Source organism: Pseudomonas sp. PvP089, assembly GCF_017875165.1.
GTDB lineage: Bacteria > Pseudomonadota > Gammaproteobacteria > Pseudomonadales > Pseudomonadaceae > Aquipseudomonas > Aquipseudomonas fortuita.
Window position 1 is genome coordinate 1,420,077 of record NZ_JAGGME010000001.1, and the last position, 56,140, is coordinate 1,476,216.

Sequence of the window (56,140 nt, forward strand, 5' to 3'; positions counted from 1 at the left end):
GCGGTAGCTGGCGGCCTTGCCGATGTGCACGTCTGCTACCAGCAGAGCGCGGCGGGCAGGCCAGTAGATGGCTTTGTCGGGGAGCAGCCAGAGCGTTTGGCCACAGTGGGTGATGGGCTGATGATTCATGGTTCAGTCGGGCCCATTGACGCAGCGCTTTCCAGCTCAGCCACCATTCGCGCAATCCGGTCCGCCAGTTTTTCGGTGCTCAGCGTCTCGCGCATGCCTTCCACGAGCAACGCAAATGCCAACGGTCCCGGCCGCTTCAACATACGCAGGTCCAAGCGCAGGCTGCCCATTTTCAGCAATTGCTGATGCAGCCGGTCAATTTCCAGCTCCTCTCTCAGCACCTCGTCCCGCGCCTGGCCCAGTAGCAGGTTGTCAGCGTCATGCTTGCGGAAAACCTCGTAGAACAGCCCACTGGATGCCTGGATCTGCCGGGTACTTTTCTGTGCTGCCGGGTACCCGCCAAAAACCAGCCCGGCGATCTGGGCGATCTCACGAAAACGCCGCAACGCCATTTCTCCCGCATTCAGGCTAGCCAATACATCCTCCAGCAGGTGTTCGGTAGCAAGCGCCTGCGGCAAGTACGCTGCCCAGTCCACGGTGCCAGGGCTGAGCAGCTCGAACCCATAATCGTTGACGGCAATCGATACCGACAGCGGCTGCACGCGGCTGACCCGCCACGCAATCAGGTTGGCCAGGCCCAGATTGGCCATGCGCCCGGCAAACGGGTAAAGGAACAGGTGCCAACCCTGGCGGGATTTGAACGTCTCGGCCAGCAGCGTGCCTGTCGTGGGCAACGCCGACCATTGAGCCTGTAGCGCCAGCAGCGGGCGCACCGCGCGCATCTCCGGGCCCTCGAAGCGCTCATGGGCTGCGGCATCGAGTTGTTCAACCAGCGCGTCGGCCAGTTCGCTGGAGAGCGGCATGCGCCCGCCATTCCAGCGCGCCACCGCAGCCTTGCGCGCAGTACTGCGACGCACATAGGCCGTCATGTTTTCCACCCGTACCAGTTCCAGCACTCGCCCGCCAAATACCAGCGTATCGCCCGGGCGCAGGCGGGCGATGAACGCTTCTTCGACACTGCCCAGCGTTTTGCCCCCGCCGCCCTTGCTCCAGTATTTCAACTGCAGGTGGGCATCACTGACAATGGTGCCGATGCCCATGCGGTGACGGCGCGCCAGGCGTTCACTGGCCACGCGATAGGTGCCGTCCTCTTGGCGTTCAACACGCTGGTAATCAGGGTAGGCGCTGAGTGAGCCTCCGCCGTGGCAGACGAAGTCCAATGCCCATTGCCACTGGTTGTCGCGCAACTCGGCGAACGCCCAGGTGCTGCGCACTTCGGACAGCAATTGTTCTGCGCGAAAACCACTGCCCAAGGCCATGCTGACCAGGTGCTGCACCAGGACGTCCATGCACAGGCGTGGCGAGAAGCGCGCTTCAATGTGCCCGGCTGCCAGTGCCTGGCGGGCTGCTGCTGCTTCCACCAGTTCCAGGCTGTGAGTAGGCACCAGGGTTATTCGCGAGCGACGCCCCGGTGCATGACCGGAGCGACCGGCCCGCTGCATCAGGCGGGCAATACCCTTGGCCGAGCCGATCTGCAGCACCCGCTCCACCGGTAAAAAGTCCACGCCAAGGTCCAGGCTGGACGTACAGACCACTGCCTTCAGGCTGCCCTGCTTGAGGCTGCGCTCGACCCAGTCACGGGTGTCCCGGGCGAGCGAGGCATGGTGCAGGGCAATCAGCCCGGCCCAATCGGGGCGGGCGTCAAGCAGGGCCTGGTACCATAGTTCGGCCTGGGCACGGGTGTTGGTAAATACCAGACAACTGGCACTGGCGTCGATCTCATGGCTGACCTGCTCGAGCATCTTGAGGCCCATGTGCCCGGCCCAGGGGAAGCGGTCAATCGCCGCCGGCAGCAGGGTATCAACCTGCAGCGCCTTGTCCTGGCGGCCCTGCACCAGCAGGCCACCTTGTGGCAGGAGTACCTCCAACGCGTGTTGCAGGTTGCCCAGCGTGGCAGAGAGACCCCAGGTGGGCAGCCCGGGGTGCCACCGGCGCAGGCGGGCGAGGGCCAGTTGCAGTTGTACCCCGCGTTTGTTGCCCAGCAGTTCGTGCCATTCATCCACCACCACCAAGCGCAGCGTGGCGAAGTCTTCGCGGGCCTGTGCCCGGGTCAATAGCAAGGTGAGGCTTTCGGGGGTGGTGACCAGTACACTGGGCAGGCGCCGTGCTTGCCGGGCGCGTTCGGCGCTGCCAGTGTCGCCGCTGCGCACCCCTATGCTCCAGGGCAGCTCGAGCTCATCAACGGGCGCTTGCAAGGCACGGGCAGTGTCGGCGGCCAGGGCTCGCATGGGTGTCACCCATACCACCTGCAGAGGTACAGATTGGCGGCCCTGTGGCAGGGCCTTGAACGCACGTAGCGCGGCGAGCCATACCGCGTAGGTCTTGCCTGCGCCGGTACTGGCATGTAACAGGCCAGACTCGCCACGTTCCACTGCTGCCCAGACACGTCGCTGGAAAGCGAACGGCTTCCAGCCGCGTTTGGCGAACCAGGCATTGGCAAGGTCAGTGGCGGTGGGCATGAGGCAGTGGTCCGTCCAAGGTTGTGCTTCTACAGACCAGCCGCCAGTGGCAATGGTTTTACCGAATCAGTTGCCCAGCAGATAGCCGCTGCGGCATACCTGCTCGCCGGCCACATGGGCGATGACCATGCCCGCGGTTGCCATGCGCCGCACGCTGCGGGCGTACAACAGGCCTGGCTGGCTGTTGCGTACGGCGGTCACCCGGTCGCTGAGCGGGTCGATGATTTCTGCGATCAACTGACCGGCTTCCAGGTGCTGCCCTGGTTTGGCGTGATACACCAGCAAACCGCCCAGTGGCGTCGACACCGGCTCGACAGCAGCCAGCGCAGTGGCGGGGTTGAGCAAGGCCGGCAAGGCGGGGCTGGTGCCCTCGATAACACCCGCGTGGGTCAGGAAGTCGATTATCGCCTGGCAATCCTGGCTGGCCAGGTCATGGCTGACATCGGCCTGACCACGCAGTTCGACAGTCACCGAGCAGCAGCCCAGCGGGATAGGGAAGCGCTTGCCGAAGCGTTGCTGCAACTGCCACCAGACCAGGCTGAAGCATTCGTCGAACGACTGCCCGCCCGAGTCGGTGGCCAGCAGGCTGGCCTGGGCGCCCAGGTAGCGGGCCAGCGGCTCGATCTGCTGCCAGGCGTCGGGCGTGGTGTACAGGTGCTCGACCGCCTCGAAATCGCAATGCAGGTCCAGCACCATGTCGGCGTCGCAGGCCAGGCGCTGCAGGATCAGGCGCTGCGCCTGCAGGGGCGTGCGGGCCGGATGTGCCTCCAGCCCTCGGCGCAGGTATTCGCGAATCAGCGCAACGTTATGCACCGGGTCCTGAGTCAGGTGTGTTTCGATCTGGTCGCCAATGGTGTCCGACAGGTCGACGAAGTTGCGGTTGAAGTTTTCGCCGCTTTGCAGTTCGAAGCGCCCCAGTGGCGCATCCAGCAGCACTTGTTCCAGGCCGACCGGGTTGGCCACCGGTACCAGGACGATTTCACGCTGCAGGCGGCCCTGTTGTTCAAGTGCCATCAAGCGGTGTTTGAGGTGCCAGGCCACCAGCATGCCTGGCAGCTCGTCGGCGTGCAGCGAGGCCTGGATATAGACCTTGCCGCCACCACGGGGGCCGAAGTGAAAGCTGTGCAGTTGGCGGGTGATGCCCGGAACGGGTGAGAGCAGGTCGTGGGTTGAATGGTGCATGGCGGTCCTGGATGCGTGGCGAATACGGTCTGCGACACGGGTCGGCTCAAAGATAGAAGCATAATTTTTGGCCTTGCGCCTGCATCGCTTTCGCTCCGTTGATCGCGCTGGCTTCTTCGCGGGCCAGAATTGCCTCAGGCCAGCAATGCCTGCAAGGTTGCCAGGTCATCCGCCTCTTCCACCGGCTTGTCCAGCCGCCAACGCAGCATGCGTGGAAAGCGCACGGCGATGCCGCTTTTGTGACGCTTCGATAAAGCGATGCCTTCAAAGCCCAGTTCGAACACCAGCGTCGGCGTCACGCTGCGCACCGGGCCGAAGGTTTCCACCGTGGTCTTGCGAATAATGGCGTCGACCTTGCGCATTTCTTCGTCACTGAGGCCGGAGTAGGCCTTGGCAAAGGGCACCAGTGCGCGGCCCGATGTGCCGGCCGGTGCATCCCACACGGCAAAGGTATAGTCGCTGTACAGGCTGGCCCGCCGGCCGTGGCCGCGCTGGGCGTAGATCAGCACGGCATCGACGCTGAACGGGTCGATCTTCCACTTCCACCAGGTGCCCATGTCCTTGGTGCGCCCCACGCCGTACAGGGCTTCACGCTGCTTGAGCATCAGGCCCTCGACACCCAGGCTGCGTGATTGCTCGCGCTGGCGGGCGAGGTCAGCCCAGTCGGGGCCTTCGAGCAGGGGCGAAAGCAGCACCGGGGCCAGTGGGTGGTCTTGTACCAACTGTTCCAGCTGCCGGCGGCGTTCGTGCTGCGGCCGGTTGCGCCAGTCCTCGCCTTGCCACTCCAGCAGGTCGTAGGCTTGCAGTACCACCGGTGCATCGCTCAGCAATTTCTTGCCCAGCGTCTTGCGGCCGATGCGCTGCTGTAGCAAAGCAAAGGGCTGTACCGCCAGTTCAGCGGGGGTATCGCCTGGCTTCCATACCAGGATTTCACCATCCAGCACGACGCCGTCGGGTAACGTCTGCGCCAGGCTGTGCAGCTCGGGGAAGCGATCGGTGACCAGCTCCTCACCACGCGACCAGACCCACAGCTGGCCTTCTCGTTTGACCACTTGGGCGCGGATACCGTCCCATTTCCACTCGATTTGCCAGGCGCTAGGTGGCCCGAGCAGTACGTCGAACTGTTCGGTTGGCGCTTGCAGCGGGTGCGCCAGGAAGAACGGGTAGGGCAGGCCGCCGCGCTGGCTGTGTTCATCGGCCGACTCGGCGGCAATCAGCTTTTCATAGCTGGCGGGCGTGGGGCGGTGGCTGATATCGGTGTAGCCGACCATCCGCTGGGCGACGCGTTTGGCGTCCAGCCCGGCCAGTTGCGCCAGGGCACGGGTGACCAGCAGCTTGGACACGCCTACGCGAAAACTGCCAGTGATCAGTTTCAGGCACAGCATCAGGCTGGGGCGGTCCAGCTGCGCCCACAGCGGCTGCAGGCGCCGTTGAGCCTGCTCTGGTGGTAGCCCGCGCAGGGGCAGCAAGTACTGCTCCACCCAGGTGGCAAGGCCTTCATCGCTGCCCTCGGCGTGGATGGGCAACAACAGCGAAATGGTTTCGGCCAGGTCACCCACTGCCTGATAACTTTCTTCGAAGAGCCAGTCCGGTAACCCGGCCCTGGCCATTGCCTGTTCGCGCAACAGGCGAGTGGGCACCAGCTGGCGTGGGCGTCCGCCGGCCAGAAAGTACACGGCCCAGGCCGCATCTGCGGCGGGAGCACTGGCGAAATACTCGCGCAGCGCCTCTAGCTTGGCGTTGCTGGAAGTGGTCGCATCCAGGCGCAGGTACAACGTGGCGAAGGCTTTCATAGTGTGGGTTCGGTAGTGATAACGTCGTCCTCGTCGCCGTATTCGGTGGCGAAGGCGCGGGCATCAAGGCCTTGCTCGTTGAGGTAGCGCACCAGCACGTTGACCGAGCCGTGGGTGACCATCACCCGTTCGGCGCCCGTCTGGCCGATGGCCCACAGCAGGCCGGGCCAGTCGGCATGGTCCGAGAGCACGAAGCCCCGGTCTACGCCGCGGCGCCGGCGGGTGCCGCGCAGCAGCATCCAGCCACTGGCGAACGCATCGCTGTAGTCGCCGAAGCGGCGCATCCAGCTGCTGCCGCTGGCCGAGGGGGGCGCCAGGACCAGCGCCTGGCGCAGCAAAGGGTCGTTGCGCGGTATATCGCCGGCATAGCGCGTTTCTGGCAGGTGTACGCCGGCGTCCCGGTATACCCGGTTGAGGGGTTCGACGGCGCCATGAACGAGGATCGGGCCGAGGCTGGGGTCCAGCCCATGCAGAATTCGCTGGGCCTTGCCGAAGGCATAGCAAAACAGCACGCTGGCCTTGCCCTGTTCGCTGTTGGCCCGCCACCAGGCATTGATGCCGGCGAAGATGTCGGCCTGGCTGGGCCAGCGGTAGATTGGCAGGCCAAAAGTGGATTCGGTGATGAAGGTGTGGCACGGCACCGGTTCGAAGGGTGTACAGGTGGCATCGGGCTCAACCTTATAGTCACCTGAGGCGACCCAGACTTGGCCCTGATGCTCCAGGCGCACCTGCGCCGAGCCCAGCACATGGCCGGCCGGGTGCAGGCTCAGGGTCACGCCATGGTGTACCAGGCGCTCGCCGTAAGGCAGGGTCTGCAAGTTGATGTCTTGGCCCAGGCGGCTACGCAGGATGCCGGCGCCGGGGCTGGCGGTCAGATAATGGCCATTGCCGGTGCGTGCATGGTCACCGTGGCCATGGGTGATCACGGCGCGGTCCACGGGCCGCCAAGGGTCTATGTAGAAATCACCGGGCGGGCAGTAGAGGCCTTCGGGGCGGGCGATGACGAGGTCCATGGCATGGGCGCCGGTTTGGAGTTACCAGTTAGGAGCCATGCTGGAGAGAGGAAGTTCGACCGAGAATGGTTGGGGCTGCCAAGCAGCCCCGAAAAAGGCGATGGCGTTTATTTGCCGGGCACCAACGTGAGCCGCGGGTTGCCATATGCCCTGCCAAAATTCTGCGGCTGTAGCGGCAGGTTCATGAAGCGCCCTTTGAACCACGCATCCAGCCCGTCACTGTAATGTGCGCTGGCCGGGTTGCCCGACTGCCCGCTGCTGGTCAGCACCTGCAAAGGTTCGGCCTGGCCGAAGTCGACGATCATCCGCGCCGAGGCCGGCAGGCGGGTGTCGAAGTCGCTGCCCCAGGCGTACGGCGTGAGGGCCAGGGTAGTGAGGTCGCCGCCTGCCGCCAGCGGCGAACGGCTGGTGGCATCGCCCAAACCATGATAGGCCGGTGCCGGCCAGCGGTATTGGTGCAGCTTGCCCCACTGCCAGGCGCGGCGGTCTGCGCCCAGTTGTGCGGTGCCGGCATCCACCGCGCCAGCCAGGCTGCGGGCGAGGATGGTGGGCTTGTCTTCTTTCTGCGGGGTGCTGCGGTCATCCCAGAACGGGCTGTCATCGCGACCGAGCAAGTGATCGGCCTGCGCCGAGAAGGACAACCGTGCATTGTTGACGAAGGCCTGCCAGGCCGGGCCGGACTCCGGGCCAAGGTCGTCGAGGAACGTCTGTCGTGCCACTTCCTGAAGGAACAGCTCATACAGCGCTGCATCAGCCGACACCGTGCTCAGACGGCCGTCGAACGCCTTGAGCCGGGCCAGCGCACCTTTGGCCTTGTCGCGCTGGGCGGCGGGCAGCGCATCGATCGCCTGCTTCAGTGGCTGGGCCATGCCGGGGGCATCGAACATCTGCTTGAGCTTGCCGGCCAGCAGGGTCACCTGGTCGTTCTGCATTGCCATCAGGCTGCGGCTGTCGTGGCGGCCATTGCCGGCCAGCTGGGCCAGGCGCTCAGCGCGTTCCGGGTAATACCAGGTGCTGGACAGCTGCATGCCATAGCCTCGCGGCAGGCTGCGCTGGTTGGCGTGGCCGATCCAGCCGGCAGGTGGGTCCTGGTCGTAGGGGTGCAGCATCGGGTCGGCATAGCCGTCCCAGTCATAGCGCCCGTCCCAGCCGGGCGAGGGCAGCAGGCCCTGGCCTTCACGGCGATTGGGGTAGCGGCCGCTGACCTGCCAGCCGATGTGTTCAGGTTCGGCGAAGACGAAATTGAGGGCAGCAGCAGTCACTTCACGGGTACTGTCGAAGGCGCGCTCCACGTTCTTGGCCCGGGTCAGGTCAAACAGCGCATCCAGGCTGCGGTCGCCCTTGAACTGCGGCAGGTTCAGCGCCAGGCCCAGGCCGGCGTTGTCGGGTTGGGCCAGCAGGGTGCCGTGGCGGGTGTCGTACATCACCTCGCGCAGCGGGCGCTGGCCACGGACAAAGAAGGTTTCGCTACGGGCGCGGGCCGGCAGCCATTTGCCATCGGCCAGGTAACTCAGCTGGTTGCCCTGACGTCGCAGTTGCTCCAGGTACAAGTCCTGGTTGTCGGCCATCACGGCGCTGCTGCTCCAGGCCAGCTTGCCGTTGTAGCCGGCCAGCACGATTGGCAGGCCGGGTAACGACAGGCCGGCGACCTGGTACTTGCCAGTGTGGATTTGCACCGGGCTCAGGGCCCAGGCGGCACGGCTGTCGCTGGCCAGCAGGCTCTTGCCACTGCGGCTGCGCTGCGGCCCCAGCGCCAGGTTGGCCGAGCCCGGGCTGCCGAGCAGGCCAAGGTCGGCCAGTTTCTGGCTGGCGGCCGCCAGTGCGTGAAGGCCCGGCAGCTGGCTGGCCAGGTTCAGGCCCTTGAGCTTGTCCACTTCGCCTTGAGCCAGTGGCTCATCCGGGGCGCCGGGCAGCAGCCAGGCCAGTTTGTCACTGCCGGCCTTCTCTGCCAGGGTCAGGGCGCTCAGTTCTTCCTGCAGGTTCACCGACTGGCTGAACGCGTACAGGCAGAAGATCAGCGCCGAGTCCTCAGGCTTCCAGTATTCGGGGCGATAGCCACTGTTGGCCAGACCGGCCGGCAACTTGTCGCGGTAGCGGAACAGGTAGGCGTTGACCCCGCGTGCATAAACTTCGAAGAAGCGCTTGAACCGTGGCGATGCGTCGGCGTATTGCTGGGCGGCGCTCTGCTTGAGGTTGGCAGCGCGCATCAGGCGGTCGATGTCCAGCGCGTCGCTGCCGGCCAGTTCGGCCAGGCGACCCTGGGCGAGCAGGCGCATGGCAACCATCTGTTCGATGCGGTCGCCGGCGTGCACATAGCCCAGACTGAACAGCGCATCATGGAAGCTGCTGCTTTCGATCAGCGGCGCGCCCATGGCGTTGCGGCGCACCGAGACGTTTTGCGCCAGGCCCTTGAGTGGCTGCACGCCGCTGGTCGGTGGCACGCTGTCCTGGTGGCCGCCCGTCTGGCAGCCGGCCAGCCCGAGCATACCGAGCAGCGTTGCGGCGGTTGCAAACCGCAGGCGTAAGGGAGGAAAGGCGGGGGCGGCCATGACAAGGGCTCCTGCAAGGCGAGGCGGGTTTCGAAAGGCGCTAAGGTAGTAAGCGCGCAGGCGCCATGCAAGGTCCTATGTCGGTTTATTTACCTGCGCAGGCTCAAACGTTGAAGTGGTCTGCCAGCGTGTCGGAAAAATGCGTGCAGTTGATGCGCGCATAGCGCCGGTAGTCACGGGTGACCGCGAACGCAGAGCCGGGCATCAGCAGGATCTTGTTCTGCTCCAGTTTGCGTACCAGAGGTTGCAGGTCTGGCAGGTCCGGGTGATAGACCCAGAGGAACATGCCCCCTTGCGGCGCGATCTCGAACTGCCAACCGCGCTCAAGCAACAAGCGTTGGGTCTGAACTTGTTGCCGTATCAGGCGCTGCTGCACATCCTTCATATGCCGGGCATAGGTGCCATCCGACAATATGGTGTTGACGAATCGCTCGCAAAACGCAGGCACGGCTACGCAGGTCAGCAGTTTCAGGCGGGTGAGGGGTTCTATCAGGTCTTGCGAGCAGGCGATGAAGCCCACGCGTAACGAGGCGGACAGGCATTTGGAAAAACTGCCGATGTAGATGACCCGGTCAAGGTTGTCCAGTTCGGCGAATGTCTGGCGCACGGCAGGGCTGAAGTCGCCATATACATCATCCTCGACCACGTAGAACTCGTGCTCCACTGCCAGGCGCAGCACGCTGAAGGCGTTGTGCGGGCTGATGTTGCTGCCGGTGGGGTTGTGGAAGGTGCTGTTGCAGAAAAACGCCTTGACCTTGTGCCTGGCCAGGTGGCTTCTCATTTCCTCCACGTCCGGCCCGTCCTGGGTCCGCCGAATGCCGACAACGTGCCCGCCCGCCAGCTGGATCAGCTTGATCAGGTTGCCGTTGCCCGGCTCATCGACGAAAACGTGGTCGCCTGGCTTGATCAGCAAGCGGGCGACCAGGTCCAGGCCTTGGGTAGCGCCTAGCGTCGTCAGCAACTGGTTGGGGCGGGCTTCGACACGGGTCAGCCGTTTCATGTGCACACACAGCTGTTTGCGCATGGGCAGGTAACCCTGGATATCGCCATATTCTGCCAGCGAACTTTGCTCCAGCCGCGCCGTGCGCCGAATCGCCTTGGCCAGCAGTTCGGTGTCCCGCCATGCGGGGGGCAACCAACCGCTGCCCAGTTTGGTGTAGTGCTGGCCGCCTTGCAGCAGACGGAACAGCGGGTCTCCGGCCATGCACTCGGGCTCGTGGATCACGCTGGTTTGCCGGGTGCGGTTTGCGACGAAGTAACCGCGGCCGGGCGAGGCCGTCAATACACCTTCGCTGACCAGCTGGGCATAGGCCGATACCACGTCGTGGTAACTGAAGTCGACCGCTGCTGTCAGCTTGCGAATGGAGGGCATGCGTTGCCCGGGCAACCATTCGCCTGCATCCAGGCGTTGTTTTAACAGGTGATGAAGGCTGCAGGGGTTCATGGCAGGTCCGAAGCCGTTAGAAAAAAAAGCCTAACAGTTAACGGAAATGCTTGTCGACTGTTCGTTTGCTAATGGCCAGTACATGCCACTATCCCCTTGTCGGAACTTTCGGCTGCCAGCAACGGCGGCACTTTTAACGTCTGTGCAGACCAGATAACTGGATATCAAGCCCATGCAGATTATGGACATGCAATCAGCCGTCATTGCCAGGCTTCCTGTGCCTGACGAACTGGCCTCATTCAAAGTTGTGAAAAACCTTGTGACCTCGGCGTTATTGGAGTGCTGCTCAATCGATGAGTTCGAGGCACTTGTTCAAACATCAGTGATTGAAAGTGTTTCAGAACAGGCGCATGCCGATTTACAGGCCTTTGCCCAGAAAGACCCGGCTGCTGGCCGTGACCTGGTGTTCATTGCAAGGACCTATACCTCTTATTCTGCAGTTCTGCATTATCGGCTTGCCCATTGGATATATAACAATACTGCTTCTACCTACGGCGCTGGTGGCCAATGCCTGGCCGCGATGATCTCCAGGCGCGGGAAAATGCTCTCGGGTGCGGAAATCCATTTCCGCAGCCGTATCGGTGCGCGTTTCATCATCGATCACGGCATGGGCACCGTCATTGGTGAAACCTCGACCATTGGTGACGATTGCTACGTGCTGGGCGGCGTCACGCTGGGCGCTCGCGGCATCAGCGACAACCCTTCGAGCCCTCGCCATCCAACCCTCGGCAACCGGGTCCAGATCGGCGCTTTCGCCAGTGTACTCGGCGCTATCCATGTGGGTGACGGCGCCTTTATAGGGCCTGGCTGCATTGTTACAAAAGACGTACCTGCGGCTGCCCGGGTGCAGGTTAAAACATCATTGCAGGTGGTACTGGAATCATGAACGCTCTGAACTATGAAGTGTTACGCAATACTGAGAAGCTGTATTACAAAGACCAGTATCTGGCGGGCGCAAGTACGCAAGTAACGCGGGTGCACAGTGACGGTATCGAGTTGCAAAGTACCGTGGCCTATCCAGAAGGTGGTGGCCAGGAGGCAGACGTCGGCACCATTGAACTACCGATCGGTACCGTGCGCTTTGTCTGGGTAAAAAAACTCTATGGCAGCCCTATTCGCCTGGAAGGTTTCAAGGGCGGAAAACTGGGCGGCATCATTATTCACAGCCTGCACCCTGATGACTTGCATCTGCTGGACGAAGTCACCGTTGGCATGCCGGCCCGCGTCACTATCGATACTGAACGGCGCGAACGGTTGACGCTGTCTCACAGTGCCAGTCACTTCCTGTATGCCGCGGCGATCAGCCTGCGAGAAGAATTGAAACAGTGGACCATCGGCTGCCACATCAAGGAAGACTCTGCGCGGTTCGATTTTCTGGTTGAGGACGCTTTCACTGCCGAAGACGTGGTTGAGATAGAGCGGCGTGCAAATGAGCTGATCGCCTGCAATGCGCCCATCGAGCACTACGCGGTGCAGGGCCTGGAAGACGCGCGGTTGTGGACCTACAACGGCATCGAAATCCCGTGTGGCGGCACACACCTTGAGTCGCCTGGTCGCATCGGGCGCCTATCCGTGCGGCGCAAACGCCTGGGCAAGGGCAAAGAGCGGCTGATCTGTGTGTTCCCGGATGCCGAAATCGATCTGTCCACCTATCACGAGCCTGCACTATGAACAGCACACTCCCGCGGCGGACCTACCTGTACTTCAGCGCACAGTCGATCAACCTGACGACCGCCGTCATGTCCGTGACCATGGCCGCCATTGTCGGTGCGGCCTTGGCACCCGCTGCTGCGTGGTCCACCGTGCCCTACGGGTTCCAGTTCCTGTGCCTGATGCTGGCGACCTACCCCGTCTCCAGGTTGATGAGCCGTATCGGTCGCAAGAAGGCCTTCATGCTGGGGGCGATCCCTTTGGCGGCTTCTGGTATCAGCGGTTATCTGGCTGTGGAGTACCAGCAGTTCCAGCTGCTGGTGTTGAGCCATTCGGCGTTGGGCGTGTATATCGCCTTTGCCAACTTCAACCGCTTCGCGGCCACTGACAATCTGGCCCAGAGCCTCAAGCCCAAAGCCCTTTCACTGGTTGTGGCGGGGGGCGTGATTGCCGCAGTGGTGGGGCCGACACTGACCGAATGGCTCAGGGACGTTGGCGGGTACCCGCTGTTTTCGCTGTGTTATGCCTCGTTTGTTGGCCTGGCGGTGATTTCGCTGATGATTGCCGTTTGCCTGCCCAACGATGCCGGCACCGCCAAGGCTCGTCAGCACGCGGAAAAATCGGCCACTCCCCGCGCCGAACCGTTCAGCCCGGCCGTGAAAGTTGCCATGGCGGTGGCGGCACTGAGCTACGGGATCATGAACCTGCTCATGATTCAGGCATCGATGCACATGAAACACATGCATGAGGACTTCTCTGACGTGCGCCTGGCAATCCAGTGGCATGTGGTAGCCATGTTTGCACCGTCGTTTTTCACCGGCGCAATCATCCAGAAGCTGGGCATCAAGACCACCATCTGTGCCGGTTTGGCCCTGTTGATCGGATGCTCGGCGCTGAATATCTGGTCCCACAGCTACGCCATGATGACCCTGGCGCTGATTGCCCTCGGGCTGGGCTGGAACCTGACCTATGTGGGCGGCGGTGCATTGCTGGCCCAGGCGCTGCAGAACAGCCCGGCAGCGATGCAGATGCAGGGCAAGAACGACTTGGCCATTGCCATATTGGCAACCGTCGGTGCCTTCAGCCCTTCACTGTTGCTGAGCACGGTTGGCTGGGATGGCACCAACGCCATCTGCATGGCCCTTTGCATCGGTTTGCTTTTCGCCACTGCTGGCCTGCTGCAGAACAAGGCCTGCCTGCACACTTCCATGGAAGGTAGCCGCAAATGAGCGAACTCATCAGCGTCAGCGAACGCATCTACACCAAACTGGAAATGAACAACCCAGGCGGTAGCCACAAGTACCGGGCAGCCCGGCTCATCGTGGAACATGCCTTGCGCAATGGCGACATCATCCCAGGTGTGACGACAGTCATCGAAAAAACCGGTGGCAGTTTCGGTTTCGGCTTGCTGGCGGCCTGCCACAAATACCAGGTTGCCGTGGAGCTGGCGGTAGGGCTTGGCTTCAGCCAGACCAAACGGGACTTGCTGGAGTGTTTTGGTGCCAGGCTGATCGGCAAGGAAATGCTGGTGGCCGGTGCCACGCCCAAGGATGTCGTGATGCATCACCTGGATAACCAGGTCGCGCTGGGCAAGTCCTATTTCTATACCGATCAATTCAACAACCCGGTGGGCATTGAAGCCCATCGTTACCAGACGGCCAGCGAACTGGCCGTGCAATTGACCAACGTCGGGGCTGGGCGGGAAATCCTGTTTGTCGGCTGCGCCGGCACTGGTGCAAGTTTTACAGGTATTACCCTGGGGCTGAAGGACCACGGTTTTGACGTTTCGACGGTGTTGGTCGACCCCAGCGGTTGTGATTCAAGGGCGGGCGTGTTCACCGACCATCGCTTTGAAGGCATGGCGGTGGGTGTTTGCCCACCCTTCATGGACTGGTCGCTGGTGGACGAACGGGCTCAGGTGCAGCACGCCGAAATGCTGGCCGCACAGCGCTGGTTCTACATGCAAAGTGGCATTTTCGTGGGGAATACCGCCGCAGCCTGCCTCGCTGTTGCCCAGCGCATGGCACAGCACCCGCGGTATGCCGCGACCACCCTGGTCACCATCGCCTATGACGCGGGGCTCTGGTACCAGGACTTGCTGGGGGCGACCCGGCGAAAGGCCGCGTAGCAGGTTTTTAATCGAGCCAGTCGATCAGGCGCCGTGGCACTTCTTGAACTTTTTCTCGCTACCGCAAGGGCAAGGGTCGTTACGGCCAACGTCCTTCAGGGCGTTGCGTACCGGCTCCTGGTGGCCGTGGTTGCAGTGCGGGCCGTGTACATGGCCATGATCGTGGTGGTGGTCATGATCATGGTCGTGGTTGCAGTCAGGGCCATGAACGTGAGGTTGTTGGGACATTGCAGGGTTACTCCGGGATGTGATCGCCGGGGATTATCTCACCACTGCGCGATAAGTGCAGGTCCCGATGGATGAGCAGCCCGGTCGCCAGCTCGCCCTGCAGGGTGTAATGCAGCGGCTGCTTGCTTCTGAGCAGCTTGGCCAGTGGCTTGAGGTGCTGCCACAGGTTGGTTCGCGCGGTAATCTTGAAGGTGCGTCGGGCGTGCCCGCCCACGCTGCGCCATACGCTGGCTTCATCCTGTACCAGCAGCAGGTCGTTGAGGCGTATTGCATACGACAGGTTGCGGATGAACAGGCGGCTGTCATTGGGGTTGTCGACCCGCACGTGCAGCACGAACTCTTGCTCCAGCAACCTGGCCTTGACCGTTTCGACCTCGATCAGGTGCACTTCGGGTTCGCGCCAGTCGTCACCCCCCCAACTGGCGCAGCCCGCCAGCAACGCCAGGCATGCCATCAGGGTGCAGGGCATTAGCAGACGGGCGCGGGTCATCATGGTCAGCTCCCCACGTAACTGGCGCAGCATTTCTTGAACTTCTGCCCGCTGGCGCAAGGGCAAGGGTCGTTACGCCCGGCCTTCAGCCCGACCGTAGGGTCGATGAAGTACCAGCGCCCGGCATGCTGTACGAACGCCGAACGTTCACGGTGCTGGTGATCGCCATCCTGGTCGTGCCAGCGTGCGGTGAAGGTGACAAACCCGTGCTCCGGCTGGCCGCCCAGCACTTCGGCGCCTTCCACCTCCAGCCCCAGCCAGGTGCTCTGGGCGCTCCAGGCAGCCATGGCGGCTTTGTCCAGGTCGGCTTGCTGGGCCGGCAGGGTGGTGGCGACCAGGTAGTCGACCAGGCCCAGCACGTAGGCACTGTAGCGTGAGCGCATCAGCGCCTGGGCATCGGGTGCCGGGGTGCCGGCATGGTAATGCCCGCAACAGGCGTCGAGCAGGTTGCCACTGCCGCAAGGGCAGACCGAGACACTCATCATCACCACCAGTACTTGCCGAAGTTTTCAGGATTGGCCCAGAACCGGGCGTTGAGCCAGTCCGGGACCTGCTTGTAGTCATGTAGATCATAGGTGAACAGGCTCAATACCTGCTGGTCACGGCGGAATTTCTCGCTGGCCGACAGGGCCAGGGCAAAGAAGTCAGTATCTTGCCAGCCGCAGGCGGTCAGGTCGGTCAGCACCGCGACCCGGCTGGCATTGAGGTTGCGAATGCCGCCGAGGAGTTCCAGGCCGGTGCGCTTGGGGAGGTGTTCCAGGCAGTCCACCAGCACCGCCAGGTCAAAGCGTTGTGCCGCCAGTTCGGCCGGCAGCGGGCCCGGGGCTGCAGTGGCAATAGTCACCTGGGGGTGCGCCTGGGCGAAGGCATCCAGCGCCGGAAAGCGCGTGCCGACCAGCAGCAGGCGTTGTGGGGTGAAGCGTTCGAGCAGGGCCGCGAGGGCCTGCTGCGGGGTGCGTTGGGAAAAACCGTCGGTCATTGCCAATCCTCGTTCAAGTCGTCCAAGACTAGCGGGCTGCGGCGTGCGGGCAAAGAGGCTTGTGACCATGTCGTGGCTTATTGCTGGCAGGGTTCGAATGCCCGGTCTTTACTCCCAGAGATCGGCCTTATGCCGATTCCCCCTAGGAGAAGCAATGAAATGAGCATAGTACGCACAGCGTTACCCCTGGTACTGCTCACCAGTGTGTTGACTGGTTGTGCAGGTTTGCAGAAAACCGACTGGCCGAAATGTGCCGCCGTCGGGGGTGTAGGTGGCGCCGCATTGGGCGCTATTGAAAGTTCCAGCTGGGCTGGCTGGGGTGCGTTGTTGGGCGGTGGCCTGGCGGCGGGCTATTGCTGGGCCCATGGCGATGGTGACGAGGATGGCGACGGCGTGCCGGACAGCCGTGACAAGTGCCCGGGCACACCCCGTGGTGTGCAGGTCGATGCCAACGGCTGCCCGCCTGAGCCGGTAGCAGTGGTGGAGGAAGTGGTGGTGCAGAAGGAAGAGGTCATCGTCATCCGCGATGTGCACTTCGAGTTCGATTCTGCACGCCTGACCGCCCGTGACAAAGAGCGCCTCAACACCATTGCCACGCGCCTGAAGCAGGAAGCGCCCTCCGCCCGCCTGAGCGTCAGCGGCCATACCGACAGCGTTGGCTCCGATAGCTACAACCAGAAACTGTCCGAGCGTCGGGCCCACTCGGTGACCGATTACCTGGTCGAGAGCGGTGTACCGCGCAGCAGCTTCGTTTCGGTGGTCGGCGCTGGTGAAACCCAGCCGGTGGCGGACAATGCCACGGCCGAGGGGCGTGCCATGAACCGCCGTACCGAAATCAAGATCCAGCGGTAGACGGTGTGCGCCCGTGCCTTGAGCAGTGGCACGGGCGCGTCTTCATGCCGGTCAGCCGTTCGTGGCCAATGACACAGGAGCATTCAGCATGAGTGTGACGTCGAAGGCGGCGCTGCCGCTGTTGGTGGCTGCCAGCCTGCTCGCGGGCTGTGCAACCCACAGCGATGGTGGCGCGCCGCTCAACCAAAGGACCTGGCCCATCTGCAGCCTGCTGGGAGGCCTGGTCGGGGGCGGCCTGGGCGCTATTGAAAGCTCCACTTGGGCCGCAGGTGGCGGCGCTCTGGGCGCCATTGCCGGGGGGTTGATCTGTTACGCCCAGGACGGTGACGAAGATGGCGACGGCATTTTCGACCGCCGCGATCATTGCCCCGATACTCCCGCCAACACTGCAGTCGACCATATGGGTTGCCCGCTGAAGGAGTACCCCGCAGCGCCGCCTGCCACTGTACCTGAGCCCTCGCCGGAGGTGATCATCCTCGATGACAACGGCGCGGTGATGTTTGCCTTCGATTCCGCCGACCTGACCTCGGCGGCGCAGCAACGGCTGCAAGGCCTGGTGGCGAAACTCGACTCACCGACCATCGCCAAGGTGAGCGTGATCGGACACACCGACAACGTGGGTTCCGACAGCTACAACCAGGCGCTTTCCGAGCGCCGTGCCAGCAGCGTTGCCGAGTACCTTATCAGCCAGGGCCTGGAACCGGGCAAGGTCACCAGCCAGGGCCGTGGAGAAAGCGAGCCTGTCACTGATAACGAAAGCGAGGAGGGCCGCGCGCGCAACCGACGAGTGGAGCTGCACCTCAACTGAGCGGTGCTGGCGCCTGCCTTGGCATTGCAGTTAATGTTGGTCGCATGGCCCGCTCGAACGGGCTGTCTCGACAAAACAACAATTTATAGGGGCGGGGTATGAAGTTCATCCTGGGCCTGGGCAAGGTCCTGACGGTCGCTTTCTGGGGTGTGGTGTTGTTCAATCAATTGATGCCACAACCTTTGCCCTTCAATCTGTTGATCAATGCCGCCGGCATCGTCCTGTTCAGCTTGCACCTCCTCGAAGTGCTGTTCTTCAATGGCAGCTTGCGTGGGCGCAGCCACCGCTGGTTCGACCGTTTGCAGATCCTCTTGACGGGTATCTTCCATGTCATGTCCATTCCCCGTGCGCAGGAGGCGCCCCGAAATGCGTAATTTGATGTTGCTGGCCATGTTGGCCGCTCCCTTGGCCCAGGCTGAAAGCCTGGAGGTCGCCGCCAATTCCATGCTGCGCCTGCCCGACAAGTCGGCCAGCGTGCATTTCACGCACCTGCGTGTCGCCGATGCGGCAACCCTGCTGCTGCCAGCCTCGCTTGCGCAATTGACGGTCGATCACCTGGAACTGGGCCGTGATGCGCGTATCGCCATTGCACCCTCCGACAGCCCCCTGGTCATCGAGGCGCGTAGTGCGAGGTTGGGTGAAGGCAGTGAATTCAGTGCCCCCGGAGCGGCGGGTAGTTATCAGCGGGCAGCTCGGCCAGGCCGCAGCCTGGACCTGAAACTGGCTGAAGTGGATGCCGAGCGGGTGGCGATCGATGCCCGTGGTGGCGCGGGGGCGCCGGGTTATATGGGCCTTGATGGTGGCAACGGGCAGGCGGGTGGTTGCACCTGGGGCCAGGCCAGCCGTGGTGCCAATGGCGATGACGGCGGCAACGGGCACGATGGTGCGCCGGGCGGGCGCATCCGCCTCAGCGTGCCGCAGGGGTTCGCGCAAGAGCGCGTTGTCGTGCGCCTGGAGGGTGGCGCCCCAGGCAAGCCCGGGGCGGCGGGCAAGGCGGGTAAAGGTGGGGCTAGCAAGGGTTGCCTGGTGTACAGCACCGATGCTGGCGCCAATGGCCGGCCAGGGCAGCCTGGGCAGCCCGGCCTGGCAGGCGCCGCAGGTGAGCTGATTCTGCAACACCTGTAAACCTTTTTGGCTGCGAAGTTCTCGCCAGGGAAATTGCAGCGCCTATGCGATCGAGCGCCGCCCGCGCGGCGCTCGATCTATCTCCAACGCATAACTCAGCTGTCAGATCATCAGGCGCGAGCTGGCCACAGCAACCACGGCCAGGCCCAGCAGCAGGTTGACCCCCACCATCCGCCGAATGCGCCCGAGCACCGCCGCCCCCGTCGGCCAGTCCTCGGCTTGGACCGCCGTCTTCAACTCCGGCAGCAGCAACGCCTGAATGCGCATGAACAAGGCAAACATGACGATGCCCCCACCGATCATCACCTGTACGTACTTCGGTGCAGTCTCGAAACCGCTGAAACGCAAGTGCAACATGCCGATACCACTTATCGCCAAGATCGCCACCGCCAACCAGACCCAGCCAAAGAAGCGTCGGAAAACTTCCACCCACAGCCGCAGCCGCGCAGGCCCTTCAAGGGCCGCAACCGTTGCCGGGCGCAGCACCAGCCAGGCGAAGAACATGCCGCCGACCCATACCAGGGCAGCCAGAACATGCAGTGTGTAGGGCAGGGCAAAGGCGAGCATCCGGATCTCCATGCGGCATAAAGGGCAATAGCGGGGTATGATAGCCGCCCATGCGAAACACTGAAAATATATCCAGCCCTACGGGCGCCTGCAGACCATGATCAGCAACGAACTCAAAGCCACCATCCAGGGCGCCTACTCGCGTTTTCTCGAAGCCAAGAGCCTCAAGCCCCGCTATGGCCAGCGCCTGATGATCGCCGAAGTGGCCAAGGTACTGGGCGACATTGCCTGCGACGATGAAGGCCGCCGCGCCGGCGAGCCTGCCGTGGTTGCCGTCGAGGCGGGCACCGGTACCGGCAAGACGGTGGCCTATAGCCTCGCCGCCATCCCGGCCGCCAAGGCAGCCGGCAAGCGCCTGGTGATTGCCACCGCTACCGTGGCCCTTCAGGAGCAGATCGTCTTCAAGGACCTGCCCGACCTGATGCGCAACAGCGGGCTCAATTTCAGCTTCGCCCTGGCCAAAGGCCGTGGCCGCTATCTGTGCCTGTCCAAGCTCGACATCCTCCTGCAGGAGGGCCACGCCCAGTCGGCTACCGCTCAGCTGTTCGAGGAAGAAGGCTTCCGCATCGAAGTCGACGAGCGCAGCCAGAAGTTGTTCAACAGCATGATCGAGAAGCTTGCCGGCAACCGCTGGGACGGCGACCGTGACAGCTGGTCAGAAGCCCTGGAAGACCAGGACTGGGCCCGGCTGACCACCGACCATAGCCAGTGCACCGGCCGACACTGCCCGAATTTCCAGCAGTGCGTGTTCTACAAGGCCCGTGAAGGCATGGGCAAGGTCGACGTGATCGTTACCAACCATGACATGGTGCTGGCCGACCTGGCCCTGGGCGGCGGTGCGGTGCTGCCTGACCCGCGCGACACCGTGTATGTGTTCGACGAAGGCCATCACCTGCCAGACAAGGCCATCGGCCACTTCGCCCATTATTCCCGCCTGCGCTCCACCGCAGACTGGCTGGAGCAGACCGCCAAGAACCTGACCAAGCTGCTGGCCCAGCACCCGCTGCCCGGCGATCTGGGCAAGTACATCGAGCAGGTCCCAGAGCTGGCGCGGGAAGTGCGCACCCAGCAGCAGTTCATGTTCACCCTCTGCGAGCAGGTGGCCGACTTCCGTCCCAGTGAAGACACCGAGGGCCGTGAGCGCCCCCGCTATCGCTTCGAAGGCGGCGTCGTGCCGGAGCAGCTGCGCGAAGTGGGTATCGAGCTGAAGAAGGGTTTTGCCCGCCTCAACGATCTGTTCACCCGTCTGGCCGACCTGCTCAAGGAAGGCATGGACGGCGAGGTCAACATTGGCATCGCCAGCCACCAGGCCGAGGAGTGGTACCCGTTGTTCGGCAGCCTGGTCACCCGTGCCCAGGGGAACTGGGAACTGTGGACAGCCTTTACCGCCGAAGACCCGCAAGACAGCCCGCCCATGGCTCGCTGGCTGACGTTGGCCGAAAGCGGGGCGATGTTCGACATCGAAGTCAACGCCAGCCCCATCCTCGCTGCCGAAATGCTTCGCCGCAGCCTGTGGAGCGTTGCCCACGGCGCGTTGGTGACCTCGGCGACGTTGACCGCGCTGGGTAAATTCGACCGCTTCCGCATGCGCTCGGGTTTGCCGCGTGACGCGGTCACCTGTGTGGTGCCCAGCCCGTTCGTGCACGGCGACGCCGGTCTGTTGCGGGTGCCCGACCTCAAGGCCGACCCACGCGACGCAGCGGCGCACACCGCCGCCATCATCCGCGAGCTGCCGAACATCGTCGAAGATGCCCGCGGCGCACTGGTGCTGTTCTCCTCGCGCAAGCAGATGCAGGACGTGTTCGATGGCCTGGACCGTGACTGGCGCAAGCTGGTACTTATCCAGGGCAACCTGTCCAAGCAGGAAACCCTGAACAAGCACAAGGCGCGGGTCGACGATGGCCAGCACAGCGTGCTGTTCGGCCTGGCAAGCTTTGCCGAGGGTGTCGACCTGCCTGGCGCCTATTGCGAGCATGTGGTGATTGCCAAAATTCCGTTTGCCGTGCCCGATGACCCGGTCGAAGCCGCGCTGGCGGAGTGGATCGAGGCCCGTGGCGGCAACCCGTTCATGGAAATTGCCGTACCCGACGCCTCGCTGAAGCTGATCCAGGCCTGCGGTCGCCTGCTGCGTACCGAGCAGGATCGCGGTGTCATTACCTTGCTTGACCGGCGCCTGGTCACCCAGCGCTATGGCAAGGCTATTCTCAATGCGCTGCCGCCGTTCCGGCGGGAGATTTGCTGACCGCCGGGGCACTTGCTTCGGCACGTCGTACATTACTCAGTCCAGGGCCCGTGAGTGGCCTGAAGAAGAGCCCCAGCCTTATGGTCCGCCTCACCCTGCCCGCCGTTTTCGCCCTGCTGTTCAGCTCGCCCTTGCTGGCTGGGCAGCAGACGCTGTTCAGCTTCGTGCGCCCGGCCTCGGTGGTCAATGTGGCAACCGAGGATGCCGGCATGCCCCAGTACAACGCCGAGCAGACGGCCGAAGGCGAGGTGTTGCGGCGTGTGGTGTTCAACCCGGCCGAGCGGCCGACCCTGCGGCTGAGCCCGCAAGGTGGGGCGTGGGACTGGTCCGCCGGGCAGTTCCTCACCTTGCGCCTGCAGAGTGGTATGGACTGGGCGCTGACAGTGGATGTCACGGTGCAAGGCAGCGATGGCGGCACATTGACCAGCCGGATTGACCTGCCGGCCGGTCCCGCGCAAACCGTGATGGTGCCGCTGACGGCCACCTCGCCGCTGAGCCAGGGCATGCGCGCCGGCCCGCCCATGCCGTGGAGCCATGGCGGCCAGCGCTTGCTGCTGACCAGCAGCGCTGGCGCGGTGGACCTCAAACAGGTGGCCTCGGTCAGCCTGAGCATCCCCAACCCCAAGGTGGCGCAGAGCCTGCTGATCGAGCGGGTGGGGATCCAGGATGACGACCTGGCCTACAAGGCGGCGTACCAGGATCTGATCGATGCCTACGGCCAGTCCACTCGCGGCAATTGGCCCGAGAAGGTTGCCAATGACGAGCAGCTCAAGGCGGCCGATACGCGTGAACAGCAGCAGCTCAAGGGCTGGCTGGCTGAGCGGGGCAGGCAGCAACTGGACGGCTACGGCGGGCTGCTGGCCGGGCCGGCGTTCGAGGCCAAAGGTTTTTTTCGCACCGAAAAGCGTGATGGGCGCTGGTACCTGGTAACGCCGGAGGGCCACCCGTTCTATTCCCTGGGGGTGAATGCCGTCGCCGCAGACGGCGGGCGTACCTACGTCGCCGGCCGTGAAGGCATGTTCAAGGCGTTGCCGGGCGAGGGCGATGCGCTGGCCGCATTCTACGGCGAAGGCAACAACGACGATGGCAATGCCTCGTCTCAAGGGCGCAACTTCAAGCAAGGGCGTTGGTTCGATTTCTATGCCGCCAACCTGCAACGTACCTACGGCAAACCCTGCCCGCCGGCCGCTGAAGGGCAGCCCGTTAATTGCCCGCCACAGGTACTGGACGCTGCCCGCTGGCAAACGCATGCGCTCGACCGTTTGCAGGCCTGGGGTTTCAACACGGTCGGCAACTGGAGCGAGCCCGCCCTGGGCCAGGCCAAACGTATGCCCTACACCTTGCCGCTGTCGATCGTGGGTGATTACGCCAGCATCAGCACTGGCATGGATTGGTGGGGCAGCATGCCCGACCCGTTCGACCCGCGTTTTGCCATGGCCACCGAGCGCGCAGTGGCCATTGCTGCCCGAGATCACCGTGACGACCCTTGGCTGATCGGCTACTTCGCCGACAACGAACTGGCCTGGGCTGCCCCCGGCAGCGACCCTAAAGCGCGGTATGGCCTGGCCTACGGCACTTTGCGCCTGACCACCGATGTACCGGCCAAGCGCGCCTTCCTCAAGCAGCTGCGCGACAAGTACCGTAACCAGCAAGGGCTGTCCAAGGCCTGGGGCATCGAACTGGCCGCCTGGGAACTCATGGAAGACCCGGGCTTCGAAGCACCGCTGCCCGACCCGGAACATCCGGAAATCGAGCGCGACTACCAGCACTTCCAGCAAGTGTTCGCCGAGACCTACTTCAAGACCATTGCCGACTCACTGAAGTGGCACGCCCCCAATCACCTGCTGCTCGGTGGTCGCTATGCGGTCAGCACGCCGGAGGCGGTCAAGGCCTGTGCCGAGTTCTGCGATGTACTCAGCTTCAACTTCTATACCCTCAAGCCACAGGACGGCTACGATTTCGCCCGCCTGGCCGAACTGGACAAGCCGGTGCTGGTGTCCGAGTTCCAGTTCGGCTCGCGTGATCGCGGGCCATTCTGGCCGGGGCCGCTGGAGCTGGCGCGGGAAGAAGACCGCGGTCCGGCCTATGGCAACTTCCTCAAGGCGGCCCTGGCGCAGCCGATGATCGTTGGCGCGCACTGGTTCCAGTACCTCGACCAGCCAGCCAGTGGTCGGCTACTTGACGGCGAGAACGGCCACCTTGGGCTGGTGGCGATCACCGATGTGCCGTACCCGGGTTTTGTCGACGCCGTACGCAAGGGCAACCTGCAGGCGATGGGCCAATTGCGCACCCAGCTGGAAAAACAGGCGCACTGAGCACAAGCTACCGTTCGTCGCGACCATTTGGCCCAAGCCAGTTTGCAAAACACCTAACTACTGAAACAATGCACACCTTTTTTGGACATGGTCGTACGGAGTACAGCGGGTGCAGATCCAGGGTCACTATGAGCTGAAGTTCGAAGCCGTGCGCGAAGCCTTTGCCGCGCTGTTCGAAGATCCCCAGGAGCGTGGCGCTGCGCTGTGCATCCAGGTCGGTGGCGAAACCGTCGTCGACCTGTGGGCCGGCAGTGCCGACAAGGATGGCCAGCAGGCCTGGCACAGCGACACCATCGCCAACCTGTTCTCCTGTACCAAAACGTTCACCGCCGTCACCGCCCTGCAACTGGTGGGCGAGGGCAAGTTGGCCCTCGATGCCCCTGTGGCCAACTACTGGCCCGAGTTCGCCCAGGCTGGTAAACAGTCGATCACCTTGCGCCAGCTGCTCAGCCACCGCGCCGGGTTGCCGGCCATCCGTGAGTTGTTGCCGGCCGAAGCCCTGTATGACTGGGGGACCATGGTCAATGCCCTGGCGGCTGAAACGCCATGGTGGACGCCGGGTCGCGAGCACGGTTATGCCGCCATCACCTACGGCTGGCTGATCGGCGAGCTGATTCGCCGCGCCGATGGCCGGGGCCCTGGCGACTCGATCGTGGCCCGTACCGCTCGCCCGTTGGGGTTGGACTTTCATGTTGGCCTGGCAGATGAGGAGTTCTACCGCGTGGCGCATATCGCCCGTGGCAAAGGCAACCAAGGGGATGCCGCAGCGCAGCGCCTGCTGCAGGTGACGATGCGCGAACCCGAGGCGCTGTCGACCCGTGCTTTCACCAACCCGCCGGCGATCCTGACCAGCACCAACAAACCGGAATGGCGACGTATGCAACAGCCAGCGGCCAATGGCCATGGCAATGCCCGCAGCCTGGCGGGTTTCTATGCCGGGTTGCTGGACGGCAGCCTGCTCGAATCCGAACTGCTTGATGAACTGACCCGCGAGCACAGCCTCGGACAGGACCGCACCTTGCTCACCCAGACCCGCTTTGGCCTGGGCTGCATGCTCGACCAGCCCGACGTATCCAATGCCACCTTTGGCCTGGGTGCCCGTGCCTTCGGCCACCCAGGGGCCGGTGGCTCGGTTGGTTTTGCCGACCCGGAGCATGACGTGGCCTTCGGTTTCGTGGTCAATACCCTCGGCCCGTATGTGCTCATGGATCCCCGAGCACAGAATCTGGTACGTGTCCTTGCCGACTGCCTTTGATCGGGTAATGCGGGTATTGCCCCACCCCTTTGACTATCCTCAATGCCAACGCCTCAAGTGTGTTGGCAAAATATCTTTCAATTTCATGGTGTATCGCTGATGTCTTCACATAAAACCTTAGCACTCGCCCTATGCCTGACCGCCGTTACCGGCTGCGCCAGTCATTCCCCGGACGGCTCCAAGGAAGGTGGCTCCAGCTGGTGGCCTTTTGGTTCGGACAAGGTCGCCGAGCAGGAAGTGAAGGCAGCCGTCACTGAAAACGTGGCCAAGGCTGATGCCAAGTCCGATAGTGCCAGCCGCTGGTGGTGGCCGTTCGGCGGTGATGACAAGCAAGCCAAAGGGCCGGTTGTGCCGAAGATCGACCAGAAGGCCACCCAGGCCTGGCTGGACGAGTACGAGCCCAAGCTGCGCGAAGCCATCAAGGACAGCAAGCTGGAACTGGAGCGCCGCGACAATGTGCTGGCGGTCACCCTGCCGGTGGACAGCTCGTATAACCCCGATCGCCCGAACATGCTGCTGCCAATGACCCTCGGCCCGATCACCCGCGTGGCCAAGACTGTCGAAGGTGACCCCAAGACTGCCGTGCTGGTACTGGGCCATGCCGACACCAGCGGTGCTAGCGCTGCCAACCAGAAACTCAGCCTGGAGCGCGCCGCCTCGGTGTCGGCCATCTTCCGCCTCAGCGGCTTGCAGCGTGACCGCCTGACCCTCAAGGGCATGGGCTCGGTCATGCCACGTGCCGCCAACGACAGCCCCGAGGGCCGTGCCCTGAACCGCCGCGTGGAAATGCTGCTGACCCCGCAGAACACCATGGTCGCGCTGCTGGCCAAGTACCAGCAGGCCACTCCGGCACCTGCACCTGCCTCAATGGTTGCGGTGCAAGATGCCAAGGCTCCTGCCGCCAAGGCCGTCGACAGCAAGCCAGCAGCAAAGAAGCCTGCGGCGAAGAAACCCGTCGCCAAGGCCAAGGCCCCTGCCAAGACCACGGCCAAGAAGAAAGCCGCGCCGGCCAAGCCAGTCGCCAAGAAAGCTACCGCTGACAAGAAAGTAGCTGCCAACAGCCCTGCGAAGAGCAACTGATCGTCAAGGAACGCAGCAATGACCCAATCCCTGGCCGATATGCGCCGCGACTACACCCGTGATGGCCTGGCAGAAGCCCAGGCACCAGGGGAGCCGTTTGCCCTGTTCCACCAGTGGTTTGCCGATGCGGTGAAAACCGAGCAGGTACCCGTGGAAGCCAACGCCATGACCCTGGCCACTGTGGACGGCGAAGGCCGCCCGCATTGCCGTGTACTGCTGCTGAAGGGGCTCGACGAGCAGGGTTTCACTTTCTTCACCAACTACGAAAGCGCCAAGGGCCAGCAACTGCAAGCCAACCCCTTTGCCGCCATGACGTTCTTCTGGCCGGCGCTGGAGCGCCAGGTGCGTATCGAAGGGCGAGTGGAAAAGGTCACCGCCAAGGAGTCGGACGACTACTACCAGGTGCGCCCGCTGGGCAGCCGCCTGGGGGCCTGGGCCTCGCCGCAAAGCCGGGTGATTGCCGGTCGTGAAGAGCTGGAAGGTTTGGTCAAGGCCACTGAAGCGCGCTTCTCCGACACCCAGCCGCACTGCCCTGAACATTGGGGTGGGTATCGCCTGTTGCCTGAGCGCATCGAGTTCTGGCAGGGGCGGGCGAGCCGCCTGCATGACCGGTTGAACTACCGGCTGGTGGATGGGCAATGGCTGCGCGAGCGGCTGGCACCCTGAGCATTTGGGGCCGCAAAGCGGCCCCAGTGATCCATCAGACTACCCCGGATACCCCGCCGCCTCCCGCTCCAACCACTCTGCCAGTTGCTTGCGCCCCACCTTCTCCTGCCGCGCCTGCGCCAACCTTTCCAGCATGTACTCACGCTTTTCAGGGTCAGCCCCCGCCAGCGACAACGCCAGGTCACGGTCCATCCAGCGGCGCATACGCACGTATAGCCACCCGTGGAAATAAAGCCCCGCAACGGTGGTGACTACGACGATGAAGTAATCCATGGCTATCCTTGGTCTCAATTGAAGAGCCTATGGCACAACCGCCCAGGCTGTACCCCGGCTGAATGAAACCAATTTTATTACGTTTGTACCGTGACAGCCGTCAACGTGCAGCGTCTAATGAGCACCTGAATTATGGAGACTTTACCCATGCGTAAATCCGCTTTGCTGGTGGCGACTTTTACCACCATGTCGTTGCTGCTGGGGGGCTGTGCCTCGAGCCTGACCGGTGACAGCTACTCCCGTGATGAAGCCCGCCGCGTGCAAACCGTGCGCATGGGCACCATCGAATCCCTGCGCCCGGTCAAGATCGAGGGTACCAAGACCCCGATCGGCGGTGGCGCTGGCGCCATCGTCGGTGGCGTGGCCGGCAGCGCCGTGGGCGGCGGCCGTGGCAGCATCGTTGCTGCCGTGATCGGTGCCGTGGCCGGTGGCCTGGCGGGTTCCGCTGCAGAGGAAGGCCTGACACGTACCCAAGGCGTCGAAATCACCGTGCGTGAGGACGATGGCAGCATGCGTGCCTATGTGCAGGCCGTGCAGGAGAATGAAATTTTCCGCGTCGGCGACCGTGTGCGCATCATGACAGTTGACGGTACCAGCCGCGTCTCGCACTGACCGTAGCGCAGCAAAAGAAAACCCCGACATGGCGGCTGCCAGTCGGGGTTTTTTTATGCCTCAGCCAAGTCAACCAGCACTGGTTTTTCGGCTGGCCAGGGCGGTAACGGCGTAGCCGATCACTGCGGCGAAGAACGAGCCGGTAAGGATCCCCATGCGATCCATGCCCGCGTAATCACTGCTGCCCGGGGCAAAGGCGAGTGAGCCAACAAACAGGCTCATGGTGAAGCCAATACCGCAGAGTATCGCCACCCCCAGTATCTGCCCCCAGCCAGCACCCGCAGGCAGCGCTGCCAGGCGCAGCTTGACCGCTACCCAAGTCAGGCCGAAAACGCCCACGGTCTTGCCCATCAGCAGGCCAATCGCAATGCCCATCGGCACCGGGTGGGTGAAGCTTTCCACGGTCATGCCTGCCAGTGAGACGCCAGCATTGGCGAAGGCAAACAGCGGCAGGATCGCATAGGCAACCCAAGGGTGCAGGGCATGCTCAAGGGACAATAGCGGCGAAGTCTCGGCGTTGCGTGTACGCAGCGGGATACACAAGGCCAGGGCGACACCGGCCAGCGTGGCGTGCACGCCGCTCTTGAGTACGCAGACCCACAGGATCAGGCCAACGATCATGTACGGCCCAAGCTTGACCACCCCAAGCCGGTTCATCGCGATCAGCACCACCAGGCAGGCCGCTGCCAGCAGCAGCGATACGCTCGACAAGGTGCCTGAGTAGAAAAGGGCGATGACGATGATTGCACCAAGGTCGTCAATGATCGCCAGGGTCATCAGGAACAGCTTGAGCGAAACCGGTACGCGTTTGCCCAACAGGGCCAGTACGCCGAGGGCGAAGGCGATGTCGGTGGCGGTGGGGATCGCCCAGCCGGCCACGGCCGCCGGGTTGTCACGGTTGATGAACCAGTAGATGAGCGCCGGCACCACCATGCCGCCCACAGCAGCAGTGGCGGGCAGGATCACCTGGGAGGGCTTGGACAGGTGACCATCGACCACCTCGCGTTTGACCTCCAGGCCAATGAGCAGGAAGAACAGGGCCATCAGGCCGTCATTGATCCACAGCAACAAAGGCTTGGCGATATTCAGCGCGCCGACCTGGACGGCGACGGGGACGTCGAGCAGGCCGCTGTACAGATAGGACAGGGGTGAGTTGTTGATGATCAGGGCCAGAACGGCGGCGGCGATCAGCAGCAGACCGCTGGCGGCTTCAAGCTGGAAGAATCGGGTAAACAGGCTACGCACGGGCTATAGGCTCTCCATGAGCAGTTTACGAAGGGTACGGGCGTACACCCTAGCCTGTGACGATATGCTTTCAAACAAAAACTATATTCGTTTTTGTTATATGGTGTTGCTGTCTGGGCTGAGTGAAGCCTAGATGCAGATGGGAGGAAAGGGGGGAGGGAAAGGCTGGTGTTTGGGTCGGATATTTCTGATCCCTGTCAGGGCCTCTTCGCGGGCTGGCCCGCTCCCACAGGTACTGCACAGTTTTCAAATACTGTGCAGTATCTGTGGGAGCGGGCGAGCCCGCGAAAGGGCCCTTGCAGGCGATACAAAATTACAGGCCGAGCATGTCCCGCGCTACCGCCTCGGCGATACGAATACCGTCCACACCCGCCGACAGGATCCCGCCCGCATACCCGGCGCCTTCACCCGCCGGGAACAGGCCTTTCAGGTTCAGGCTCTGGTAGTCCTCACCCCGGGTAATCCGCAGGGGCGACGAGGTACGCGTCTCGATCCCGGTCAACACTGCATCATGCAGGTTGTAGCCTTTGATCTGCCGGTCGAACGCTGGCAGGGCCTCTCGGATCGCTTCGATGGCGAAGTCCGGCAGGCTTGGTGCCAGGTCACCCAGGGTCACGCCCGGTTTGTAGGATGGCTCGACACTGCCCAGTGCGGTCGATGGCCGGCCGGCGACAAAGTCACCCACCAGCTGCGCCGGGGCCTGGTAGTTGCTGCCGCCCATTACGTAGGCGTGGGCTTCCAGACGCTCTTGCAGTTCAATACCGGCCAGCGGGCCGCCCGGGTAGTCGCGCTCGGGGTCAATGCCGACGACGATACCGGAGTTGGCGTTGCGCTCGTTACGTGAGTACTGGCTCATGCCGTTGGTCACCACGCGGCCCGGCTCGCTGGTAGCGGCGACCACGGTGCCACCCGGGCACATGCAGAAACTGTACACCGAGCGGCCATTCTTGGCGTGGTACACCAGCTTGTAGTCGGCGGCGCCGAGTTTCGGGTGGCCGGCGTATTTGCCAAGACGCGCCTTGTCGATCAGCGTTTGCGGGTGCTCGATACGGAAGCCGACCGAGAACGGCTTGGCTTCCATGTAGACGCCTTTGGCATGCAGCATACGGAAAGTGTCGCGGGCACTGTGGCCAAGGGCCAGGACTACATGGCGCGAGTGCAGTTGTTCGCCACTCTCCAGCACCACACCGGTCAGCTGACCGTCTTCGACCAGCAGGTCGGTGACCTTCTGCTGGAAGCGCACTTCTGCGCCGAGGGCGATCATGTCTTGGCGCATCTGCTCGACCATGCCGGTGAGGCGGAAGGTGCCGATGTGCGGTTTGTTGATGTACAGGATCTCGTCCGGCGCACCGGCCTTGACGAACTCTTCCAGCACTTTGCGGCCGTGGTGCTGCGGGTCCTTGATCTGGCTGTACAGCTTGCCGTCAGAGAAGGTGCCGGCGCCGCCTTCGCCGAACTGCACGTTGGACTCGGGGTTGAGCACGCTTTTGCGCCACAGGCCCCAGGTGTCCTTGGTGCGCTGGCGCACTTCCTTGCCACGTTCGAGGATGATCGGCTTGAAGCCCATCTGCGCCAGCAAAAGGCCGGCAAAGATGCCGCAGGGGCCGAAGCCGACCACGATAGGGCGTTCCTGGATGTCGGCCGGGGCGTGGCCGACGTATTTGTAAGTCACGTCCGGTGCCGGGCCGATGTTGTGATCGTCGGCGAACTTGCTGAGCAGTTCGGCTTCGTTGCTGGCTTCGAGGTCGATGGTGTAGATGAACAGCAACTCGCTGTTCTTCTTGCGCGCATCGTAGCTGCGCTTGAACAGGTTGAAGCTGAGCAGTTGCTCGTCGCGGATGCCCAGGCGCTGGACGATGGCTTCACGCAGTGCTTCGTCGGGATGGTCCAGGGGCAGCTTGAGTTCGGTGATTCGTAGCATGGCAGGGTCCAGTATCCCGGCCATGGGCGGCCGGCGGCTTTACACAAACCGCCAAGTATAAGCTGTTAGCCGCCCCGACTGGCAGGTTAAAAGTGCCCGACGATCAGTTGTCGCGTGCGCCGCCGTAGTAGCCGCAGCCCTGCAGGGTCTTGCCGTCAATGCGCAGTTCGGCACGCAGGTGGTGGACCGCGCCAGTGGCGCTGTCTACGCAGCGCTGCGGCGCGACCCACAGTTCCACGTGCTGGCCGTTGGCTTCGCTGGTGAGGGTCAAGCCGCCACCGGGTACTTCCTCTTCAAGGAACGGCAAGGGCAGGGGCTCCTGTCCGACTCGGCTGAGGACCATGCCCTTGCCGCTGGCCTTGATGTCCCAGTCCGGCTCGTGGCCATTGGCGCGCAGGGTCAACTGCTTGAAGTTGGGGTCTTCGCAGGCGCGGGTGGAAGGTTCCAGGCGGTACAGGCGGCGTACTTCCAGCTGGCCATCATTGTTGGCCTGCTTGCTGCCGGTAAGGCGCCCACGGACGTCGGCGAACAGCTTGTCGTTGGCGTCCTTGGCGAGGTTGCCGGCCTCCTGCAGGATGCCGGTAGCGCCGACGTCGTTGATCACGAACGTGCGGTTTTCGCTGCACGGCTTGAACAGCAGCTGGCCACCGGCCGCCCGCAGTTCGCCCTGCATGCGCGTGGTGCCGATGTTCGGGTCGCTTGGCGCTTCAGCCATGAGCTGGCAGCCGGCGAACAGGGGCAGCAGGGCAGTGAGCAGCAGGGTGGGGGTGAGGCGCATCGGGCGAACTCCGGGAATCTTTGGTAAAGAGCTGGCCACGTTACTCAGGCCGGCGGTGGATCTCAAGTTAATGGTTACCCGCGAAAGGGCCGGCACTGGCAATGCATTTCTGGCAGGCATAAAAAAGGGCCCGAAGGCCCTTTCCCATTTAACCGCCGAGGTACGCGTCGCGCACCTTCGGGTCGGTCAGCAGTGCTTCACCCGTCCCTTGCATCACCACCCGACCGTTCTCCAGTACATACGCGCGGTCGGCGATCTTCAGCGCCTGGTTGGCATTCTGCTCCACCAGGAACACCGTCACGCCATCACGGCGCAGCTGTTCGATGATGTCGAAGATCTGCTGGATGATGATCGGCGCCAGGCCCAGTGAAGGTTCGTCGAGCAGCAGCAGCTTGGGCTTGCTCATCAGCGCACGGCCAATGGCAAGCATTTGTTGCTCGCCACCGGACATGGTGCCGCCGCGCTGGATGTAACGTTCCTTCAGGCGCGGGAACAGTTGCAACACCTTGTCCAGCTGCTCCTGGTAGTCGCCCTTGTCGGTGAAGAAACCGCCCATGGCCAGGTTTTCCTCGACGGTCAGGCGGGCGAACACGCGCCGCCCTTCCGGCACCACGGCAATGCTCTTGCGCATGATGTGCGAGGACGGCTGCCCGACCAGCTCTTCGCCCAGGTACTTGATGCTGCCACTGTGCGCCTGGGGCGAGCCGCACAGGGTCATCAGCAAGGTCGACTTGCCGGCGCCGTTGGCGCCGATCAGGGTGACGATCTCGCCCTGGTTGATCTCCACGTTGACGCTGTGCAGCGCCTGGATCTTGCCGTAGAAGGTGGAAACGTTTTCGAACTTCAGCATTTTACGCTTCCCCCAGGTAGGCTTTGATCACATCAGGGTTGTCGCGAATCTCTTCCGGTGTGCCGTGGGCCAGGGGGGTGCCCTGGTTGATCACCACGATATGGTCGGAAATGCTCATCACCAGCTTCATGTCGTGCTCGATCAGCAGCACGGTGACGTTGTGCGACTCACGCAGGTAGGCGATCAGCACCTTGAGGTCTTCGGTTTCCTTCGGGTTCAGGCCCGCCGCAGGTTCGTCGAGCATGATGATGCGCGGCTGGGTCATCATGCAGCGGGCGATTTCCAGGCGGCGTTGCTGGCCATAGGCGAGGGTGCCGGCGGTACGGTTGGCGAATTCGGTCAGGTTGACCTTTTCCAGCCAGTACTGCGCGCGTTCCATGGCCTCCTTCTCGCTGCGGCGGAAGCTCGGGGTCTTGAACAGGCCGGCGAAGAAGTTGGTGTTCAGGTGACGGTGCTGGGCGATCAGCAGGTTTTCCAGCGCGGTCATGTCCTTGAACAGGCGCACGTTCTGGAAGGTGCGCACCACGCCCTTGCGGGCGATCTGGTGGCCGGCCAGGCCCTGGATCGGCTGGCCATCGAGCAGGATGGTGCCGCCGCTGGGTTTGTAGAACCCGGTCAGGCAGTTGAACACCGTGGTCTTGCCGGCGCCGTTCGGGCCGATCAGCGCCACCACCTGTTTTTCCTTGACGGTCAGGGCCACGCCGTTGACCGCCAACAAGCCGCCGAAGCGCATGCTCAGGCCGCTGACTTGCAGAATTTCGCGGCTCATCGACGCAGCTCCATGTGTGGACGTTGCATAGGCAGCAGGCCTTGCGGACGCCAGATCATCATCAACACCATCAGCGCACCGAACATCAGCATCCGGTATTCGCTGAACTCACGCATCAGCTCGGGCAGCAGGATCATCACGATGGCCGCGAGGATCACGCCCAGTTGTGAGCCCATGCCGCCAAGCACGACGATGGCGAGGATGATTGCCGACTCGATGAAGGTGAACGACTCCGGCGTCACCAGGCCTTGGCGCGCTGCGAAGAAGCTGCCGGCGAAACCGGCGAAGCAGGCACCCAGGGTAAACGCCGAGAGCTTGATCACGGTCGGGTTCAGGCCCAGCGCACGGCAGGCGATCTCGTCTTCACGCAGGGCTTCCCAGGCGCGGCCGATTGGCATGCGCAGCAGGCGGTTGATGACGAACAGTGCCAGCAAGGCCAGTAGCAGTGCCACCAGGTAGAGGAAGATGACCTTGTTGATCGAGTTGTATTCCAGCCCGAAGAACTCGTGGAAGGTCTGCATGCCCTCGGCGGCACGGCGTTCGAAGGTCAGGCCGAAGAACTCTGGCTTGGGGATGTTGCTGATGCCGTTGGGGCCGCCGGTCCAGTCGGTGAGGTTGCGCAGGAACAGGCGGATGATCTCGCCGAAGCCGAGGGTCACGATCGCCAGGTAGTCACCGCGCAGGCGCAGCACCGGGAAGCCAAGCAGGAAGCCGAAGGTGGCGGCCATCAGGCCGGCAATCGGCAGACATACCCAGAAACTCCAGCCCAGGTAGTGCGAGAGCATGGCGTAGCTGTAGGCGCCGACGGCGTAGAAGCCGACGTAACCGAGGTCGAGCAGGCCCGCCAGGCCGACCACGATGTTCAGGCCCAGGCCCAGCAACACGTAGATCAGGATCAGCGTGGCGATATCGACCGCACCGCGCGAGCCGAAGAACGGCCACACCAGTGCCGCAACGATCAGACCAACGATCACATAGCGCTGGGTCTTGGGCAGGGTCAGGTAATTGCTGACGGCCGGCGGGATCAGCTTGCGATCCGAGCGGCGGTTCATCACCGAACTCCACTGCTTGTCGAACAGCACGCGCAGGAACATCAGCACCGAGCACACGGCGATGATGCTGATGGTGAACGAGCCCTGGCTGTGCACGACCAGGCTGATGCCGTCGATGCTCAGTTTCAGGCCCAGCACCGGGAAGGCCACCGCCCAGACCAGCAAGGCGCTGAAAAACGCCTGTTTGAGATTTTTATTCATACTTTTTCAACCTCCGGGCGGCCCAGGATGCCGGTCGGCCGGAATAGCAGGACAAGCACCAACAAGCCGAATGCCACCACGTCCTTGTACTGGTCGCCGAAGATGTCGGCGCCAAACGCTTCGGCCACGCCCAGCACCAGCCCGCCGAGCATCGCGCCCGGAATGCTGCCGATGCCACCCAGCACCGCCGCGGTGAAGGCCTTGAGGCCTACCAGGAAACCGGCGTTGGGGTTGATCACTCCGTACTGCATGCTCAGCAGCACGGCCGCTACGGCGGCCAGGGCGGCACCGATGACGAAGGTGAGGGCGATGATGTTGTTGGTGTTGATGCCCAGCAGGTTGGCCATCTTGATGTCCTCGGCGCAGGCACGGCAGGCGCGGCCCAGACGGGAGCGAGAGATGAACAGGGTGAGCAGGGTCATGGCTACCAGAGTGACCACGAACACCAGGATCTGCATGTAGCTGATCAGAACTTCCTCCGCGCCGCCCGGCCCGAACGAGAAGCTTCCGGGGATCAGGTTGGGGATGGACTTGTCCTTGGAGTCTTGCGAAAGCAAGACGGTGTTCTGCAGGAAAATCGACATGCCGATGGCGGAAATCAGCGGGATCAGACGGTTGCTGTTGCGCAAGGGGCGGTAGGCAACCCGTTCGATACTGTAGCCATAGGCACTGGTGACGAAGATCGTCGCGACGAAGGCAACGGTCATCAGGATCGGCAGCGAATGGATACCCATCATGGCCAGGCCCGCGAGGGCGATGAAGGCCACATAGGAACCGATCATGTACACCTCGCCGTGAGCGAAGTTGATCATGCCAATGATGCCGTACACCATCGTGTAGCCGATGGCGATCAAGGCATAGGTGCTGCCGATGGTCAATCCATTAACCAGTTGTTGGAAGAAATGGTAGATCTCAGGCATTACAGCGCTCCTAAAAACCTGATTTGCATTTCGCTGGCGGGGGTATGCCAGGAAACCGCGGGTGACGGTTTTAAGATTTTCAGGTGGGCTAGCCCCCGGATCGCGGGGATCGGGCCCATGAACCTCATAAAACAAAGCCCACTGCTCGCACAGTGGGCTCGTAAGTCAGCTATTTAGTCACGCAGTTACTGAGGGGAGACTTCGGTCTTCGGCTTGCCGAAGTGCCATTCGTAGACCACGAACTTGAAGTCTTTCAGGTCGCCTTTCTCGTCATACGACAGGGTGCCGGTAGGGGTCTTGAAGGAGCCGGCATGGATGGCCGCTGCCACTTTGTCGGTATCTTCGGACTTGGCCGCCTTGATGCCTTGTGCGATCAGCTCGACAGCCGAGTAGGCAGGGAACACGAACGGACCGCTTGGGTCCTTGCCGTCAGCCTTGATGGCGTCGACGATCTTCTTGTTCTCCGGGTCGGCATCGAACGACTTCGGCAGGGTGACCAGCAGGCCTTCGGAGGCGTTCTGGGCGATCTGCGAGATCGAGTCGTTACCCACGCCCTCTGGGCCCATGAACTTGGCTTTCAGGCCTTTTTCCTGTGCCTGGCGCAGGATCAGACCCAGCTCTGGGTGGTAGCCGCCGTAGTACACGAAGTCGACATTGTTCTGCTTGAGCTTCTGGATGATCGAGGAGAAGTCCTTGTCACCCGCGTTCAGGCCTTCGAATACGGCAACCTTGGTACCCTTGCTTTCCAGGGTCTGCTTGACGGCGGTGGCGATGCCTTCACCGTACTGTTGCTTGTCGTGCAGGACGGCAACGACCTTCGGCTTGACGTGGTCGGCGATGTAGTTGCCGGCGGCCGGGCCCTGGGCGCTGTCCAGGCCAATGGTGCGGAAGATCAGCTTGTAGCCACGGGCGGTGATTTCCGGCGAGGTGGCGGCCGGGGTGATCATGATCACGCCTTCGTCTTCGTAGATGTCGGATGCAGGCTGGGTAGAGCTGGAGCACAGGTGGCCGATGACGAACTTGACGCCGTCGTTGACCACTTTGTTGGCGATTGCCACGGCCTGTTTAGGGTCGCATGCGTCGTCGTATTCCTTGGCTTCGAGCATCTTGCCATCGACGCCGCCCGCGGCGTTGATATCCTTGATGGCTTGATTGGCGCCGATGAACTGCATGTCGCCGTACTGGGTCACAGGACCCGTCTTGGGACCGGCGATGCCGATCTTGATGGTATCGGCGGCAAACGAATGGCTGGCTACCCCGGCCAGTACCATTGCGGCGAACAGCTTGGAAATCTTGATCATAGTGCTCCACTCATTCTGTTGTAATTCTTATAGTCCTGGCGGCCAGGGCTACAGACCGGGCGGGATTTGCGGCGTGGCCATGCCAACGCGCAAGCCCACCTTCCCCCGGAACATGTCCCGGAACTGTACCGGTACAGTGTAGAGCGCTGTTCGAGCGCTTGAAAAGCGTTCAAAAAGTGCCTGTTTCCTGGGTTGTCGCTTGTTCGACAGAAAGATACAAAAAGGCGCCATCAAATTGCCTGTATCTGCGACCCCGCCCCACAAGTTCGGGGTCAATCGACCAAATTACATATTTGAAACCGGGTTTTTCTGCAAAAATGCCGACCTTTTTTATTGGCCGATTTTTGCGGATACCACCCATGACTGATCAAACAAGCACCCTCTATGCCAAATTGCTTGGCGAGACAGCAATCATCGAGTGGAAAGCGCTGGAGCGTTTCTGGGCCAAGGGTGACCTGATTTGGGTCGACCCCAGCTTGGACCTGATCACCGTTGCCGAGGCAATGGCCGAGAATCGCGGCGAAATCTTCGCCAAGTGGCGTAGTGATGGCACCGTTGGGCCGGTGTCGGCCGAGCAGGCGCTGGACCTGCAAAGCCGCGATCCAGAGATCTGGGCGGTGGTGGTTTCGCCGTTCATCGTGATCCAGGTGAAGCGTCCGGTTGAGGCGTGATCTTTTTTGGTGCGCAAAAATGCGCAGCAGCTCCGTTTTGGTGCTCGAAGGCGTTCAAGGCGGGTAGAGGTAAGTAACAATTCGGCGTGGCGGTAACAGTTTACGGGATGCGTAATATGCCCACCGTTCTGGCCAGCCTGGAAAACAATTCGAATAGTCAGGAGTCATTCATGAGCACTGCATTGCCTTCGCTTGGATTTGCCGGCATCGGCCTGATGGGCCTGCCCATGTGTCGACGCCTGTTAGCGGCTGGCTACCCGCTGACCGTGTGGAACCGCAGCCCGGACAAGTGCGCCGCGCTGGTCGCCGCCGGCGCGCGCCTGGCCAACAGCCCTGCCGAACTGTGCCAGGGCAGCGATATGGTATTGCTGTGCCTGGCCGATACGGCCGTGGTGCGTGAGGTGGTGTTCGGCGAGCAAGGGATTGCCCAGGGTGGGCGCAGCGGCCAGTTGCTGATCGATTTCTCCAGCCTGGAACCCACCGCCACCCGTGAAATGGCCGCCGAGCTCGCGGTACTGTGTGGCATGGCCTGGCTGGATGCTCCGGTGTCCGGCGGCACGCCAGGTGCCGAGGCCGGTACCCTGGCGATCATGGTTGGCGGTGAAGCGGCCGACCTGGAACGTGCACGGCCAGTGCTGCAGGTGCTGGGTCAGCGTGTGACGCACATGGGGGCGGTGGGGGCGGGGCAGGTGACCAAGGCCTGCAATCAGATGATCGTGGCATGCAATGCCCTGGTCATTGCCGAAGTGGTGGCGTTGGCCGAGCAATCCGGGGTGGACGCGACGCTGATCGCCGAAGCGCTGGCCGGTGGTTTTGCTGATTCCAAGCCGCTGCAGATCCTTGCACCGCAAATGGCTGAAAGCCGCTTCGAGCCGATCAAGTGGCACGTGCGCACGCTGCTCAAGGACCTCGATGGCGCAGTGAAGTTTTCCCGTGAGCAGGGGGCGGCGACGCCGCTCAGCGGCCTCGCCGCGCAATTGATGCGCCTGCACGGTAGCCAGGGTTACTTGCAAAAAGATCCGGCGACCCTTGTAGAACTTTACCGCAACAAGGGATGAGTACCTGGCTTTGGCGCTGCAGCCGCTCCAGTAGTGGCCGTAGCTCGGCCAGCGGTACCGGGCGGCCCAGCAGGTAGCCCTGCAGATAGTCACAGCCATGGTCTTGAAGGAAAGCCTGCTGTTCGGCGGTTTCCACGCCTTCGCTGACGACCTGCAAGTGCAGGGTATGCGCCATGACGATTATCGCCTGGACGATCTCGCGATCCTTCTGGCTGCCCGGCACATCCTGCAGGAAGCTGCGATCGATCTTCAGTACGTCCAGCGGCAGGCGCTTGAGGTAGGCCAGTGACGAGTAGCCAGTGCCGAAGTCGTCGATTGACAGCGCCACGCCCAAGGCACGAACGCGCTTGAGCAGGTTGACGGTACGCTGGATATCGCCCATCAGGGCATTTTCGGTCACTTCCAGCTCCAGGTGCCGGGGTGCGAGCCCTGTGTGGAACAGCGCTTTCTCCACTTCGTTGGGCAGCTCGTCGTGGCTCAAGGTTACTGCCGAGCAATTGACCGTCACCTTGATATCGCCATAACCGTGGCGGTGCAGGTGTGCCAGGTCGGCACAGGCGTGGCGCATTACCCAGAGGTCAAGGTCGATGATCAGACCATTGGCTTCGGCAATGCCGATGAAACGGTCGGGCCCCAGCAAGCCGTGCTGCGGGTGATGCCAGCGCACCAGGGCCTCGAGCTTGGCCACCTGCCCGCTGCGCATGTCGAAGATGGGTTGGTAATGCACGCACAACCCACGTTCTTCGAGCAGGGCGATGCGCAGTTCTTCTTCGAGTTGCAAGGCGAGGGATGCCTGGTTTTTCAGGGTTTCGTTGAAAAAGTGCAGGCCGTTACGCCCACTGTCCTTGGACTGGTAAAGGGCCAGGTCGGCATGTTTGAGCAGTTCTTCGGCGCTGGTGCCGTCGTCGGGGAAGATGCTGATGCCAATACTGGTGGTCATGACCATGCGCCGACCACCCAGGTCGATGGGTTCTTTCATCCGTTGCATGATGCGTTGTGCCAGGTGGCGCGCTTCGTCGCAGTTGCTGAGGCTGGTGACCACGCAGAACTCGTCGCCGCCCAGGCGTGCGACCAGGTCCTGATGGCGGGTGGCGGCCTTGATGTGGCTGGCGATCACCTTGAGCAGTTCGTCTCCAGCGTCGTGGCCAAGGCTGTCGTTGATGCGCTTGAAGTGGTCGATGTCGAGGAACATGACTGCCAGGCGGTTTTCAGTGGCGTGGTGTTCGGCCAGGCGCTCTTCGAATACCTGGTTGAAGCCACGGCGGTTGACCAGGTTGGTCAGGGCATCGTAGTGCGCGGCCTGCTGCAGCGATGCGCGGGCCTGGTCCAGTTGGCTGAGCAGCACGTTGACCCGGCGCAGATCGTGCTCCTTGCTCTGCAGCTTCTTGTCGGCCAGTGCGGCGCTGATGCTGGCGCCACTGATCAGCAGGGTGATGAAGCCGATGCCCAACCCCAGTTGCAGGCTGTTGTCGGCGGAGGGCAGGCGCAGCGCGGTGTCGGGCGGGATCACCAGGGTCATGGCCGACATCGCGGTGAAATGGGTGGCGACGATGCCACCGGCCATCAGCAGACTGGCGCCGTACTTCATTGCCTGGTGCAGGGTGCCGCTGCCATTGCTGAAGTACCGGGCCAGGTATAACGCAGCCAGGCCGGTGAGCAGGGCAATGGTGGCAGAGGCCAGCAGCAGGCCAGTCTGGTAATACTGCTGGGCGCCGGTGTCCATCGCAGCCATGCCGACAAAGTGCATCAGGATAATGCCCATGCCGATCAGTACGGCGCTTTGCAGGAAGTGCTGCACGCGCATCTGGCTGCGGTCGAGGCTGCGCATGGTCACCCAGGCGACGGCCAGGGCGATGAGTAGCGAAAGAATGGTCAGGGAAACGTCGTAGTGCACCTCTATCGGTGCCTGGAAGGCCAGCATGCTGATGAAGTGCATGGCCCAGATGCCACCGGCCAGGCAGCAGGCGCCAAGCATGTGCCATTGTCGGTGGGCAGTGGGGTCTTCGCTGTGGGACTGGCGCTCGGCCATGTCCAGGGTCGCGAAGCAAGCCGCGCAGGCAACGAAGTAGGCGAGCAGGACCAGAAACGGTTCATGGCGGCAATCGATAACGATGTGCCCGAATGCCGGAAGGTCGGCGAACAGTTGCAGCCCCAGCCATTCCATTGATTGCCCCATGATCGAGTTTTCACTCGTCTGCGCTACAGCCCTGTGCAGACTGTCCAGAGGCAGTATAGGAAGAGGTGTTTAAGCCTTCCTGAATAATGGCAGTTTGATTTCTACGATTTGGTTATCAACCCAATCGCCAGCAGGCATAAAAGGGACATATAGGTGTAGGCGCAGCCTTGTGCTGCGAAGAGGCCGTATGCCTCACAATAATCTTGTGGGGCATACGGCCTCTTCGCAGCACAAGGCTGCGCCTACAGATGGTGGTCAGGCCACCAGCGTGCGTGTCAGATCAGCCAGCTACCAGTACGCGAATGGCTTCCAGGCGCAAGGCAGCCTTGTCCAGCATCGCCAGACCCTCTTCGCGCTGCTTGCGCAGCGCGTCGATCTCGCTGTCGCGCACGCTTGGGTTGACCGCTTGCAGTGCCACCAGGCGAGCCAGCTCTTCGTCGGCCTCAGCCGCCAGGCGGCGCTGGGCTTCGGCTACGCGCTCGACGTGAGTGGGCATGATCTTCTCTTCACCGCCACTGATGCGCTTGGCCAGCACGTCACGCTGGGCCTGGACAAACTTGTTGGCGCTGGCGCGCGGTACGCTTTCGAGCTGCTCGTTGAGGGTTTCGAAGGCCACGCGGGCGGCCAGGTCGTTGCCGTTGGCGTCGAGCAGGCAGCGCAGTGCCGCCGGCGGCAGGTAGCGGCCCAGTTGCAGGCTGCGCGGTGCCACCACCTCGCTGACGAACAGCAATTCGAGCAGTACGGTGCCCGGCTTGAGTGCCTTGTTCTTGATCAGTGCCACGGCGGTGTTGCCCATCGAACCGGACAGCACCAGGTCCATGCCGCCCTGCACCATCGGGTGCTCCCAGGTGAGGAACTGCATGTCCTCACGCGACAGCGCCTGGGCACGGTCGTAGGTGATGGTCACGCCTTCGTCGTCGCCCAGCGGGAAGCTGGCATCGAGCATCTTTTCGCTCGGCTTGAGGATCAGTGCGTTCTCGGAATGGTCTTCGCTGTCGATGCCGAAGGCGTCGAACAGGGTTTCCATGTAGATCGGCAGGGCAAACTGGTCGTCCTGCTCGAGAATGGCCTCGACCAGCGCCTGGCCTTCGCCGGCACCGCCGGAGTTGAGCTCCAGCAGGCGGTCGCGGCCAGTGTGCAGTTCGGCTTCCAGGCGCTCGCGCTCACTGCGGGCGTCGGCCACCAGGGTATCCCAGGCCTTGCTCTCGCCACCTTCAAGCAACGGCAGCAGGCGCGGGCCGAACTGGTGCTGAAGGGCGTTGCCGGTGGGGCAGGTGTTGAGGAAGGCGTTAAGGCCCTCGTGGTACCACTGGAACAGGCGCTCTTGCGGGCTGCCTTGCAGGTACGGGATGTGCAGCTGGATGGTGTGCTTCTGGCCGATCCGGTCAAGGCGGCCGATGCGCTGTTCGAGCAGGTCTGGGTGCGCGGGCAGGTCGAACATCACCAAGTGGTGGGCGAACTGGAAGTTGCGGCCTTCGCTGCCGATCTCCGAGCAGATAAGCACTTGCGCACCGAACTCTTCGTCGGCGAAGTAGGCGGCGGCGCGATCGCGTTCGAGGATGTTCATGCCTTCATGGAACACCGACGCCGGAATGCCGGAGCGCACGCGCAGGGCGTCTTCAAGGTCCATGGCGGTTTCGGCGTGAGCGCAGATCACCAATACCTTGGTGCGCTTGAGCATCTTCAGCGTGTCGATCAGCCAGTCGACGCGTGGGTCGAAACGCCACCAGCGCTCGTCGTCAGCCACATCGCCCTGGGCCTGGAAGGCAACTTCCGGGTACAGCTCGGCGTGCTCGCCAGCAGGCAGGTCGCGGTATTGCTCAGGTGTGGCCAGCGGGTAAGGGTGCAGCTGGCGCTCAGGGAAGCCCTGGATCGCCGCACGGGTGTTACGGAACAGGACGCGACCGGTGCCGTGGCGGTCCAGCAGTTCGCGGATCAGGCGTGCGCTGGCCTGGCTGTCGCCGCCGCTGACTGCCGCCAGCAGGGCTTCGCCTTCGGCACCCAGGAAGCCCTGGATGGTGGCGTGGGCCTCGGGCGACAGGCGGCCTTCGTCGAGCAGTTCCTGCACGGCTTCAGCCACTGGGCGGTAATTCTCGCTCTCGGCGCGGAAGGCCGCCAGGTCGTGGAAACGGTTGGGGTCGAGCAGGCGCAGGCGCGCGAAGTGGCTGTCCTGGCCAAGTTGCTCGGGGGTGGCGGTGAGCAGCAGCACGCCCGGGATCACCTGGGCCAGTTGCTCGACCAGGCCGTATTCGGCACTGACCTGATCTTCGTGCCAGACCAGGTGGTGGGCCTCGTCGACTACCATCAGGTCCCAGCCAGCAGCAAACAGTGCGTCCTGGGCCTTTTCGTCGTCGACCAGCCATTCCAGTGCAACCAGCGCAAGCTGGGCATCTTCGAACGGGTTGCTGGCGTCGCTTTCGATAAAGCGTTCGGCATCGAACAGGGCTACCTGCAGGTTGAAGCGGCGGCGCATTTCCACCAGCCACTGGTGCTGCAAGTTTTCCGGCACCAGGATCAGCACGCGGCTGGCGCGGCCTGACAGCAGCTGGCGATGAATCACCAGGCCGGCTTCGATGGTTTTACCCAGGCCCACTTCGTCGGCCAGCAATACCCGCGGGGCGCTGCGGTCGGCGACTTCGCGAGCAATGTGCAACTGGTGGGCGATCGGTTGCGCGCGGCAGCCGCCCAGGCCCCACAGCGCTGACTGCATCTGCTTGCTGGTGTGCTGCAGGGTGTTGTAGCGCAGGCTGAACCACGACAGTGGGTCGATCTGGCCGGCGAACAGCCGGTCGCTGGCCAGGCGGAACTGAATGAAGTTCGACAGCTGGGTTTCTGGCAGGGTACGCGGCTGGTTTTGCCCGTCCAGACCGTGGTAGACCATCAGCCCGTCGATGTCATCGACCTCGCGCACGGTCAGCTTCCAGCCCTCGAAGTGGGTGATCTGGTCACCTGGCGAGAAGCGCACGCGGGTCAGCGGCGCGTTGCGCAGGGAATACTGGCGCGTGTCGCCAGTGGCCGGGTAGAGCACGGTCAACAGGCGGCCATCCTGCGCCAGGATGGTACCCAGGCCGAGCTCTGCTTCGCTGTCGCTGATCCAGCGTTGCCCCGGTTGATACTGCTGCGCCATACTGCCTGAACTCCCGCGATGAAAAAGCCGATTATGTTAACGGATCGGCCGGTCAGACCAAAGTGCGAACGCACCGAAAGATGCCGAACCACAACAGGAAGTAAGTCAGTCTAGCCGTTTCATCGCCTCGCACCGTGCAGCTGACGAGGGCCCCGGACCAACATGCCTGCCAACCACCGCTGGATCAGCGCTTCCATGGCCGTGGGCAGCTTGCTGCTGCTGAGCGCCTGCGAACAGAAAAACTTCGAGGCCTTGCCCGCCATCCCGATGGAACAGCTTGAAGTACTCGGCGTGCAGACGCCGATCAAGAGCGTGCATTTTCGTGACCGCGACGGTGAAGGCCTGTTGGTGTTGAGCCGCAGCGATGGCCAGGCCAGCGACCCGGAAAGCGAACAGGAAGTGGACAAAGTGGTACTCAAGGCCACCTTGTACGGGCGTACTGCCGAAAGCGATGCATTCAAGGCACGCTGGCAGATCGAGCAGGAAACCACTTGCCCTGGCCTGGACCTGGACGTGGACTTCTATACCGACGTCAGCGATGTCGGCGACCTGAACAAGGACGGTATCGCCGAGGTTACGGTGGCCAGCCATGCCTTCTGTGGTGGCGGCATCGACCCGCACGACATCGCCATCGAAATGCGTGAAGGGCAGGCCAGCTACACCATCACTGGCCAGTCGCTGATCAGCCCGGCGGGTGAAGAGCCGATTGGCGGTGAGCGCAATGACAGTGCCTCGCTCAAAACCGCGCCACAGGTGCTTCGCGATCACATGGATGCCGTCTGGCAGCAGGTTTACAAGCGGCCGTGGAGCGAAGCCGGCCCGCCAGGCGACGACGACCTTGACGACGAAGCCGAGTAATTGTTGTCCATGACATCAAGGTAAACTCGCGCCTGCCGATACAGGGGGCATAGGAGAACGTCCATGCTGCCGCCAATCATTCCGCTCAGTGCCGCCCCGGTGACCTCGCAACAGGACCCGGTCAAGCCGACCCCGGACATCAAGCCGGTGGTACCGACGCAGCCTGCGTCCGGCGAAAGTGCCATCGATCTCAAGCAACAGCGCGACCCGCAGGCGCAGGCGTTGTTGCTGCGCGATGAGCAGCGTCGCCAGCAGCAACGTGGCAAGCAGGGCGGCCAGGACCGCTACAGTGCCTTGCCAGGTGACGAGGTCAATGCCGACAACACCGTGCCGGTCGCGCCACTGATGGACGAGCACGTGCGCCAGGGGCTGCTGGTGGACATCGAAGTCTGACGCAGGGCTGGTCAGCGCCTGCGCCTGGCTTCATCATGCAAGCCTCAGTTGATCGCCGAGCCCACCCATGAGCCAAGACAACCTCATCGATTTTGATGCCGAACGCGCCAAGCGTGTCCACGACCTCAAGGAAAAGCGCCTGAACGAAATGCGCAACGCGTTCGAGCAGGCTCTGCCGTTGAGCACCAGCAAGAAAAAGAAGCCCAAGGGCAAACCGAAGAAGCGCTGAAACTTGACGCAGGTCAACCCTGCACCCGCCTCGCGTGCCCGGCCCCGGGCACCATTGACCCTGGTCAATTTTCTCCATCCCCACATTGGTTAACGTGCACCCATCGGACAACGGCAAACGAATGGGGAGGCCCGCATGTTCTTCGACAACGTGGTTATCGCCGGTGTGGTAACGGTCGGGTTGATGGTGGCCTTCTTTGCCGGTCTGGGCATTTTCATCTGGAAGGACTCGAAAAAGCGCAAGCCGCGCTGACCTTCCCGGTACACGAGCACGCAAGGCATTTAGGGCGACTTCGGTCGCCCATTTTTTTGCCTGCGATTTAAGTGTTGCCGGTGCCGGCTCTTTCGCAGCACAGGCTTACCAATGTCCCAATAAAGATGATTAGCTAGCTAATTAATCGTTTGAGCTTTATCCTGCTCACCATTGTCTATCTTTTCAGTACGACCATCCCTCGCAAGGTCCGCCTAGTGCCCATCACCTTTCAGGCCCTGTTCGCCCCCAGCAGCCTCGCCCTCAAATTCGCCGTCAAGACCCTGCTCGGTGGCGGTCTGGCGTTGTGGCTGGCAATGCGCTGGGGCCTGGAGCAACCGTCCTGGGCACTGATGACCGCCTTCATCGTCGCCCAGCCGCTGTCAGGGATGGTGGTGCAGAAAGGCCTGGCGCGGTTGGCCGGCACCTTGGTCGGTACCGTGATGTCCGTGGTGTTCATCGGCCTGTTCGCCCAGACCCCTGGGCTGTTCCTGTTTACCCTCGCCCTGTGGCTGGCCTTGTGCACTGCGGCCTCGACCCAACTGCGCAGCGCCTGGGCCTATGCCTTCGTGCTGGCTGGCTACACTGCCGCGATTATTGCCTTGCCGGCCATCGACCACCCGCTGCAGGTCTTTGACCAGGCTGTGGCGCGCTGTACCGAGATCTGCCTGGGCATTTTCTGCGCCACTGCAAGCAGTGCGTTGCTCTGGCCAATGCGGGTGGAGCAGCAATTGGCCGGGCAGGCCCGACAGGCATGGCAGAACGGCCTGCAGGCTGCCAGCGCCATGCTTGGCGGGGCAGACGAGGCACGCAAAGGCTTGCTGGAGAGCCTGGGGCGTATCGTTGCTATCGACAGCCAGCGTGAACATGCCTGGTTCGAAGGCAATCGCGGTCGCCAGCGAGCCCGCGCGATCCGTGGCCTGAGCCAGAAGCTGATGGTGCTGTTGCGGATCTCGCGCTCGGTGCGGCGGCAGTGGCAGCATCTGGATGAGCGTGAGGCAGCGCACTTGGCACATTGGCTGGACGAGGTGCGCGCGCTGCTGCTCGAGCCCGACCGGCCCAGCCTGTTACTGCTGCGCCAGCGCATCTGGGATGCGGCCCATGATGACCAGATCAGTTCGGCGGAGCACTTCTGCCTGGCGCGCATGGCCTTGTTGCTGGATTACGCCATGGCCGCCAGCCAGGCGCTGGAGGATGTGGAGGCGGGCAGGGCGCCCAAGGATGTGTCGCAGGGCCTGGCCGTGCACCGCGACTGGTCCCTGGCATTGCTGTTCGGTTCACGCAGCGCACTGGCCTTTCTGGTGATGAGCGGCTTCTGGCTGGCGACGGCGTGGCCTTCGGCGCCGGGTGGCCTGGTGTTGACCTGCGTGGTCTGCAGCCTGTTCGCCAGCCGCGAGAACGGCGCGCAGATTGGCCTGAGCTTCCTGCGCGGCATCTTCCTGGCGATACCCGCGGCGTTTCTGGTGGGGCAGATCCTGCTGCCGCAATGGAGCAGCTTTGCCATGCTTTGCCTGGGCATGGGCGTGCCGTTGTTTCTCGGCGCATTGGGCATGGCCCACCCACGTACCGGGGCCACTGCAACGTCTTATTGCCTGCACTTCATTGTGCTGGTGTCCCCGCTCAACGTCATGCAGTTTGGTGTGGCGACCATGCTAAACAGTGCGCTGGCGATGCTGGTAGGGGTGTCGGCAGCGGTAATGGCCTTCCGTTTGCTGGTGTTCCGCCACCCGGCCTGGCTGGGCCGGCGCCTGCGGGCAGCCACCCAGAGCGACCTGGTGCGCCTGACCCGGCGCGACCTGCGCGGTGCCGACAGCTGGTTTGGCGGGCGCATGGCCGACCGCCTGATGCAACTGGCCCGGCAGGCTGGCGAGCTGCCCGAAAGCGAGCGCAAGCGCTGGGATGACGGCCTGCATGGGTTGGATATCGGTGATGAACTGGTGCATCTGCGTATGTGCCTGGCGGTCGCCCAAGCCCCCTTGGGGCGCGCCGAGCGCGAGTATTTGCAGCAGGTAGAGGCGGTACTGGCCAAAGGGCCGGGCGCCGGGCGCGGGCATCGCCTGGACGCTGCCAGTGAACAATTCATAGCCGCCTTGCGCCGGCTGCCTGCCAGTGACCCGCTGCGGCTGGCCGAAGGTGCGGTGCTGCAATTGCAGAAAAGCTGGGGCAAATGGTGCCGCTGGCAGGAGGACGCCTATGGGGTTGCATGAATGGGAAGTGGGCGGCGTGCTGCTCAGCCCGTTTCTGCTTTATGTGTTGCTGGCCCTGCTGCTCACCGGCGTGCTGCGCCTGGTGGTGCAGGCGACGCCGTTGGGGCGCTGGATCTGGCATGAAGCGTTGTTCGACGCAGCGCTGTTCGTTTGTGTGTTGTTCCTGGTGGTGAGGCTGCTGGGAGCTTTATAAAGGAGTGTTTCAATGCGTGCGGCCGTACGTACCCTGGTGACGCTGTGTGTGGTGGCTTTGGCCGTGTTGGCCGGCTACCAGCTGTGGCAGTACTACATGCTTACGCCCTGGACCCGCGATGCCCGTGTGCGTGCCGATGTGGTGGTGATTGCCCCTGACGTGTCCGGGTGGGTACGTGAGCTCAAAGTCCATGACAACCAGCAGGTCAAGGCGGGTGACCTGTTGATGAACATCGACCGCGAGCGCTTTCAGGCTGCCTTCGACCAGGCACGTGCGGTGACTGAGACCCGCGCCCAGCAACTGCGCTTGCGCGAGCGTGAGGCCGCCCGGCGCACCGCCCTGGGGCCAGAGGCGATCAGTGCCGAGTTGCGTGAAAACGCCCAGATCAATGCTGCTATCGCGCGCGGTGAACTGCATGAGGCCGAAGCGCAGTTGCAGGTTGCCAAGATCAACCTGGCGCGCAGTGAAGTGCGCGCGCCGCGCAGCGGGCATATCACCAACCTGCGTCTGGCCGAGGGCAACTACGTGAACACCGGGGAATCGGTCATGGCCCTGGTGGACGATTCAACCTTTTATATCCAGGCCTATTTCGAAGAAACCAAGCTGCCGCGTATTCGTGTGGGAGACACGGTGAAAGTCTGGCTGATGGGCGCCGGCGAACCCATGCAAGGGCATGTGGAAAGCATCAGCCTGCGGATTCCACGCTGACTCGGACACCCATTCCACGCGCATCCGGACAGTGATTCCACGCTGATCCGGACACTCATTCCACGAGCATCCGGACACCGACTCCACGGTCATCCGGACACTTTTCTGGCAGGCAGCCACGCAGGATTTATTCACTACCATCGATCTCTTTTTCGAAGCAGAGAGGTCGTTGTGGAGCGTTTATCCATGCGTAAAATCCGAGAGGTGTTACGCCTCAAGTTCGACTGCGGCCTGTCCGTGCGCAAGATCGCCCGCAGCCTGGGCATTGGCCACAGCAGTGCCGGTGATTACCTCTGCCGTTTTGCCGCCAGCGGCCTCACCTGGCCCTGTTCGTTGTCCGATGCCGAGTTGGAGCAGCAACTGTTCCCGCCGGCCCCGGCGGTTGCCAGTGAGAAGCGGCCTTTACCCGATTGGGCATGGGTGCATGCCGAACTGCGCCGCCCCGGGGTGACCCTGGCGCTGCTCTGGCAGGAGTACCGCCTGAGCCAGCCTCAGGGCTTTCAGTACAGCTGGTTCTGTGAGCACTACCGAGCCTGGCAGGGCAAGTTGGACGTGGTGATGCGTCAGGAGCACCGCGTCGGCGAGAAGCTGTTCGTCGACTATGCCGGCCAGACGGTGCCGGTTATCGATCGCCACAGCGGCGAGATCCGCCAGGCGCAGGTGTTCGTCGCGGTGCTCGGCGCGTCCAGCTACACCTTCGCCGAAGCCACCTGGTCGCAGCAGCTGCCGGACTGGCTAGGCTCCCATGCCCGCTGCTTCGCCTTCCTCGGCGGCGTGCCGGAGATCGTGGTGCCGGACAACCTGCGCAGCGCGGTGAGCAAGAGTCACCGCTACGAGCCGGACATCAACCCGAGCTACCGCGATCTGGCCGAGCACTATGGCGTGGCGGTGGTGCCGGCGCGGGCACGCAAACCGCGCGACAAGGCCAAGGCCGAAGTCGGCGTGCAGGTGGTCGAGCGTTGGATCCTCGCCGCACTGAGGAATCGGCAGTTCTTCTCCCTGGATGAACTCAACACGGCCATCGCCGGGCTGCTGGAGCGGCTCAACCAACGCCCGTTCAAGAAGCTGCCGGGCTCCCGGCAGTCGGCCTTCGACAGCCTGGATCGTCCGGCGCTGCGCCCCCTGCCGGAGCAACCCTACGTCTACGCCGAGTGGAAGAAGGCGCGGGTGCACATCGACTACCACGTCGAGGTCGATGGGCATTACTACTCGGTGCCGTATCAACTGGTGAAGAAGCAGCTGGAGGTGCGCCTGACGGCGCGCACCGTCGAGTTTTTCCACGCCAACCAGCGAGTGGCCAGCCACCTGCGCTCAATGCACAAGGGCAGGCACAGCACGCAGGCCGAGCACATGCCCAAGAGCCATCGCGAGCATGCCGAGTGGACGCCGCAACGGCTGATCCGCTGGGCCGAGCAGACCGGGCCGAACACCGCCGGCGTGATCCGGCACATCCTCGAACGGCGCATCCATCCGCAGCAGGGCTACCGGGCCTGCCTGGGCATCCTGCGCCTGGGTAAAACCCACGGTGAGGCGCGTCTGGAGTTGGCCTGCCGTCGCGCCATCAGCCTCGGCACGTGCAGCTACAAGAGCCTCGAATCGATCCTGCGCCAGGGGCTGGAAAACCTGCCGCTAGCTCAAACCAACCTGCCGCTACTACCGGACGACCACGCCAACCTGCGCGGATCCGCCTACTACCACTGACCCCAAGGAATCCCACCATGCTGCCCCATCCGACCCTGGACAAGCTGCAAACCCTGCGCCTGCACGGCATGCTCAAGGCGCTGAATGAACAACTGAAAACCCCGGACATCGACAGCCTGAGCTTCGAAGAACGCCTCGGCCTGCTGGTCGACCGCGAGCTGACCGAACGCGATGACAAGCGCCTGAGCAGCCGCCTGCGCCAGGCCCGGCTCAAGCACAACGCCTGCCTCGAAGACATCGACTACCGCAGCCCGCGCGGACTGGATAAGGCGCTGATCCTGCAACTGAGCAGTGGTCAGTGGCTGCGCGACGGCCTCAACCTGATCATCGGCGGCCCCACCGGTGTCGGTAAAACCTGGCTGGCCTGCGCCCTGGCCCACCAGGCCTGCCGGGAGGGCTACAGCGTGCGCTACCTGCGCCTGCCACGTTTGCTGGAAGAACTGGGTCTGGCCCATGGCGACGGCCGCTTCGCCAAGCTGATGAGCAGCTACGCCAAGACCGACCTGCTGATCCTCGACGACTGGGGCCTGGCCCCGTTCACCGGCGAGCAACGGCGCGACATGCTGGAGCTACTGGACGACCGTTACGGCCAGCGCTCGACCATCGTCACCAGCCAGATGCCGGTGGACAACTGGCACGAACTGATCGGCGATCCGACCCTGGCCGATGCCATCCTCGACCGCCTGGTGCACAACGCTTATCGGATCAATCTGAAGGGTGAATCAATGCGCAAACGGACGCAGAAATTGACGACGCCAGCCAACCCGGACTAACAATGCCACCCCTGCGTCGCTGCGCTCCGACTGCCTGTCCGAATGAGCGTGGAACAGGTGTCCGGATCAGCGTGGGCTGAGTGTCCGAATGGCGTGGAATCCGCAATCAGCCGCGGCATCACCGACCGCAACAGTAACCCCGACAGCCAGTTGCTGCCGGAGGTGGAGCCTACTTTCAACTGGGTGCGGTTGGCCCAGCGCATACCCGTAAGGATTCGCCTGGACCAGGTGCCGGAAGGGGTGACGCTGAGTGCAGGCATGACCGCGAGCGTGCAGGTGCATGAGGACCGGGGCGAGCAGTGATGGTGCTGCCTTGTTAACCTGTAGGAGCAGCCTGGTGCTGCGAAGAGGCCAGTACCGGCAATGTAGTTGTGTTGGCCATGCCGGCCTCTTCGCAGCGCAAGGCTGCTCCTACAGGTACGGCGCATCGCCTAGCGTGCCGTGAGGCTCATAGGAACATGCCGCCCGACACTTCCAGCCGTTGCCCGGTAATCCAGCCATTGCCGTCTTCCAGCAACAGCGCAATCGCTGCCCCGATGTCATCCGGCAAGCCCACGCGGCCCAGCGCCGTATTGCCGGCAATGTATTCATTCACCTGCTGGTTATCCCGCACCACGCCGCCGCCAAAATCGGTCTCGATCGCCCCCGGCGCCAGAATGTTCACGCGAATGCCACGCGCGCCCAGTTCCTTGGCCTGGTAGCGGGTCAGCACCTCCATTGCGCCCTTCATCGCGGCATAGGCGGCATACCCCGGCAGCGCAAAGCGTGCCAGGCCGGTAGAAATGTTGACGATACGGCCATTGTCGACCAACAGGGGCAGCAGGCGCTGGGTGAGGAAAAAGGGTCCTTTCAGCTGAATATTCAGCAACTGGTCGAACTGCGCCTCGCTGGTTTCGACGTACGGCACATTCAGCCCGATCCCGGCATTGTTCACCAGAAAGTCAAAACGCTCGCGGCCAAAGTGCTGCTGCAGGGTGCTGCCAAGGCGCTCGGCGAAGCTGGCAAAACTGCTGCTGTCGCTGACGTCGAGTTGCAGCATGGCCGCTTTCGCCCCGGCCTGCTCCAGTCGGGCAACTACGGCCTGGGCTTCGTCCGCCTTGCTGTGGTAAGTGCCAATTACATCGATACCGCGTGCGGCCAGGTGTTCGGCAGCGTTACGGCCAAGGCCGCGGCTGGCGCCAGTGATCAGGGCAATTTTGCGCGTCATGTTCAAAGCCTCAGGCTGGGTGGATGTGGTCAGCTTATTGGTCGGCTCGAGGCTGTTAAATCCGGTAAAAATGGAAATACTGTTCGACAGAACCGGATAGCCGAGGCCCAAATGAACAAGCTGGAGTTGTTGCGCACCTTCGTGCGGGTGAGTGAGGTCAGCAGCTTCACCCTGGCTGCCGAGAGCCTGAGGCTGCCACGCTCGACCGTGTCAGAGCAGGTAAAGGCACTGGAGCGCTTGCTGGGTACGCAGCTGTTCAACCGTACTACCCGCAGGGTGCAGGCGACCCAGGATGGCGCCTTGCTGTACGAGCGTAGCAAGGACCTGCTGTCAGGCATGGATGAGATCGAGAGCCTGTTCAGCGCCGACGATGCCGAGCTGGCCGGGCGCCTGCGCATCGACCTGCCGACCATGATGGCGCGGCGGGTCATCATCCCGGCGTTGCCGCAGTTTCTGCAGCGCTTTCCGCGGCTGGAGGTGGAGCTCAGTTGCACTGACCGCCAGGTTGATTTGCTGCGCGAGGGGTTTGACTGCGTGATGCGCATAGGTGCCCTGCATGATCTGGATGTGGTGGCGCGGCCGGTCGGGCAACTGAGCATGCGCAACTGTGCGAGCCCCGCCTACCTGGCCCGCTACGGCGTGCCGCAGACGCCCCAGGAACTGGCCGGGCACCAACTGGTGCACTACGTGCGTACCTTGGGGGCGCGCAGTGCCGGTTTCGAATACCTGCAAGGTGGTGAGCTGCAATACCAGGCCATGGCTGGTGTGGTTACGGTCAACAACGCCGAGGCGTACTCGGCGGCCTGCCTGGCCGGGCTGGGGTTGATCCAGGTACCGGCGGTGGGTGTGGCCGAGCATTTGCAGCGAGGCGAGCTGGTTTCGCTACTGGAAGACTGGCAGGCCCCGGCCATGCCGGTGTCACTGCTGTACGCCCGGCAACGGCACGTGCCGCGCCGGGTTCAAGCGTTCATGCAGTGGCTGGCGGCGGTGCTGGCGTCGCAGGTCGACCCTGCACCAAGTGAACATTGAGCCAGGTGCCGGCCGCAGGTAAAGGCGTGCGGGGTAAGCACGAAAACCCTTGGCGAACGGCCTGCCACTTGCGTTAGGCTGCCGTTTGCGAGTTGCCCGGTAGAGGCGACCGATTCCGCCAGGCGTGCGTATCTTTCGATTTCATTGCGAGGTTACGTCATGGCCATCACTTCCCAGGACATCTGCAACGCCGCCGACCAGCTCAAAGGTTTTGTCGGTTTTCATGGCAAGCGCGGCGTTCATATCGTGCGGTTTTCCGAGGACTCGTTCGGCATGGACGTGGCCGACGACAGCATTACCCCCTGCAGCGAGTTTGTCTGGCGTCCCGAGCAAGGGCAGCGCATGGCGCTTTGCCGTGAGCGGCTGGCGCTGCTGCTGGAGCAGCATGTGGATGACCGCCTGAACATTGCTGAGCCACTGCGCGCCTACCTGCGCCGCCGGGATCTGCCAGACATCGTGGCCGAACGCACCGTGCAGCAATAAACCCGGCCCTTATAGGAGCAGCACAAGGCTGCTCCTACAAGGGCTTTGCAGTGCTATGGGATGTCTGGTGCAACAACGCCGCCACCCCGGCACTGTCCAGCGGCCGGCTCATGTAAAAGCCCTGCACCTCATGGCAGCGGTCTTTCTCCAGTGCCTTGAGCTGCTGTTCGCTCTCTACGCCCTCGGCAGTTACCGTCAACCCCATCGCATCACCCAGGTTGATGATGGCCTGGACCACGGCGCGGTCTCTACCGCCGCTGCTGTTCAGGCCATTGATGAAGCGTTTGTCGATCTTGATGCTGTCGAACGGGTAGGTACGCAGATAACCCAGCGACGAGTAGCCGGTGCCGAAATCGTCCATATTCAGGCGCACGCCAAGCTCTTTGAGTGACAGCATGGTGCCTAGCGCGCCCTCGATGTCGTTGAGCATCACGTTTTCGGTAATTTCCAGTTCCAGGCGCTGGGCCGGGAAGCTGGTGTCCAGCAGGACCTCGCGTACGTCGGCGACCACGTCGCTGCGCAGGAACTGCGCAGGCGACAGGTTCACCGAAACCAGAATGTCGGCGGGCCAGTCGTGGGCAGTGCGGCAGGCTTCGCGCAGCACCCAGCGGCCCAGCGCGACGATGATGTCGCTTTGCTCGGCCAGCGGGATGAAGGTATCCGGCCCCAGCAACCCTTCCTGTGGGTGTTGCCAGCGCAGCAAGGCTTCGACCGCGACGATGCGTCGGTCGCTGAGGCGGTAGCGTGGCTGGTAGTGCAGCTCGAACTCCTGGTTGCGCAATGCCCGGCGCAAGTCGTTTTCCAACTGGCGACGGTACTGGATCTGCTGGTTCATTTCGGCGGCGAAGTAGCGCCAGGTATTCTTGCCATCGGCCTTGGCCTGGTACAGGGCGATGTCGGCGCAGCGGATCAGTTCGCCGGCATCGAAACCCTGGGTGCGGGTCTGTGCCACGCCGATACTGACGCCGACGTGCAGCAGTTGGCTGTCGAAGGTGATGGGGTGCTGCAGCAGGTCGATCAGGCGTGCGCAGAAGCGGTCGACTTCGCTGCGGTTGTCCATGCCGCTGAGGACCAGAATGAACTCGTCGCCACCCAGGCGTGCGACCAGGTCGCCATCGCGGGTGGTGTCGCGCAGGCGCGTCGCCACTTCCTGCAGCACGGCATCCCCGGCGGCATGGCCGAGGGAGTCGTTGATCGGCTTGAAGTTGTCCAGATCCAGCAACAGCAGTGACAGTGGCGGCGAGTCATTGCCCCGCAGCAGGGCCTGCTCCAGGTGCCTGGCGAGCTTGTTGCGGTTGGCCAGCCCAGTGAGAGGGTCGTGCAGCGACAGGTGCTGGATGCGCGCGTGGGCGTCGACTTCGTCGGTGATGTCACTGGCGGTGCCACGAAAACCGATGGGTGTGTCGTCATGCCAGATGGCGCGGGCCGAAATCCTGCAGTAGCGGTTCTGGCCATTCTGGTCGCGGTAAGTACAGCGCAGGTTGGCCAGTTGCTCGGGGTCTGCGTTGGCCAGGGCGTCCAGCCAGGGTGAGAGCGGGGTGGTATCGCAGGCCAGCAACTGGTTGAGCGGGTGCCCCAGCCAATCGTCCACCGCGTAGCCGGTAACATTGGCAAAGCGCTGTGACAGGTATGTCAGGCGCTGTTGCCGGTCAGTTTCCCAGATCCAGTCGGATGCCGACTCGGCCACTGCGCGAAAACGCTGTTCGCTAGCCTCCAGGGCCTGGTTGCTCTGCTGCAAGTGCGAAAGCGTCAGGCCGATCGCCCGCGAGCTGCGCAAGGTCAGGCGGAACAGGTAAAGCATGATCAGGCCAAGTATCAGCAGCGCGCTCAACAGGGCTGGCATTACCGCCCACAGCAATTGGTGCCCCGGCAGTGGGCTGCTCCAGGACAGGTGATAGCCGGTGTCACCCAGGTCGATACGCAGGTGGTCATGCTGCTGCATATCTTCCTTTTCCACATGCATGCGGGTCAGCCCGGCACCTTTGCCCAGTTGTGCCAGTTTTTCTTCGGTCAACTGGTCGACGAACAGCATCACGGGTGCCTGGCTTACCTCACTGTCGGTGACGTCGCGGTCCGGGCGTATGGCTGCGGCACTGAGTACCGCCGGCCAGCCATTGAACAGCACGAAACGGGTTATCTGCTCGCGGGGAATTGCGGCTGCACGGGCCTGGTCGAGGATCGGCTGGAGCGTTGCGTCTATAT

At 63.0% G+C, this 56,140-nt stretch carries 51 protein-coding genes and 2 pseudogenes (2 of these 53 only partly in view); 28 read left to right on the forward strand and 25 right to left on the reverse strand.

Translation table 11 applies throughout. The features are described from left to right. From pdeM to J3A71_RS06515, 7 genes are all read right to left on the reverse strand, one after another. Positions 1 to 129 carry the start of a ligase-associated DNA damage response endonuclease PdeM gene (gene pdeM, locus J3A71_RS06485; protein ID WP_023048370.1) on the reverse strand. The gene continues 522 nt to the left of window position 1, outside the view, so 129 of the gene's 651 nt are visible here — the first part of the coding sequence; the start codon lies at positions 127 to 129; the stop codon falls past the left edge of the window. Further along, the gene (locus J3A71_RS06490) at positions 126 to 2,588 is read right to left on the reverse strand and encodes a ligase-associated DNA damage response DEXH box helicase (protein ID WP_096426689.1); all 2,463 of its coding nucleotides are present in this window, start codon (positions 2,586 to 2,588) and stop codon (positions 126 to 128) included. Before J3A71_RS06490 ends, pdeM begins: the two co-directional genes overlap by 4 nt. 66 nt (positions 2,589 to 2,654) lie before the next feature. Continuing rightward, the gene (locus J3A71_RS06495) at positions 2,655 to 3,770 is read right to left on the reverse strand and encodes a succinylglutamate desuccinylase/aspartoacylase family protein (protein ID WP_024717445.1); all 1,116 of its coding nucleotides are present in this window, start codon (positions 3,768 to 3,770) and stop codon (positions 2,655 to 2,657) included. Positions 3,771 to 3,904: 134 nt separating this feature from the next. Beyond that, positions 3,905 to 5,563, reverse strand: a complete 1,659-nt coding sequence (locus J3A71_RS06500; RefSeq protein ID WP_096426688.1) for an ATP-dependent DNA ligase — start codon at positions 5,561 to 5,563, stop codon at positions 3,905 to 3,907. After that, positions 5,560 to 6,576 carry a ligase-associated DNA damage response exonuclease gene (locus J3A71_RS06505; RefSeq protein ID WP_016488759.1) on the reverse strand — a complete coding sequence of 339 codons (1,017 nt, stop codon included), beginning with the start codon at positions 6,574 to 6,576 and terminating at the stop codon, positions 5,560 to 5,562. Before J3A71_RS06505 ends, J3A71_RS06500 begins: the two co-directional genes overlap by 4 nt. 107 nt (positions 6,577 to 6,683) lie before the next feature. Further along, a complete protein-coding gene (locus tag J3A71_RS06510; protein WP_209952719.1) occupies positions 6,684 to 9,125 on the reverse strand; it encodes a penicillin acylase family protein in 2,442 nt (813 codons plus the stop codon). Between the two features lie 103 nt (positions 9,126 to 9,228). Further along, a complete protein-coding gene (locus J3A71_RS06515; RefSeq protein WP_016488757.1) occupies positions 9,229 to 10,569 on the reverse strand; it encodes a PLP-dependent aminotransferase family protein in 1,341 nt (446 codons plus the stop codon). A gap of 172 nt (positions 10,570 to 10,741) precedes the next feature. On the opposite strand from J3A71_RS06515, the gene J3A71_RS06520 reads away from it, so the two are divergent. From J3A71_RS06520 to J3A71_RS06535, 4 genes are read left to right on the forward strand one after another with little or no spacing between them, the layout of a single operon-like run. Beyond that, positions 10,742 to 11,455, forward strand: a complete 714-nt coding sequence (locus tag J3A71_RS06520) for a serine O-acetyltransferase (RefSeq protein WP_023049356.1) — start codon at positions 10,742 to 10,744, stop codon at positions 11,453 to 11,455. Next, entirely contained in the window at positions 11,452 to 12,240 is a 789-nt protein-coding gene (locus J3A71_RS06525) for an alanyl-tRNA editing protein (RefSeq protein WP_016488755.1), read from the forward strand. The genes J3A71_RS06520 and J3A71_RS06525 overlap by 4 nt, the downstream gene beginning before the upstream one ends. Next, on the forward strand, positions 12,237 to 13,448 hold the full coding sequence (locus J3A71_RS06530; protein ID WP_016488754.1) for an MFS transporter: 1,212 nt from the start codon (positions 12,237 to 12,239) through the stop codon (positions 13,446 to 13,448). Before J3A71_RS06525 ends, J3A71_RS06530 begins: the two co-directional genes overlap by 4 nt. After that, positions 13,445 to 14,347 (forward strand): pyridoxal-phosphate dependent enzyme, encoded by a 903-nt coding sequence (locus tag J3A71_RS06535; RefSeq protein WP_016488753.1) that lies wholly within the window; start codon positions 13,445 to 13,447, stop codon positions 14,345 to 14,347. The genes J3A71_RS06530 and J3A71_RS06535 overlap by 4 nt, the downstream gene beginning before the upstream one ends. Positions 14,348 to 14,371: 24 nt before the next feature. On the opposite strand, the gene J3A71_RS06540 is transcribed toward J3A71_RS06535, so the two are convergent. From J3A71_RS06540 to J3A71_RS06555, 4 genes are read right to left on the reverse strand one after another with little or no spacing between them, the layout of a single operon-like run. Continuing rightward, positions 14,372 to 14,575 (reverse strand): SEC-C metal-binding domain-containing protein, encoded by a 204-nt coding sequence (locus J3A71_RS06540; RefSeq protein WP_019471879.1) that lies wholly within the window; start codon positions 14,573 to 14,575, stop codon positions 14,372 to 14,374. 7 nt (positions 14,576 to 14,582) lie between these two features. After that, positions 14,583 to 15,068 (reverse strand): LEA type 2 family protein, encoded by a 486-nt coding sequence (locus J3A71_RS06545; protein WP_031312595.1) that lies wholly within the window; start codon positions 15,066 to 15,068, stop codon positions 14,583 to 14,585. 2 nt (positions 15,069 to 15,070) lie between these two features. Next, positions 15,071 to 15,547, reverse strand: coding sequence for a YchJ family protein (locus tag J3A71_RS06550; RefSeq protein WP_016488750.1), 477 nt, complete (start codon positions 15,545 to 15,547; stop codon positions 15,071 to 15,073). Positions 15,548 to 15,549: 2 nt separating this feature from the next. Further along, on the reverse strand, positions 15,550 to 16,044 hold the full coding sequence (locus J3A71_RS06555) for a DUF6231 family protein (protein WP_024717443.1): 495 nt from the start codon (positions 16,042 to 16,044) through the stop codon (positions 15,550 to 15,552). 159 nt (positions 16,045 to 16,203) lie between these two features. On the opposite strand from J3A71_RS06555, the gene J3A71_RS06560 reads away from it, so the two are divergent. The 4 genes from J3A71_RS06560 to J3A71_RS06575 all read left to right on the forward strand — a co-directional run bounded on the left by J3A71_RS06560 (position 16,204) and on the right by J3A71_RS06575 (position 18,829). Further along, complete coding sequence (locus J3A71_RS06560; protein ID WP_016488741.1) at positions 16,204 to 16,896, forward strand: OmpA family protein; 693 nt, start codon at positions 16,204 to 16,206, stop codon at positions 16,894 to 16,896. 88 nt (positions 16,897 to 16,984) lie between these two features. Then, complete coding sequence (locus J3A71_RS06565) at positions 16,985 to 17,704, forward strand: OmpA family protein (RefSeq protein WP_016488740.1); 720 nt, start codon at positions 16,985 to 16,987, stop codon at positions 17,702 to 17,704. 98 nt (positions 17,705 to 17,802) lie between these two features. After that, entirely contained in the window at positions 17,803 to 18,078 is a 276-nt protein-coding gene (locus tag J3A71_RS06570; protein WP_016488739.1) for a DUF1145 domain-containing protein, read from the forward strand. Continuing rightward, positions 18,071 to 18,829, forward strand: a complete 759-nt coding sequence (locus J3A71_RS06575; RefSeq protein ID WP_096426686.1) for a hypothetical protein — start codon at positions 18,071 to 18,073, stop codon at positions 18,827 to 18,829. Before J3A71_RS06570 ends, J3A71_RS06575 begins: the two co-directional genes overlap by 8 nt. A gap of 102 nt (positions 18,830 to 18,931) precedes the next feature. Here the strand turns inward: J3A71_RS06575 and J3A71_RS06580 are convergent, their stop codons facing one another. Beyond that, a complete protein-coding gene (locus J3A71_RS06580) occupies positions 18,932 to 19,396 on the reverse strand; it encodes a CopD family protein (RefSeq protein ID WP_016488737.1) in 465 nt (154 codons plus the stop codon). 97 nt (positions 19,397 to 19,493) lie between these two features. Here J3A71_RS06580 and dinG point away from each other — a divergent pair, with 97 nt between their 5' ends. The 5 genes from dinG (at position 19,494) to pdxH (ending at position 26,954) form a co-directional block, all read left to right on the forward strand. Then, positions 19,494 to 21,638, forward strand: coding sequence for an ATP-dependent DNA helicase DinG (gene dinG, locus J3A71_RS06585; RefSeq protein WP_060520043.1), 2,145 nt, complete (start codon positions 19,494 to 19,496; stop codon positions 21,636 to 21,638). Positions 21,639 to 21,718: 80 nt separating this feature from the next. Beyond that, positions 21,719 to 23,953, forward strand: coding sequence for a beta-galactosidase (locus J3A71_RS06590; protein WP_096426685.1), 2,235 nt, complete (start codon positions 21,719 to 21,721; stop codon positions 23,951 to 23,953). A gap of 109 nt (positions 23,954 to 24,062) precedes the next feature. Next, positions 24,063 to 25,208, forward strand: a complete 1,146-nt coding sequence (locus tag J3A71_RS06595) for an EstA family serine hydrolase (RefSeq protein WP_016488734.1) — start codon at positions 24,063 to 24,065, stop codon at positions 25,206 to 25,208. Positions 25,209 to 25,307: 99 nt separating this feature from the next. After that, entirely contained in the window at positions 25,308 to 26,288 is a 981-nt protein-coding gene (locus J3A71_RS06600) for an OmpA family protein (protein WP_096426684.1), read from the forward strand. A gap of 18 nt (positions 26,289 to 26,306) precedes the next feature. Further along, the gene (pdxH, locus tag J3A71_RS06605; RefSeq protein WP_016488732.1) at positions 26,307 to 26,954 is read left to right on the forward strand and encodes a pyridoxamine 5'-phosphate oxidase; all 648 of its coding nucleotides are present in this window, start codon (positions 26,307 to 26,309) and stop codon (positions 26,952 to 26,954) included. A gap of 39 nt (positions 26,955 to 26,993) precedes the next feature. Here pdxH and J3A71_RS06610 read toward each other — a convergent pair whose 3' ends face one another. Then, a complete protein-coding gene (locus J3A71_RS06610) occupies positions 26,994 to 27,227 on the reverse strand; it encodes a hypothetical protein (protein WP_016488731.1) in 234 nt (77 codons plus the stop codon). A gap of 147 nt (positions 27,228 to 27,374) precedes the next feature. Here J3A71_RS06610 and J3A71_RS06615 point away from each other — a divergent pair, with 147 nt between their 5' ends. After that, positions 27,375 to 27,839, forward strand: coding sequence for a glycine zipper 2TM domain-containing protein (locus J3A71_RS06615; RefSeq protein ID WP_009684613.1), 465 nt, complete (start codon positions 27,375 to 27,377; stop codon positions 27,837 to 27,839). Between the two features lie 69 nt (positions 27,840 to 27,908). Here the strand turns inward: J3A71_RS06615 and nhaA are convergent, their stop codons facing one another. The 8 genes from nhaA to J3A71_RS06655 all read right to left on the reverse strand — a co-directional run bounded on the left by nhaA (position 27,909) and on the right by J3A71_RS06655 (position 36,876). After that, on the reverse strand, positions 27,909 to 29,084 hold the full coding sequence (gene nhaA, locus J3A71_RS06620) for a Na+/H+ antiporter NhaA (RefSeq protein WP_060520052.1): 1,176 nt from the start codon (positions 29,082 to 29,084) through the stop codon (positions 27,909 to 27,911). 313 nt (positions 29,085 to 29,397) lie between these two features. After that, positions 29,398 to 31,005 (reverse strand): NAD(P)/FAD-dependent oxidoreductase, encoded by a 1,608-nt coding sequence (locus tag J3A71_RS06625; protein ID WP_060520054.1) that lies wholly within the window; start codon positions 31,003 to 31,005, stop codon positions 29,398 to 29,400. A gap of 103 nt (positions 31,006 to 31,108) precedes the next feature. Further along, positions 31,109 to 31,783 carry a membrane protein gene (locus J3A71_RS06630; RefSeq protein ID WP_016488728.1) on the reverse strand — a complete coding sequence of 225 codons (675 nt, stop codon included), beginning with the start codon at positions 31,781 to 31,783 and terminating at the stop codon, positions 31,109 to 31,111. A gap of 148 nt (positions 31,784 to 31,931) precedes the next feature. Next, a complete protein-coding gene (locus J3A71_RS06635; RefSeq protein WP_003254879.1) occupies positions 31,932 to 32,633 on the reverse strand; it encodes an ABC transporter ATP-binding protein in 702 nt (233 codons plus the stop codon). A gap of 1 nt (position 32,634) precedes the next feature. After that, a complete protein-coding gene (gene livG, locus J3A71_RS06640) occupies positions 32,635 to 33,402 on the reverse strand; it encodes a high-affinity branched-chain amino acid ABC transporter ATP-binding protein LivG (protein ID WP_096426683.1) in 768 nt (255 codons plus the stop codon). Next, positions 33,399 to 34,655, reverse strand: coding sequence for a high-affinity branched-chain amino acid ABC transporter permease LivM (locus J3A71_RS06645; RefSeq protein WP_016488726.1), 1,257 nt, complete (start codon positions 34,653 to 34,655; stop codon positions 33,399 to 33,401). The genes livG and J3A71_RS06645 overlap by 4 nt, the downstream gene beginning before the upstream one ends. After that, entirely contained in the window at positions 34,652 to 35,575 is a 924-nt protein-coding gene (gene livH / locus J3A71_RS06650; protein ID WP_008097482.1) for a high-affinity branched-chain amino acid ABC transporter permease LivH, read from the reverse strand. The genes J3A71_RS06645 and livH overlap by 4 nt, the downstream gene beginning before the upstream one ends. A 185-nt stretch (positions 35,576 to 35,760) precedes the next feature. Next, complete coding sequence (locus tag J3A71_RS06655) at positions 35,761 to 36,876, reverse strand: branched-chain amino acid ABC transporter substrate-binding protein (protein ID WP_023048582.1); 1,116 nt, start codon at positions 36,874 to 36,876, stop codon at positions 35,761 to 35,763. A 359-nt stretch (positions 36,877 to 37,235) separates the two neighbouring features. Between J3A71_RS06655 and J3A71_RS06660 the strand changes: the two genes are divergently transcribed. Together J3A71_RS06660 and J3A71_RS06665 are read left to right on the forward strand one after the other, a co-directional pair. Continuing rightward, positions 37,236 to 37,547, forward strand: coding sequence for a DUF2288 domain-containing protein (locus J3A71_RS06660; protein ID WP_016488723.1), 312 nt, complete (start codon positions 37,236 to 37,238; stop codon positions 37,545 to 37,547). A gap of 170 nt (positions 37,548 to 37,717) precedes the next feature. Next, positions 37,718 to 38,605, forward strand: a complete 888-nt coding sequence (locus J3A71_RS06665) for an NAD(P)-dependent oxidoreductase (RefSeq protein WP_023048581.1) — start codon at positions 37,718 to 37,720, stop codon at positions 38,603 to 38,605. On the opposite strand, the gene J3A71_RS06670 is transcribed toward J3A71_RS06665, so the two are convergent. Both J3A71_RS06670 and rapA read right to left on the reverse strand, forming a co-directional pair. Next, positions 38,505 to 40,769 (reverse strand): bifunctional diguanylate cyclase/phosphodiesterase, encoded by a 2,265-nt coding sequence (locus J3A71_RS06670; RefSeq protein ID WP_016488721.1) that lies wholly within the window; start codon positions 40,767 to 40,769, stop codon positions 38,505 to 38,507. The genes J3A71_RS06665 and J3A71_RS06670 overlap by 101 nt on opposite strands. 292 nt (positions 40,770 to 41,061) lie before the next feature. Continuing rightward, positions 41,062 to 43,908 (reverse strand): RNA polymerase-associated protein RapA, encoded by a 2,847-nt coding sequence (gene rapA, locus J3A71_RS06675; RefSeq protein ID WP_096426682.1) that lies wholly within the window; start codon positions 43,906 to 43,908, stop codon positions 41,062 to 41,064. 162 nt (positions 43,909 to 44,070) lie between these two features. On the opposite strand from rapA, the gene J3A71_RS06680 reads away from it, so the two are divergent. From J3A71_RS06680 to J3A71_RS06720, 10 genes and pseudogenes are all read left to right on the forward strand, one after another. Further along, positions 44,071 to 44,766: a hypothetical protein gene (locus J3A71_RS06680; RefSeq protein WP_016488719.1), complete on the forward strand. Its 696-nt coding sequence runs from the start codon at positions 44,071 to 44,073 to the stop codon at positions 44,764 to 44,766. Between the two features lie 63 nt (positions 44,767 to 44,829). Further along, entirely contained in the window at positions 44,830 to 45,159 is a 330-nt protein-coding gene (locus J3A71_RS06685; RefSeq protein ID WP_016488718.1) for a hypothetical protein, read from the forward strand. A 67-nt stretch (positions 45,160 to 45,226) separates the two neighbouring features. Further along, positions 45,227 to 45,388, forward strand: coding sequence for a hypothetical protein (locus tag J3A71_RS06690; protein WP_003254864.1), 162 nt, complete (start codon positions 45,227 to 45,229; stop codon positions 45,386 to 45,388). Positions 45,389 to 45,523: 135 nt separating this feature from the next. Further along, on the forward strand, positions 45,524 to 45,640 hold the full coding sequence (gene ccoM / locus J3A71_RS31655; RefSeq protein ID WP_016488716.1) for a cytochrome c oxidase subunit CcoM: 117 nt from the start codon (positions 45,524 to 45,526) through the stop codon (positions 45,638 to 45,640). Positions 45,641 to 45,855: 215 nt separating this feature from the next. Beyond that, positions 45,856 to 47,844, forward strand: coding sequence for an FUSC family protein (locus tag J3A71_RS06695; protein WP_024717441.1), 1,989 nt, complete (start codon positions 45,856 to 45,858; stop codon positions 47,842 to 47,844). Continuing rightward, a complete protein-coding gene (locus J3A71_RS06700; RefSeq protein WP_016488714.1) occupies positions 47,831 to 48,037 on the forward strand; it encodes a DUF1656 domain-containing protein in 207 nt (68 codons plus the stop codon). The genes J3A71_RS06695 and J3A71_RS06700 overlap by 14 nt, the downstream gene beginning before the upstream one ends. 12 nt (positions 48,038 to 48,049) lie before the next feature. Then, positions 48,050 to 48,727, forward strand: a pseudogene (locus J3A71_RS06705) (HlyD family secretion protein); the annotation flags it as partial. A 204-nt stretch (positions 48,728 to 48,931) separates the two neighbouring features. Further along, positions 48,932 to 50,446 (forward strand): IS21-like element ISPpu7 family transposase, encoded by a 1,515-nt coding sequence (istA, locus tag J3A71_RS06710; protein WP_019437638.1) that lies wholly within the window; start codon positions 48,932 to 48,934, stop codon positions 50,444 to 50,446. 17 nt (positions 50,447 to 50,463) lie between these two features. Next, entirely contained in the window at positions 50,464 to 51,219 is a 756-nt protein-coding gene (gene istB, locus J3A71_RS06715) for an IS21-like element ISPpu7 family helper ATPase IstB (RefSeq protein WP_019437637.1), read from the forward strand. A 102-nt stretch (positions 51,220 to 51,321) separates the two neighbouring features. Further along, positions 51,322 to 51,522 (forward strand): annotated as a pseudogene (locus J3A71_RS06720) (HlyD family secretion protein); the annotation flags it as partial. Between the two features lie 145 nt (positions 51,523 to 51,667). Here J3A71_RS06720 and J3A71_RS06725 read toward each other — a convergent pair. Continuing rightward, the gene (locus J3A71_RS06725) at positions 51,668 to 52,426 is read right to left on the reverse strand and encodes an SDR family oxidoreductase (RefSeq protein ID WP_024717440.1); all 759 of its coding nucleotides are present in this window, start codon (positions 52,424 to 52,426) and stop codon (positions 51,668 to 51,670) included. Between the two features lie 111 nt (positions 52,427 to 52,537). On the opposite strand from J3A71_RS06725, the gene J3A71_RS06730 reads away from it, so the two are divergent. Together J3A71_RS06730 and J3A71_RS06735 are read left to right on the forward strand one after the other, a co-directional pair. Then, the gene (locus J3A71_RS06730) at positions 52,538 to 53,455 is read left to right on the forward strand and encodes a LysR family transcriptional regulator (protein WP_060520066.1); all 918 of its coding nucleotides are present in this window, start codon (positions 52,538 to 52,540) and stop codon (positions 53,453 to 53,455) included. 159 nt (positions 53,456 to 53,614) lie between these two features. Continuing rightward, complete coding sequence (locus tag J3A71_RS06735; protein ID WP_023047378.1) at positions 53,615 to 53,938, forward strand: DUF2025 family protein; 324 nt, start codon at positions 53,615 to 53,617, stop codon at positions 53,936 to 53,938. 34 nt (positions 53,939 to 53,972) lie between these two features. Here the strand turns inward: J3A71_RS06735 and J3A71_RS06740 are convergent, their stop codons facing one another. After that, a protein-coding gene (locus J3A71_RS06740) for an EAL domain-containing protein (RefSeq protein ID WP_096426681.1) crosses the window boundary here: on the reverse strand, positions 53,973 to 56,140 show its 3' portion. Its footprint extends 418 nt past the window's final position; only the last 2,168 of its 2,586 coding nucleotides appear in the window; the start codon falls outside the window, past its right edge; the stop codon is at positions 53,973 to 53,975.

Bases quoted from the DNA above. Each gene is read 5' to 3' on its own strand.
- J3A71_RS06735 (WP_023047378.1), top strand. From the start codon at position 53,615: ATGGCCATCACTTCCCAGGACATCTGCAACGCCGCCGACCAGCTCAAA.
- J3A71_RS06700 (WP_016488714.1), top strand. From the start codon at position 47,831: ATGGGGTTGCATGAATGGGAAGTGGGCGGCGTGCTGCTCAGCCCGTTT.
- J3A71_RS06630 (WP_016488728.1), bottom strand. From the start codon at position 31,783: ATGCGCCTCACCCCCACCCTGCTGCTCACTGCCCTGCTGCCCCTGTTC.
- J3A71_RS06535 (WP_016488753.1), top strand. From the start codon at position 13,445: ATGAGCGAACTCATCAGCGTCAGCGAACGCATCTACACCAAACTGGAA.
- istA (WP_019437638.1), top strand. From the start codon at position 48,932: ATGCGTAAAATCCGAGAGGTGTTACGCCTCAAGTTCGACTGCGGCCTG.
- J3A71_RS06555 (WP_024717443.1), bottom strand. From the start codon at position 16,044: ATGACCGACGGTTTTTCCCAACGCACCCCGCAGCAGGCCCTCGCGGCC.
- J3A71_RS06520 (WP_023049356.1), top strand. From the start codon at position 10,742: ATGCAGATTATGGACATGCAATCAGCCGTCATTGCCAGGCTTCCTGTG.
- dinG (WP_060520043.1), top strand. From the start codon at position 19,494: ATGATCAGCAACGAACTCAAAGCCACCATCCAGGGCGCCTACTCGCGT.
- J3A71_RS06730 (WP_060520066.1), top strand. From the start codon at position 52,538: ATGAACAAGCTGGAGTTGTTGCGCACCTTCGTGCGGGTGAGTGAGGTC.
- istB (WP_019437637.1), top strand. From the start codon at position 50,464: ATGCTGCCCCATCCGACCCTGGACAAGCTGCAAACCCTGCGCCTGCAC.
- J3A71_RS06575 (WP_096426686.1), top strand. From the start codon at position 18,071: ATGCGTAATTTGATGTTGCTGGCCATGTTGGCCGCTCCCTTGGCCCAG.
- J3A71_RS06680 (WP_016488719.1), top strand. From the start codon at position 44,071: ATGCCTGCCAACCACCGCTGGATCAGCGCTTCCATGGCCGTGGGCAGC.
- J3A71_RS06690 (WP_003254864.1), top strand. From the start codon at position 45,227: ATGAGCCAAGACAACCTCATCGATTTTGATGCCGAACGCGCCAAGCGT.
- J3A71_RS06495 (WP_024717445.1), bottom strand. From the start codon at position 3,770: ATGCACCATTCAACCCACGACCTGCTCTCACCCGTTCCGGGCATCACC.
- J3A71_RS06635 (WP_003254879.1), bottom strand. From the start codon at position 32,633: ATGCTGAAGTTCGAAAACGTTTCCACCTTCTACGGCAAGATCCAGGCG.
- J3A71_RS06665 (WP_023048581.1), top strand. From the start codon at position 37,718: ATGAGCACTGCATTGCCTTCGCTTGGATTTGCCGGCATCGGCCTGATG.
- J3A71_RS06500 (WP_096426688.1), bottom strand. From the start codon at position 5,563: ATGAAAGCCTTCGCCACGTTGTACCTGCGCCTGGATGCGACCACTTCC.
- J3A71_RS06590 (WP_096426685.1), top strand. From the start codon at position 21,719: ATGGTCCGCCTCACCCTGCCCGCCGTTTTCGCCCTGCTGTTCAGCTCG.
- ccoM (WP_016488716.1), top strand. From the start codon at position 45,524: ATGTTCTTCGACAACGTGGTTATCGCCGGTGTGGTAACGGTCGGGTTG.
- rapA (WP_096426682.1), bottom strand. From the start codon at position 43,908: ATGGCGCAGCAGTATCAACCGGGGCAACGCTGGATCAGCGACAGCGAA.
- J3A71_RS06660 (WP_016488723.1), top strand. From the start codon at position 37,236: ATGACTGATCAAACAAGCACCCTCTATGCCAAATTGCTTGGCGAGACA.
- J3A71_RS06565 (WP_016488740.1), top strand. From the start codon at position 16,985: ATGAGTGTGACGTCGAAGGCGGCGCTGCCGCTGTTGGTGGCTGCCAGC.
- J3A71_RS06550 (WP_016488750.1), bottom strand. From the start codon at position 15,547: ATGAGTGTCTCGGTCTGCCCTTGCGGCAGTGGCAACCTGCTCGACGCC.
- J3A71_RS06525 (WP_016488755.1), top strand. From the start codon at position 11,452: ATGAACGCTCTGAACTATGAAGTGTTACGCAATACTGAGAAGCTGTAT.
- J3A71_RS06490 (WP_096426689.1), bottom strand. From the start codon at position 2,588: ATGCCCACCGCCACTGACCTTGCCAATGCCTGGTTCGCCAAACGCGGC.
- pdxH (WP_016488732.1), top strand. From the start codon at position 26,307: ATGACCCAATCCCTGGCCGATATGCGCCGCGACTACACCCGTGATGGC.
- J3A71_RS06570 (WP_016488739.1), top strand. From the start codon at position 17,803: ATGAAGTTCATCCTGGGCCTGGGCAAGGTCCTGACGGTCGCTTTCTGG.
- livG (WP_096426683.1), bottom strand. From the start codon at position 33,402: ATGAGCCGCGAAATTCTGCAAGTCAGCGGCCTGAGCATGCGCTTCGGC.
- J3A71_RS06600 (WP_096426684.1), top strand. From the start codon at position 25,308: ATGTCTTCACATAAAACCTTAGCACTCGCCCTATGCCTGACCGCCGTT.
- J3A71_RS06610 (WP_016488731.1), bottom strand. From the start codon at position 27,227: ATGGATTACTTCATCGTCGTAGTCACCACCGTTGCGGGGCTTTATTTC.
- J3A71_RS06580 (WP_016488737.1), bottom strand. From the start codon at position 19,396: ATGCTCGCCTTTGCCCTGCCCTACACACTGCATGTTCTGGCTGCCCTG.
- J3A71_RS06625 (WP_060520054.1), bottom strand. From the start codon at position 31,005: ATGCTACGAATCACCGAACTCAAGCTGCCCCTGGACCATCCCGACGAA.
- J3A71_RS06670 (WP_016488721.1), bottom strand. From the start codon at position 40,769: ATGGAATGGCTGGGGCTGCAACTGTTCGCCGACCTTCCGGCATTCGGG.
- J3A71_RS06515 (WP_016488757.1), bottom strand. From the start codon at position 10,569: ATGAACCCCTGCAGCCTTCATCACCTGTTAAAACAACGCCTGGATGCA.
- J3A71_RS06545 (WP_031312595.1), bottom strand. From the start codon at position 15,068: ATGATGACCCGCGCCCGTCTGCTAATGCCCTGCACCCTGATGGCATGC.
- J3A71_RS06560 (WP_016488741.1), top strand. From the start codon at position 16,204: ATGAGCATAGTACGCACAGCGTTACCCCTGGTACTGCTCACCAGTGTG.
- J3A71_RS06505 (WP_016488759.1), bottom strand. From the start codon at position 6,576: ATGGACCTCGTCATCGCCCGCCCCGAAGGCCTCTACTGCCCGCCCGGT.
- J3A71_RS06530 (WP_016488754.1), top strand. From the start codon at position 12,237: ATGAACAGCACACTCCCGCGGCGGACCTACCTGTACTTCAGCGCACAG.
- J3A71_RS06645 (WP_016488726.1), bottom strand. From the start codon at position 34,655: ATGAATAAAAATCTCAAACAGGCGTTTTTCAGCGCCTTGCTGGTCTGG.
- J3A71_RS06655 (WP_023048582.1), bottom strand. From the start codon at position 36,876: ATGATCAAGATTTCCAAGCTGTTCGCCGCAATGGTACTGGCCGGGGTA.
- J3A71_RS06510 (WP_209952719.1), bottom strand. From the start codon at position 9,125: ATGGCCGCCCCCGCCTTTCCTCCCTTACGCCTGCGGTTTGCAACCGCC.
- J3A71_RS06685 (WP_016488718.1), top strand. From the start codon at position 44,830: ATGCTGCCGCCAATCATTCCGCTCAGTGCCGCCCCGGTGACCTCGCAA.
- J3A71_RS06615 (WP_009684613.1), top strand. From the start codon at position 27,375: ATGCGTAAATCCGCTTTGCTGGTGGCGACTTTTACCACCATGTCGTTG.
- livH (WP_008097482.1), bottom strand. From the start codon at position 35,575: ATGCCTGAGATCTACCATTTCTTCCAACAACTGGTTAATGGATTGACC.
- J3A71_RS06725 (WP_024717440.1), bottom strand. From the start codon at position 52,426: ATGACGCGCAAAATTGCCCTGATCACTGGCGCCAGCCGCGGCCTTGGC.
- J3A71_RS06540 (WP_019471879.1), bottom strand. From the start codon at position 14,575: ATGTCCCAACAACCTCACGTTCATGGCCCTGACTGCAACCACGACCAT.